The 56,375-nt window shown below is 61.2% G+C and carries 54 protein-coding genes and 2 pseudogenes (1 of these 56 cut by a window edge); 27 read left to right on the top strand and 29 right to left on the bottom strand.

Annotated elements, in window-relative coordinates; translation table 11 throughout:
* The 3 genes and pseudogenes from LOY70_RS16445 to LOY70_RS16435 all read right to left on the bottom strand — a co-directional run.
* Positions 1-832, bottom strand: a pseudogene (locus LOY70_RS16445) (hybrid sensor histidine kinase/response regulator); it reaches 802 nt to the left of the window's first position.
* A 234-nt stretch (positions 833-1,066) separates the two neighbouring features.
* Positions 1,067-1,582, bottom strand: coding sequence for a hypothetical protein (locus LOY70_RS16440; protein ID WP_265028470.1), 516 nt, complete (start codon positions 1,580-1,582; stop codon positions 1,067-1,069).
* A 369-nt stretch (positions 1,583-1,951) separates the two neighbouring features.
* Positions 1,952-2,602, bottom strand: coding sequence for a response regulator (locus LOY70_RS16435; RefSeq protein WP_265028469.1), 651 nt, complete (start codon positions 2,600-2,602; stop codon positions 1,952-1,954).
* A gap of 507 nt (positions 2,603-3,109) precedes the next feature.
* On the opposite strand from LOY70_RS16435, the gene LOY70_RS16430 reads away from it, so the two are divergent.
* The 6 genes from LOY70_RS16430 to LOY70_RS16405 all read left to right on the top strand — a co-directional run bounded on the left by LOY70_RS16430 (position 3,110) and on the right by LOY70_RS16405 (position 10,387).
* Positions 3,110-4,912, top strand: coding sequence for a PAS domain S-box protein (locus LOY70_RS16430; RefSeq protein ID WP_265028468.1), 1,803 nt, complete (start codon positions 3,110-3,112; stop codon positions 4,910-4,912).
* A complete protein-coding gene (locus LOY70_RS16425) occupies positions 4,909-5,271 on the top strand; it encodes a response regulator (protein ID WP_123346720.1) in 363 nt (120 codons plus the stop codon). Before LOY70_RS16430 ends, LOY70_RS16425 begins: the two co-directional genes overlap by 4 nt.
* A gap of 364 nt (positions 5,272-5,635) precedes the next feature.
* The gene (locus tag LOY70_RS16420) at positions 5,636-7,690 is read left to right on the top strand and encodes an FAD-binding oxidoreductase (RefSeq protein WP_265028467.1); all 2,055 of its coding nucleotides are present in this window, start codon (positions 5,636-5,638) and stop codon (positions 7,688-7,690) included.
* A gap of 149 nt (positions 7,691-7,839) precedes the next feature.
* Positions 7,840-8,469 (top strand): glutathione S-transferase family protein, encoded by a 630-nt coding sequence (locus tag LOY70_RS16415; protein ID WP_265028466.1) that lies wholly within the window; start codon positions 7,840-7,842, stop codon positions 8,467-8,469.
* An 86-nt stretch (positions 8,470-8,555) separates the two neighbouring features.
* Positions 8,556-9,476 (top strand): LysR family transcriptional regulator, encoded by a 921-nt coding sequence (locus LOY70_RS16410; RefSeq protein WP_265028465.1) that lies wholly within the window; start codon positions 8,556-8,558, stop codon positions 9,474-9,476.
* Entirely contained in the window at positions 9,476-10,387 is a 912-nt protein-coding gene (locus LOY70_RS16405) for a LysR family transcriptional regulator (protein ID WP_265028464.1), read from the top strand. Before LOY70_RS16410 ends, LOY70_RS16405 begins: the two co-directional genes overlap by 1 nt.
* A 15-nt stretch (positions 10,388-10,402) precedes the next feature.
* Here the strand turns inward: LOY70_RS16405 and LOY70_RS16400 are convergent, their stop codons facing one another.
* Entirely contained in the window at positions 10,403-11,308 is a 906-nt protein-coding gene (locus LOY70_RS16400; RefSeq protein WP_265028463.1) for an AraC family transcriptional regulator, read from the bottom strand.
* Positions 11,309-11,418: 110 nt separating this feature from the next.
* Between LOY70_RS16400 and LOY70_RS16395 the strand changes: the two genes are divergently transcribed.
* Together LOY70_RS16395 and LOY70_RS16390 are read left to right on the top strand one after the other, a co-directional pair.
* Positions 11,419-11,766, top strand: coding sequence for a carboxymuconolactone decarboxylase family protein (locus tag LOY70_RS16395; RefSeq protein WP_265028462.1), 348 nt, complete (start codon positions 11,419-11,421; stop codon positions 11,764-11,766).
* A gap of 128 nt (positions 11,767-11,894) precedes the next feature.
* The gene (locus LOY70_RS16390) at positions 11,895-12,338 is read left to right on the top strand and encodes an HIT family protein (protein WP_265028461.1); all 444 of its coding nucleotides are present in this window, start codon (positions 11,895-11,897) and stop codon (positions 12,336-12,338) included.
* Between the two features lie 45 nt (positions 12,339-12,383).
* Here the strand turns inward: LOY70_RS16390 and LOY70_RS16385 are convergent, their stop codons facing one another.
* Positions 12,384-14,027 carry a methyl-accepting chemotaxis protein gene (locus LOY70_RS16385; protein ID WP_413776653.1) on the bottom strand — a complete coding sequence of 548 codons (1,644 nt, stop codon included), beginning with the start codon at positions 14,025-14,027 and terminating at the stop codon, positions 12,384-12,386.
* A gap of 223 nt (positions 14,028-14,250) precedes the next feature.
* Here LOY70_RS16385 and LOY70_RS16380 point away from each other — a divergent pair, with 223 nt between their 5' ends.
* Complete coding sequence (locus LOY70_RS16380) at positions 14,251-14,781, top strand: DUF488 family protein (protein WP_265028459.1); 531 nt, start codon at positions 14,251-14,253, stop codon at positions 14,779-14,781.
* A 25-nt stretch (positions 14,782-14,806) separates the two neighbouring features.
* On the opposite strand, the gene LOY70_RS16375 is transcribed toward LOY70_RS16380, so the two are convergent.
* Positions 14,807-15,664, bottom strand: a complete 858-nt coding sequence (locus tag LOY70_RS16375; protein ID WP_123346698.1) for a LysR substrate-binding domain-containing protein — start codon at positions 15,662-15,664, stop codon at positions 14,807-14,809.
* Positions 15,665-15,906: 242 nt separating this feature from the next.
* Here LOY70_RS16375 and LOY70_RS16370 point away from each other — a divergent pair, with 242 nt between their 5' ends.
* From LOY70_RS16370 to metC, 9 genes are read left to right on the top strand one after another with little or no spacing between them, the layout of a single operon-like run.
* Complete coding sequence (locus LOY70_RS16370; protein WP_265028458.1) at positions 15,907-16,749, top strand: transporter substrate-binding domain-containing protein; 843 nt, start codon at positions 15,907-15,909, stop codon at positions 16,747-16,749.
* Between the two features lie 53 nt (positions 16,750-16,802).
* Positions 16,803-17,654 (top strand): transporter substrate-binding domain-containing protein, encoded by an 852-nt coding sequence (locus tag LOY70_RS16365; RefSeq protein WP_265028457.1) that lies wholly within the window; start codon positions 16,803-16,805, stop codon positions 17,652-17,654.
* Positions 17,651-19,075 carry an FAD-binding oxidoreductase gene (locus tag LOY70_RS16360; protein ID WP_265028456.1) on the top strand — a complete coding sequence of 475 codons (1,425 nt, stop codon included), beginning with the start codon at positions 17,651-17,653 and terminating at the stop codon, positions 19,073-19,075. Before LOY70_RS16365 ends, LOY70_RS16360 begins: the two co-directional genes overlap by 4 nt.
* Positions 19,072-20,283, top strand: coding sequence for an aminotransferase class I/II-fold pyridoxal phosphate-dependent enzyme (locus tag LOY70_RS16355; protein WP_265028455.1), 1,212 nt, complete (start codon positions 19,072-19,074; stop codon positions 20,281-20,283). The genes LOY70_RS16360 and LOY70_RS16355 overlap by 4 nt, the downstream gene beginning before the upstream one ends.
* Entirely contained in the window at positions 20,280-21,014 is a 735-nt protein-coding gene (locus LOY70_RS16350; protein ID WP_123416931.1) for an amino acid ABC transporter permease, read from the top strand. The genes LOY70_RS16355 and LOY70_RS16350 overlap by 4 nt, the downstream gene beginning before the upstream one ends.
* Positions 21,004-21,795: an amino acid ABC transporter permease gene (locus tag LOY70_RS16345; RefSeq protein WP_265028454.1), complete on the top strand. Its 792-nt coding sequence runs from the start codon at positions 21,004-21,006 to the stop codon at positions 21,793-21,795. The genes LOY70_RS16350 and LOY70_RS16345 overlap by 11 nt, the downstream gene beginning before the upstream one ends.
* Positions 21,782-22,618: an amino acid ABC transporter ATP-binding protein gene (locus LOY70_RS16340; RefSeq protein WP_265028453.1), complete on the top strand. Its 837-nt coding sequence runs from the start codon at positions 21,782-21,784 to the stop codon at positions 22,616-22,618. Before LOY70_RS16345 ends, LOY70_RS16340 begins: the two co-directional genes overlap by 14 nt.
* Before the next feature lie 31 nt (positions 22,619-22,649).
* Complete coding sequence (locus LOY70_RS16335) at positions 22,650-23,249, top strand: cysteine dioxygenase (RefSeq protein ID WP_265028452.1); 600 nt, start codon at positions 22,650-22,652, stop codon at positions 23,247-23,249.
* Positions 23,250-23,294: 45 nt separating this feature from the next.
* Positions 23,295-26,054, top strand: coding sequence for a cystathionine beta-lyase (metC, locus tag LOY70_RS16330; RefSeq protein ID WP_265028451.1), 2,760 nt, complete (start codon positions 23,295-23,297; stop codon positions 26,052-26,054).
* Between the two features lie 95 nt (positions 26,055-26,149).
* On the opposite strand, the gene LOY70_RS16325 is transcribed toward metC, so the two are convergent.
* From LOY70_RS16325 to LOY70_RS16295, 7 genes are read right to left on the bottom strand one after another with little or no spacing between them, the layout of a single operon-like run.
* Positions 26,150-27,229 carry an ABC transporter ATP-binding protein gene (locus tag LOY70_RS16325; protein ID WP_265028450.1) on the bottom strand — a complete coding sequence of 360 codons (1,080 nt, stop codon included), beginning with the start codon at positions 27,227-27,229 and terminating at the stop codon, positions 26,150-26,152.
* A gap of 30 nt (positions 27,230-27,259) precedes the next feature.
* On the bottom strand, positions 27,260-28,213 hold the full coding sequence (locus LOY70_RS16320; protein ID WP_265028449.1) for an SIS domain-containing protein: 954 nt from the start codon (positions 28,211-28,213) through the stop codon (positions 27,260-27,262).
* Between the two features lie 23 nt (positions 28,214-28,236).
* On the bottom strand, positions 28,237-29,112 hold the full coding sequence (locus tag LOY70_RS16315) for a carbohydrate ABC transporter permease (RefSeq protein ID WP_265028448.1): 876 nt from the start codon (positions 29,110-29,112) through the stop codon (positions 28,237-28,239).
* Positions 29,112-30,017, bottom strand: coding sequence for a carbohydrate ABC transporter permease (locus LOY70_RS16310; RefSeq protein WP_123346666.1), 906 nt, complete (start codon positions 30,015-30,017; stop codon positions 29,112-29,114). The genes LOY70_RS16315 and LOY70_RS16310 overlap by 1 nt, the downstream gene beginning before the upstream one ends.
* The gene (locus LOY70_RS16305; RefSeq protein ID WP_265028447.1) at positions 30,017-31,276 is read right to left on the bottom strand and encodes an extracellular solute-binding protein; all 1,260 of its coding nucleotides are present in this window, start codon (positions 31,274-31,276) and stop codon (positions 30,017-30,019) included. The genes LOY70_RS16310 and LOY70_RS16305 overlap by 1 nt, the downstream gene beginning before the upstream one ends.
* A 48-nt stretch (positions 31,277-31,324) precedes the next feature.
* Complete coding sequence (locus LOY70_RS16300; RefSeq protein ID WP_265028446.1) at positions 31,325-32,254, bottom strand: N-acetylglucosamine kinase; 930 nt, start codon at positions 32,252-32,254, stop codon at positions 31,325-31,327.
* Positions 32,251-33,051, bottom strand: coding sequence for a DeoR/GlpR family DNA-binding transcription regulator (locus tag LOY70_RS16295; protein WP_265028445.1), 801 nt, complete (start codon positions 33,049-33,051; stop codon positions 32,251-32,253). The genes LOY70_RS16300 and LOY70_RS16295 overlap by 4 nt, the downstream gene beginning before the upstream one ends.
* A gap of 132 nt (positions 33,052-33,183) precedes the next feature.
* On the opposite strand from LOY70_RS16295, the gene LOY70_RS16290 reads away from it, so the two are divergent.
* Positions 33,184-34,464, top strand: a complete 1,281-nt coding sequence (locus LOY70_RS16290; RefSeq protein WP_265028444.1) for a D-tagatose-bisphosphate aldolase, class II, non-catalytic subunit — start codon at positions 33,184-33,186, stop codon at positions 34,462-34,464.
* An 18-nt stretch (positions 34,465-34,482) separates the two neighbouring features.
* Here the strand turns inward: LOY70_RS16290 and LOY70_RS16285 are convergent, their stop codons facing one another.
* A complete protein-coding gene (locus LOY70_RS16285; protein ID WP_265028443.1) occupies positions 34,483-34,776 on the bottom strand; it encodes a hypothetical protein in 294 nt (97 codons plus the stop codon).
* A 35-nt stretch (positions 34,777-34,811) separates the two neighbouring features.
* Positions 34,812-35,720, bottom strand: a complete 909-nt coding sequence (locus LOY70_RS16280) for a LysR family transcriptional regulator (RefSeq protein WP_265028442.1) — start codon at positions 35,718-35,720, stop codon at positions 34,812-34,814.
* A gap of 92 nt (positions 35,721-35,812) precedes the next feature.
* Here LOY70_RS16280 and LOY70_RS16275 point away from each other — a divergent pair, with 92 nt between their 5' ends.
* On the top strand, positions 35,813-36,820 hold the full coding sequence (locus tag LOY70_RS16275; protein ID WP_265028441.1) for an aldo/keto reductase: 1,008 nt from the start codon (positions 35,813-35,815) through the stop codon (positions 36,818-36,820).
* Positions 36,821-36,872: 52 nt separating this feature from the next.
* Here LOY70_RS16275 and LOY70_RS16270 read toward each other — a convergent pair whose 3' ends face one another.
* Entirely contained in the window at positions 36,873-37,742 is an 870-nt protein-coding gene (locus LOY70_RS16270; RefSeq protein ID WP_265028440.1) for an AraC family transcriptional regulator, read from the bottom strand.
* A gap of 348 nt (positions 37,743-38,090) precedes the next feature.
* On the opposite strand from LOY70_RS16270, the gene LOY70_RS16265 reads away from it, so the two are divergent.
* Positions 38,091-39,287 carry a halovibrin HvnC gene (locus LOY70_RS16265; protein ID WP_265028439.1) on the top strand — a complete coding sequence of 399 codons (1,197 nt, stop codon included), beginning with the start codon at positions 38,091-38,093 and terminating at the stop codon, positions 39,285-39,287.
* A gap of 86 nt (positions 39,288-39,373) precedes the next feature.
* Here LOY70_RS16265 and LOY70_RS16260 read toward each other — a convergent pair.
* The 8 genes and pseudogenes from LOY70_RS16260 to LOY70_RS16225 all read right to left on the bottom strand — a co-directional run.
* Positions 39,374-39,499, bottom strand: a pseudogene (locus tag LOY70_RS16260) (AraC family transcriptional regulator); the annotation flags it as partial.
* A gap of 3 nt (positions 39,500-39,502) precedes the next feature.
* Positions 39,503-40,870: an ATP-binding protein gene (locus LOY70_RS16255; RefSeq protein ID WP_265028438.1), complete on the bottom strand. Its 1,368-nt coding sequence runs from the start codon at positions 40,868-40,870 to the stop codon at positions 39,503-39,505.
* Positions 40,867-41,529, bottom strand: coding sequence for a response regulator (locus LOY70_RS16250; protein WP_025213980.1), 663 nt, complete (start codon positions 41,527-41,529; stop codon positions 40,867-40,869). The genes LOY70_RS16255 and LOY70_RS16250 overlap by 4 nt, the downstream gene beginning before the upstream one ends.
* An 11-nt stretch (positions 41,530-41,540) precedes the next feature.
* Positions 41,541-42,185: a tetratricopeptide repeat protein gene (locus LOY70_RS16245; protein ID WP_265028437.1), complete on the bottom strand. Its 645-nt coding sequence runs from the start codon at positions 42,183-42,185 to the stop codon at positions 41,541-41,543.
* On the bottom strand, positions 42,182-42,991 hold the full coding sequence (locus tag LOY70_RS16240) for an SDR family oxidoreductase (protein WP_265028436.1): 810 nt from the start codon (positions 42,989-42,991) through the stop codon (positions 42,182-42,184). Before LOY70_RS16240 ends, LOY70_RS16245 begins: the two co-directional genes overlap by 4 nt.
* A complete protein-coding gene (locus LOY70_RS16235; RefSeq protein ID WP_265028435.1) occupies positions 42,978-43,652 on the bottom strand; it encodes a TenA family transcriptional regulator in 675 nt (224 codons plus the stop codon). The genes LOY70_RS16240 and LOY70_RS16235 overlap by 14 nt, the downstream gene beginning before the upstream one ends.
* Entirely contained in the window at positions 43,649-45,130 is a 1,482-nt protein-coding gene (locus LOY70_RS16230) for an AMP-binding protein (protein WP_265028434.1), read from the bottom strand. Before LOY70_RS16230 ends, LOY70_RS16235 begins: the two co-directional genes overlap by 4 nt.
* A complete protein-coding gene (locus tag LOY70_RS16225) occupies positions 45,120-45,797 on the bottom strand; it encodes a thermostable hemolysin (RefSeq protein ID WP_123416950.1) in 678 nt (225 codons plus the stop codon). The genes LOY70_RS16230 and LOY70_RS16225 overlap by 11 nt, the downstream gene beginning before the upstream one ends.
* Positions 45,798-45,999: 202 nt before the next feature.
* Between LOY70_RS16225 and LOY70_RS16220 the strand changes: the two genes are divergently transcribed.
* On the top strand, positions 46,000-46,554 hold the full coding sequence (locus LOY70_RS16220) for a cytochrome b (protein WP_265028433.1): 555 nt from the start codon (positions 46,000-46,002) through the stop codon (positions 46,552-46,554).
* Positions 46,555-46,596: 42 nt separating this feature from the next.
* On the opposite strand, the gene LOY70_RS16215 is transcribed toward LOY70_RS16220, so the two are convergent.
* Genes LOY70_RS16215 through LOY70_RS16205 form a run of 3 tightly spaced genes read right to left on the bottom strand, consistent with a single transcriptional unit; the run spans position 46,597 to position 48,668 of the window.
* A complete protein-coding gene (locus tag LOY70_RS16215) occupies positions 46,597-46,815 on the bottom strand; it encodes a hypothetical protein (protein ID WP_265028432.1) in 219 nt (72 codons plus the stop codon).
* A gap of 51 nt (positions 46,816-46,866) precedes the next feature.
* A complete protein-coding gene (locus LOY70_RS16210; protein WP_265028431.1) occupies positions 46,867-48,054 on the bottom strand; it encodes an FAD-binding oxidoreductase in 1,188 nt (395 codons plus the stop codon).
* Complete coding sequence (locus LOY70_RS16205) at positions 48,051-48,668, bottom strand: YebB family permuted papain-like enzyme (protein WP_265028430.1); 618 nt, start codon at positions 48,666-48,668, stop codon at positions 48,051-48,053. Before LOY70_RS16205 ends, LOY70_RS16210 begins: the two co-directional genes overlap by 4 nt.
* 113 nt (positions 48,669-48,781) lie before the next feature.
* On the opposite strand from LOY70_RS16205, the gene LOY70_RS16200 reads away from it, so the two are divergent.
* From LOY70_RS16200 to LOY70_RS16180, 5 genes are all read left to right on the top strand, one after another.
* Positions 48,782-49,516 (top strand): helix-turn-helix domain-containing protein, encoded by a 735-nt coding sequence (locus tag LOY70_RS16200; RefSeq protein WP_265028429.1) that lies wholly within the window; start codon positions 48,782-48,784, stop codon positions 49,514-49,516.
* A gap of 386 nt (positions 49,517-49,902) precedes the next feature.
* Positions 49,903-50,385: a formate dehydrogenase subunit gamma gene (locus LOY70_RS16195; RefSeq protein WP_025213971.1), complete on the top strand. Its 483-nt coding sequence runs from the start codon at positions 49,903-49,905 to the stop codon at positions 50,383-50,385.
* Complete coding sequence (locus tag LOY70_RS16190; protein ID WP_265028428.1) at positions 50,379-51,938, top strand: formate dehydrogenase beta subunit; 1,560 nt, start codon at positions 50,379-50,381, stop codon at positions 51,936-51,938. The genes LOY70_RS16195 and LOY70_RS16190 overlap by 7 nt, the downstream gene beginning before the upstream one ends.
* Positions 51,935-54,811, top strand: coding sequence for a formate dehydrogenase subunit alpha (gene fdhF / locus LOY70_RS16185; RefSeq protein WP_265028427.1), 2,877 nt, complete (start codon positions 51,935-51,937; stop codon positions 54,809-54,811). The genes LOY70_RS16190 and fdhF overlap by 4 nt, the downstream gene beginning before the upstream one ends.
* Complete coding sequence (locus tag LOY70_RS16180) at positions 54,808-55,029, top strand: formate dehydrogenase subunit delta (RefSeq protein WP_123346642.1); 222 nt, start codon at positions 54,808-54,810, stop codon at positions 55,027-55,029. The genes fdhF and LOY70_RS16180 overlap by 4 nt, the downstream gene beginning before the upstream one ends.
* Positions 55,030-55,204: 175 nt before the next feature.
* On the opposite strand, the gene LOY70_RS16175 is transcribed toward LOY70_RS16180, so the two are convergent.
* Entirely contained in the window at positions 55,205-55,525 is a 321-nt protein-coding gene (locus LOY70_RS16175; RefSeq protein ID WP_265028426.1) for an isochorismate lyase, read from the bottom strand.
* Between the two features lie 59 nt (positions 55,526-55,584).
* Complete coding sequence (locus tag LOY70_RS16170; RefSeq protein WP_265028425.1) at positions 55,585-56,103, bottom strand: cysteine hydrolase family protein; 519 nt, start codon at positions 56,101-56,103, stop codon at positions 55,585-55,587.
* Positions 56,104-56,375: the final 272 nt, after the last annotated feature.

Below are 56,375 nucleotides of genomic sequence, written 5' to 3'. Positions count from 1 at the left end.
CGCAAGCGCAGCTCAACCCCCGCCCAGCGTGCCGCCTCGGTGTTCTGTCTGACGACGTCCTGCAGCAGAGCGCCCAAGTGAATCGTGTCTGCCTGTGGCACCAGTTTGCCGTGGTCCAGGGTGTAGATATCGAGGATTGAGCGAAATAGCTGCGACACGGTGTGCAGCGAACGGTCGATGTTGTCCACCAGCCGCAATTCTTCCAGGCCGAGCTTGGCGTCACGCAGGCAGGCGGTGAACAGGCCGATGGAGTGGATCGGTTGACGCAGGTCATGGCTGGCTTGGGCCAGGAAGCGTGATTTCTCCTGGATGGCCATGATCGCCTCCTCGGAGGCAATCCGCGTGCGCTTGAGCAGAGTATGCGCATAGGCCGGCACCACGACGGTGGTCACGATTAGCATCAAGAACAGGTAGGGCTGAGTCCGCCAAAATGGATTGAGCCAGAAAATCAGCACCAATACCGACAGTGCGAGGGCGGTCGCCAGTGCCAGGTAGCGGGAACCGAAACGCACGCCGTTGCCCAGCGTCACCCAGAGCAGTGCTGCGTAAATGGGCAGTGCGCTTTCCCCCCCAGCACCATGGCAAAAGCAATGCCGGCATAGTCATGGAACATGGTGAAAAGGCGTCGCCAGAAGAAGTGCCCCGGCTTGCGCTGGATGAGCAAGCGCAGGAGCACCGACGCAATGATGAACGCCACGATGTAAATGATGATCGGCGTGTAGGCCGCGGCGTTATCGGTCTCGATGCTAGCGAGGATGATGATATACACCAGCGCACAGGCGCTGACGATCAGGCGCACTGTGGCCTGATTGAGTTCGCTGTTCTTTTCCACTGACCTTCAACCTCATGATCGGGTAGATGCTGGGCTTCGTGCAATGCGAGTGTAGTTGCGTAACCCTTTGACGCTCCCTTCGATAAATGAAGTCGCGGCTGAAAGGATTGCGTAGAGGCCCGCAAGGGGGGCGGTGAGCGGAGGGACCTGGAGAGAGTGGATCAAGCCGATTCGGCTAACCACCAGGCCTAATCAGGCCAGCGGGCAAGCCGAACCGGCGGATTGCCATGGGGCTCAGTAGAGCCGGTAATATTTCACTACGTCGTCGACGAAGTAGATCGTCAATATTGACCCCTGAGCTTGGCCCTGAGAGGTCTTGGTGCCGGTTGCACTGCTGACGTCATTGGCCACCCTTTGCACTTTGGCTATTTGTGCCGAGGTGTCATACAACTTCATGCGTGTCTCGTCCGATACATACTTGTTCGCTAATTTCATATACCTGTCGAGACCCTCATCCTGTTTGCTGTAAGTCCAATTCGACTCGTTACTGCTACTTGTCGAGTTGAGCGCTTCGGTCGAGGGGGCGCCAAACATCTGGGTAATCTGGCTTTTGGTTGTCTTGCCGGGATAAATCGTCTGTTGCAGGTAAGCGGTATCGAATTTTTTCGCGCCCGAGTTCAAGGCAGTCAAGGAATTCAAGGAGTTCAAGGAGTTCATCAAGTCGCCCGAGTTTGTACAGCCGCTGATGAGCCCAGCCAGCACGCCCAGTGCTACTCCATTTTTTAGTGTTTTTCCATAGTTGAAGGACATAGAGACTTACCTTGAGTTGGTGTTTTCAGGACCGTTCCATTCTTCAGCCGAACAAACGGTGAAGTTGGCCCAGCGTTGCGCAGCCAATCGAACTGTTTAACCCAATAGGGCCCGCAAGCCACAAAGCATCGATACGCGCGGTCATCTGCCCGGCGCATGGCTCATTGTTGTCTAGGTATGTTGACTGCTCGCGTCAGCCTTAATAGAGCACTCACAGAGTAGAGTGTAAAAGCTGGCGCAAGCCATAGCACAAGTGTGCTATGGCTTTGAATAGGGGACGCGAGGATGACGGTTTATATAACTTTGCGACTGTCATGCCTGTTTTTTATACCATCGTTTCGCAGGGCGTCATGCTGAAGACCGACGCGTCTACGGTTTGCCTTTTCCTGCCCAGTCAGTACTGCTGGAGAAATTGGAAAGTTGTGCGGCTGCGGCCGCGCGGGTCGGGACTCCCAGTGCTTTGAGCAGGCTTGAAACATGGATTCGAACCGTGAAAGGTGAAATGCCCAGTTCCTTGGCGATTTCCTTGTTGGTCTTGCCATCAGCCACCAGGCCAAGCACCTGGCGCTGGCGCGCCGTCAGTTGGGTAAGAGACGCTGACTGCAAGTCATCCAGGATTGCGTTTTCCGAGTGATATCGGACGATCACTTCGCCTTCTCGAATCGCCATGATGGCTTCGGCGATGCCGGTGGGGTCGATATTCTTTCCAATAAAACCGTCTGCACCCAGTGACATGACCTGGGAAATAATGTCGATGTCGTCAATCATTGAAACCACAATGATCGAGGTGCGTTTGAACTCGTTGCGCAAATGCCCGATGACTTGCAGTGACTGGATGCCGGGGAAGCGCAAATCAAGAATCAGCGAGTCGACTTCCGCGCCCGACCGGGCGAGCGCCAATACCTCATTAAGGTTGCCGGCTTGTTCTACGGATGCCGTCGGCAGAAGTCGTTCTATGGTTCTCAGCATCCCTTCGCGAAACAGTGGGTGGTCATCTGCCACTATTACTCTGCACGTCATGCTCAAGATCCTCCTGATCTCTCGTCCGCTCATCGTAACCTAAACTGGCAAAGTGGGTTTCACGTTTGAAACAACCATTTATGCGCGAATAACGTCATGAATATGACGGAAAAGAATACTCCCGATCAGGCTCCATTGAGATCGGCGGTCGCGGAGTCGCTTACGTGGGCTGTGGGTGCCCAGTGTAGGGCGACTCCGACGTGCTGAAGGTTCAGGCTTTGAAGGCATGCCACCCTCTGGCGAGCAGCGCGGCGGAAGGTCCTGGCGGTGCGCAACCGTCCCCCCAAGCCTCGGCCTACCTGAAGGTGGAACTAACGGTTACGATGTGCGGGTTTTTTATGAACTCGCAAAGCGAATCAGGATCAAGAGTTCAGCACTGCAGTTTTAGAAAATATCCTTACCCGCATTCAATGGGGTTAATCCGAGCTGGGATCGCCGACTCAGGATGATAATTTTTGGTCGACAGACAGCAGGGACGTTTCAGCCAGGCGGATTGAGGATCGGTTAATGTCAAATGTTGAAGAGCTTGCCCTGGAAACCGTTGCCCCCAGCGAATACGACAGCCTGGTTGCCATGGGGGCAAGCGTGCTCGATGCCATTCCTGGAGCGGTGTATCTCTGCGATCGCGACGGATGGCTCCTCAGGTACAACAGTGAGGCCGCCGAGCTGTGGGGCAGGGCGCCGGTACTCGGCGAGCAGGGGGATCGCTTCTGCGGCTCGCATCGACTTTTTTCAACCGACGGTACGCCACTGGGATTCGAAGACAGCCCGACGGCCTCGGCGCTCAACGCGGGAACTGCGCCGCGCAATCAAGAGGTCATCATCCAGCGTCCGGACGGCTCGCGGTTCGTGGCGTTGATGAACATCCGCGCTCTGAAAGACCGCTGGGGCAGAGTCCAAGGCGCGATCAATTGCTTTCAGGATGTCACGGCACACCATGCCATGGCCGAGGAACTGCGGCGTAAAAGTGCCGACCTGGAAGACTTCTTCGACAACAGTGCGGTGGGGCTGCACATTGTCAGCGGCGAAGGCATCATCCTGCGTGCCAACAGGGCTGAATTGGCGCTGCTGGGTTACTCGGAGCAAGAATACATAGGTCACCCCATCACAGAGTTTCATGTGGATGCCCCGGTGATTGGTGACATCCTCAATAAACTGGGCAGCGGTGACTGCCTGGAAAGTTATCCGGCGCGTCTAAGAGCCAAGGACGGTTCGATCAAGCATGTCGCGATCACCTCCAATGGACGCTTCGAGGACGGCAAGCTTTTCAGCACGCGCTGCTTCACCGTCGATGTCACGATGGCCCAGCAGATGGAAAGCCAGATTCGTGAAAGTGAACAGCATCTGCGTAACATTCTCGAAGCGTTGCCCGCCGCGGTCTATACCACCGATTCAGAAGGCCACATCACGTTCTACAATCGCGCGGCTGTGGAATTGTCGGGGCGCGTCCCTCAGTTGGGCGACATGTGGTGCGTGACCTGGAAGCTGTTCAATACCGACGACAGCCCGCTGCCCCACGACGAATGCCCGATGGCGGTGGCCTTGAAGGAAAACCGCCCGATTCGAGGCGTCGAGGCGGTTGCCGAGCGACCGGACGGGACCCGCGTGCCCTTCGCTCCGTATCCCACCCCCCTGCATGATGCCGATGGCAACCTGGTGGGGGCGATCAATATGCTGGTGGACATCACCGAGCGAAAGCAGGCGGAAAACCGGCAGAAGACGTTGATCGACGAGCTCAACCATCGGGTCAAGAACACTCTGGCCACGGTGCAATCCCTGGCGGCGCAAACGGCGCGCAACGCCGAGGACGCGAAGGACGGCTATTACCGTTTTGAGGCCAGGCTTCTTGCCTTGTCCCGTGCCCATGATCTTTTGACGCGGCGACATTGGGGCCGTACGCCCCTGGACTCCCTGGCCCAGGAAGTGCTGATGCCGGTATTCGGCCACGAGCCCAGCCGCATCGTGGTGGGCGGTGCGTCAGTCGATGTCAGCACGCGGGTCGCGCTCAACCTCACGATGACGCTCAATGAACTGGCGATCAATGCGCTCAAGTACGGCGCGATGTCAGTCGAAACGGGTACGCTTTCCTTGACCTGGGCGCTGCAACCCCAATCGAACGGAACGTTGCTGACCCTGGACTGGCGTGAGCAGGGAGGACCGTCGGTGTCTCAGCCAAAACGGGAAGGGCTGGGGTCTCGTTTGATGAAACGTTGCATCGAACGCGATCTGGGTGGGACATTTGACCTGACCTTCGCCCCGCAAGGTGTGTTCTGCCGCTTCTCGTTTCTGATTGAAGCGTCCGTGGCATGACTCCATTCGCTGGCATCAGGGTGCTCGTTGTCGAGGACGAAGGCGCGATTGCCATGATGATCGAGGAAATGCTGGAGGAACTCGGATGCGAGGTGCGGGCGTCAGTGGCGCGGCTCGTCACCGCATGTGAAGTAGCCCGCCTGGCGGAGATCGACCTGGCCATCCTCGACGTCAACCTGGCTGGCGAACGGGTTTTCCCGGTGGCTGAAATTCTTCGTGATCGCGGCATCGCGTTTTTATTCAGCACCGGGTATGGCGCCAGTGGGCTACCGAGCGAATTCGCCGATCACCCGGTCTTGCACAAACCGTTTTCGCAAAGCGACTTGCAGCAAAAAGTGGCACTTGCCCTGGGACGCTGACCCTTGCTCGAAGGCGGCACATCCAACATTCATCCAAACTGAGCCACCGCGATCGCGAGCAAGCTCGCTCCCACAAGGGAATCGGTGTCGCGCACAAGTTCCGGGCCTACCGAAGATCCAATGTGGGAGCGAGCTTGCTCGCGAAGGCGCCGGCACATTCAGCATTCATCCAAACTGACCCACCTGGAAGACGCCATTTCATTTTATGAAAGAGTGGATTCCAGTTTGTGCGTATTCCTGCGAAGTCGCTTTGGGAAGAAGATGGCCCCACCTGCAATGCACGCCTCTGCAAGAGGTGTCGCGCTGCTTCCCTAATCGTAGCGCACTGACGCAGGCTGCAAGGCCCCGGCGCGAGGAGTAGCTGATGAACGAAGCCACGAAACCACAATCCTCCCCCTGGCATGAAGGTGAGCTGACCTTGCAGCGCGCTGTCGGAGCGGTCGACATGATGGCCAGTGTCGGTCAACGGCAATTGGCTCGCACGTGGATGCCGGATCAGCATCGGGAGTTCTATGCCCAGCTGCCCTTCGTGGTCTTGGGGGCCGTGGATCGCCAGGGCGACGTATGGGCCACCCTGCGCGCGGGGCAGCCTGGCTTCATGCGTTCGCCCAACCCGCAAACCTTGCACATCGATATCAAGCCGCAACCGAGCGACCCGGCCCAGGAGGGCATGGGCGAGGGGGATGCCATCGGTATGTTGGGGATCGAGTTGCACACTCGCCGACGTAACCGCATGAACGGCACTGTGCGTCGTCAACTTGACGAAGGGCTCGAGATTTCAGTGAGCCAGGCCTATGGCAATTGCCCGCGCTACATCAACCTGCGCCAGTACGCCTTTGTCGAAGAACAGGCTGCCGAGCCTGTTCAACTGACCCCGACGGCCCCGTTGGTCCGGCGCCTGGTCACACAGGCCGATTCGTTTTACATCGCCAGCTATGTGGTCCGTGACGGCGAGCGGCAAGTCGATGCCTCTCACCGTGGCGGCAAGCCGGGGTTCGTGCGCATGGATGAAAACGGCACGCTGACCATCCCCGATTTCTCTGGAAACCTGTTCTTCAACACCTTGGGAAATATTCTGCTGAACCCACGGGCGGGGTTGGTGTTCATTGATTTTCAGACCTGCGACCTCCTGCAAATGAGCGGTTCGGCCCAAGTGCTGCTGGACGACCCCGAAATCACCGCGTTCCAGGGTGCCGAGCGGCTATTGCGCTTCACGCCGCAGCGCATTGTCTACCGTCAGGCCGCGCTCCCGCTGCGTTGGAAGGACCAGGCCGAGGGCGCGTCGCCCAATTCGTTGATGACCGGGAGCTGGGCGCAAGCCGCCGAGCGCTTGCAGGCCGAAGCCCTGCGGACCCACTGGCGTTCATTGCGGGTCGAGCGCGTGGTGGATGAAAGCCACAACATTCGCTCTTTCTATCTGCAAGCCACTGATGGGGTCGGCTTGCCCAAGTTTGAAGCCGGCCAGCATCTGCCTGTGCGGATCTTGCTGGAAGGCCAAAGGACGCCGTCGATTCGAACCTATAGCGTCTCCAGCGCGCCGTCGGATGATTTCCTGCGCATCAGCGTCAAGCGCGACGGTTCGGTGTCATCGCACCTGCATGGCCAGATCCAGGTGGCGCACGAGATTGAAGCGCGGGCGCCCCAAGGGCACTTCACGGTCCAGCCCACCGAGCGACGGCCCTTGGTGCTCCTTGCCGCGGGTGTCGGCATCACGCCGCTGTTGTCGATGTTGCGCGAGGTGGTTTACCAAGGACAACGCATCAGCCGCATGCGCCCGGTCTGGCTGGTACAAAGCGCACGCACGGTGGCTGACCTGGCGTTTCGTGCTGAACTCGACGCGCTGGCGGCCCGCGCCGGGGACAAGTTGCGGATACTGCGGATGGTCAGCCAACCGCCCACCGAGGCGGGCGTGGGCGAAGGTTACGATGCCGCGGGCAGGATCGACGTGGAGCTGCTCAAGACACTCCTCCCGCTCAATGACTACGACTACTACCTGTGCGGGCCGGGCAGTTTCACCCAGGCGCTGTATGACGGCCTGCGCAAACTGCGCATCCCTGACGAGCGTATTCACGCCGAAACCTTCGGTCCGTCGACGCTGGTGCGGGACGTCGAAGTCAGCATACCCGCGGCGCCGCAAACGCCTGCGGCGAGCGAAGCGGTGAAGGTGTTGTTCTCCAGCTCCGGCAAGGAGGCCCGTTGGGAGCCAGGCAGTGGCACGTTGCTCGAACTGGCAGAGGCGCGCGGCTTGAGTCCGGAGTTCAGCTGCCGCGGCGGCTCCTGCGGCACCTGTAAAACCCGCCTGAAACGCGGCCAGGTGCATTACCTCAACAGCCCGGCGGAGCCCCTGGCTGACGATGAGGTGCTGATCTGTTGCGCGGTGCCGGCCCAGGGCAGTGAGACGGTGGTACTTGAGGTGTGAGGACATGGACTGGCCAGCGGGGCTGACTGTTTCAAATAGTGAAATACTGGATTGTAAAAGCTGGTGATTCCGCTGTTTGGGGTTGGAGGGGAGGATAGCGCCATCGACGCGATTCCCGCCTCGAGTCCAAAAACTACATGGAGTACGTCATGTCTCAGCAAGCGATCAAGCTTTATCGCCACCCATTGTCTGGTCACGCCCATCGCGTCGAACTGATGCTCTCGCTGCTTGGCCTGCCGACCGAACTGATATCCGTGGATCTGATGAAAGGCGAGCACAAGACCCCGGAGTTCCTGGCCCTCAACCGTTTTGGCCAGGTCCCGGTGATCGATGACAACGGCACTGTCCTGGCTGACTCCAATGCAATCCTGGTGTACCTGGCGGCCAAGTATGGCGATGAGCAATGGTTGCCGAGCGATCCACTCGCACAGGCGCAGGTCCAGCGCTGGCTTTCGGTCGCCGCCGGGCAGATCAACTCAGGGCCGGCCAACGCGCGATTGATCACGGTGTTTGGCGCCGGTTATAACGCCGAGGACGCCATCAACCGTTCCCATGCCTTGCTGAAGGTCATGGAGAGCGAGTTGGGCCAGCGTGCATTCCTGGCGGGTGACAAGCCGACCATCGCCGACGTTGCCGCCTACACCTACGTGTCACACGCACCGGAAGGGAATGTCGCGCTGACTGACTATCCTCATGTCCGCGCGTGGCTGGGCAGCATCGAAGCGTTGCCGAATTTCGTTGGCATGCAACGTACCGCCAAGGGCTTGCAACAAGCCTGATTCAAACCGCACGGGCGTGCCGTGGAGCATTTGCGGCAAGCCCGTCGCGCCCCGCAGTAGACGCCCCCATCAAGACTGGATCGTCCATGGACCGCTTTCAGGAAATGCAGATTTTTATAGCGGTTGCCGAAGAGGAAGGCTTTGCCGCGGCCGCCCGTCGCTTGCACATCTCACCGCCGAGCGTGACGCGCGCCATCGCTGCGATGGAAGAACGGATCGGTACCCAGCTGTTGTCCAGGACGACCCGCAATGTGCATCTGACCGAAGCGGGCCAACGCTATCTGGAAGATTGTCGACGGATTTTGAGCGAACTCGATGAAGCGGAGGAGGCGGCTGCCGGCAGCTACTCGATACCGTGCGGCTATCTGACCGTCACGGCGCCGGTCCTGTTTGGCGAACTGTACGTTGCGCCACTGCTGACCGATTACCTGGATCAGTTTCCCTCGGTGCACCTCAATGCATTGTTGGTCGATCGTGTGGTGAACATGACCGATGAAGGGATCGATGTAGCGATACGCATCGGTCATTTGCACGAAAACGGTCAACACGCCATCAAGGTCGGAGAAGTCCGGCAGGTGATCTGCGCGGCGCCCGCGTACTTCGAGCGATATGGAAGGCCACGGCACCCTGCGGAGCTGAAGGCGGCCAGGATCGTGATGTCGTCTGCCAGTCACTTACTGAGCGATTGGCAATTCATGGAAGGTGCCAACCCGCTGAGTTTGCGCTTTGACCCGCGCCTGGTGGTCACCGCCAATCAGGCTGCGATCAATATTGCCTGCCTGGGCTGGGGGATCACGCGGGTCTTGTCCTATCAAGTGGCCAGGCACGTCGCTGACGGCGCGCTGGAAGTGGTGCTCGAGGACTTCGAGCTGCCGGCCTTGCCGATCCACGTGGTGTACCAGAAGAGCAATCGAGTACCTGCCAAGGTGCGCACGTTCGTCGATTTTCTCGCCGGTCGGCTCGGGGGCGATGAGACGCTCAAGTCGCTGGTCAAAGGAATCGGCTGATGGCGCGCTACCATGAAATGCTGATGTTCCATGCGCTTTCGCAAAGTCCGAGCCTCGCATCGGCCGCCCAGCGCCTCAACGTATCCGGTCCCACCGTGGTGCGTGCCATTGCCCGGCTGGAGGCACGACTTGGCGTGCAATTATTGTCACGAAGCACTCGCGGGGTGCTGCTGACTGAAGCCGGAACGGCATTCATGGCCGATTGCTCACGGATCCTCAAAGGGATCGATGACGCCGAGGCTTGCGCCCAGGGGTTGCATGTCCAGGCGCAGGGCAGCCTGACGGTATGGTTGCCGTTGCTCTTCAGCCGCTATGTCATGGCACCGTTGCTGGCCGATTACATGGATCTCTATCCCGAGATAAGGGTGTTCGCGCATTACCACGATCGTTTTCCGAACATGAATGAGGAAGGGGTGGATGTGGCCGTGCTGGTGGGGCATTTGCCCAATTCTTCATTGGTCGCCCGTTCGGTTGGCAGTGTTCGCTCGATCGTTTGCGGCAGTCCGGCCTACCTGGCTGCCCACGGTGAGCCTGTCGTGCCGCAGGATTTGCAAAAGCATCGACTGATCGCCACGCAAGCCAATCAGGAACGCGTTCAGTGGTCATTTCAGACCCAGGGTGAGCAGAGCAACGTCAGGGCACGCACGCGGCTCAGTTGCGCGACCCTACAGTCGGCCATCGATGCGGCAGCCCATGGGGCAGGGTTGACACGGTGTGTGAGCTATCCGTTGTACGACTATTTGAACAGCGGGCGCTTGCGCAGGGTCTTGCAACCGTATGAACCGACCTCGACACCGGTCCAAGTGGTTTACCGGGAACGACGCAAGGCTTCAATGCGCGTGCGCAGTTTCGTCGATTACATCGTTGACCGCCTGCGCGAGCATCCGGCCCTGGGGCCTGATGTCGCCTGAGCTGCCCCATCAGCCTCACATGTCACGCCGTACTTTTCCGGGGGCTTGGCCATAGATCTCCTTGAATTTCTTGCTGAACGCCGCCTGGGATTGGTAACCCACCTGCACGGCGATGTCGCTCAAGCCCAGATGTGAATGGCTCAGCAGGCCGAACGCCAGCTCCATGCGCACTTGCGTCAACAACACCCATGGCGACACCCCGGCCACTCGAACGAACGCCCGCATGAAGGAGGCGCGCGACATACTGGCGGTCTCGGCCAGGCTTTGAATCGTCCACTCGTGGGCAGGGTCCGCCAACATCGCCTGCCAGGCCCGACCCAAGCGTTTGTCGCCGAGCAGGGCCAGCGAGCCGCTGTCCTGGCCGTGGTTGGCCAGGTGAGCGCGCAGGATCAGGGTGAACAGCGCCTGGGACAGCGCGTCGAGCAAAAACCGAGCGCCAACCTTGTCCTCGTCCGCTTCGCCTCGAATGACCTCGACCAACGCCGTTAGCGGTCCATTGGCCGGCAAGGCACCGCTGGGAATCAACAGGTATTCGGGCAGGGATGCAAATAACAGCGAGGCGCGGTTGAAGTGAAAACCACCGCAGAGCATGTCCAGTTCAGGGCTGGCGCCGCCAATGCGATGGATTGGCAACGGGTTTGCAGGGACGATGTCTGGCGTGGTCGGCGCCAGGGTTTTTCCGGGGCTGTGCACCAGGTGCCGGGCGCCACGCGGCAACAGCAGAATGTCACCGGCGCGCATGGGCAAACGCTGCCCGTCGGCAAACTCTACCCGGCATTCCCCCGCCAACACGATGTGATAGGGCGCCTTGCCCAGCACTTGCTGTTCATGATCCACAGCCCAGTCGCCCTGGAACTGGCAACGCAGGTCCAGGCTGCCGCGCACGTTGGCCAGGCTGATGAGTTTATCGATCGCATTCATTTGAGCATTTCGCAAAAAAAACTGAGCGGATTGAACAAACCCGAAGGGCGTCAGGGTGAAAAACTGAGTGCGTCGAAACAGTACACCCAACCCACTCAGGAGTTAATGCCATGTTCAATAACTGGTCCGAATTATTGCCCACCATCCAGAAAGCCTTTGGCGCGCTGGGCAAGAGCAACCCCAAAATGGTCAAGGCCTACATGGCCCTTGGCGAAGCCGCCAGCGAAAACAACGTGCTCGACGCCAAGACGCGCGAATTGATCTCCATCGCCATCGCTGTCACCACTCGCTGTGACGGTTGTATCGCTGCCCATACGGACTCGGCGATCAAGGCCGGCGCCAGCCGCGAGGAAGTGGCCGCAGCCCTGGCCACCGCGATCTCGCTGAATGCGGGGGCGGCATACATCTACTCGCTGCGTTCGCTTGAAGCCTATGACACGTTGAAAAAAACGGCGTGATCGTATGCTGCCTCAGGCCCGGGTACTGCAACGTGCTCGGGCACTGAGGACCGGTTTGTGCTAAACCTTTTGATCGGTCGCCAGCTGGCTGGCCCCACTTGTCTTGAGCACTTTATAAGGGACTGATCATGAGCCTCCACGGCCAATACGATTCGCAGAACATTTTTGCGCTGATCCTTCGGGGCGAAGCGCCGTCCTACCAGATTTATGAAGACGCCGACGTCATGGCCTTCCTGGATGTTTTTCCGCAATCCCGCGGTCACGTCCTTGTGATCCCCAAGGCCTCCCAGGCGCGCAATATTCTGGAGGTCGAACCCGCTATCCTCGCGGCGATGATGTCTGCCGTGCAGCGGCTCACGCGCGTCATCGTGGATGAGTTGAAGCCGGACGGCGTACAGATCGCCCAGTTCAATGGCGCTGTGGCCGGGCAAACGGTCTATCACATTCATGTGCACATCATCCCGCGTTGGGAGGGTGAAACGCCTGGCGAACATGGGAGAGGGAAGGCCGATCCTGAGGAACTCAAGGTTCTGCAGGCACGTTTGGTTGAGCGCATTCGTTCCATGGACTGACAAGCGCAGGCACGTTTGTCGTCCATGGTTACGCTGGGTATCGCATCAAACCTGGAAGTGCCCGACTTGTTGTTGCAGTGTTCCCCCAAGACGGGCCAGTTCAACACTCGAGGCCGCGGTCTGCTCGGTCGATGCCACTGACTCGTCGGCAACCTCCCTGACTCGCGTGATGCTCCGGCTGATTTCTTCGGCTACCGCGCTCTGTTCTTCGGTGGCGGTTGCGATCTGCTGCATCATTTGCTGGATCGCCGCGATCATGCGGGAAATGTCCATGACTGCAGCCCCGGTGTCATCAACCCCCGCAACCGTCCGTTCGGTCAGGTCGCTGCACAGCTGCATGCTGGTCGCGGCCTCATCGACGATGCGTTGCAGGCCTTCAATCAGAGATTGAATCTCTACCGTTGCATCCTGGGTACGACGTGCCAGCAGGCGAACTTCATCGGCCACGACGGCGAAGCCACGACCGGCGTCACCCGCACGAGCCGCTTCGATGGCCGCATTGAGTGCCAGCAGATTGGTCTGGTCTGCTACCGATTTGATGACATCCAGCACACCGCCGATTTGCTCGGTTTCGAGTTTCAGGCGCGACATGGCGTTGTTTGACCCTGCGACTTCCGTGGCGAGGTGCTTGATTTGGCTGATGGCCTGGCGCGCCTTTGCCTCACCGGCTTGGGCTTGCTGATCGGCGCGAAGCGCAGCGCTGGCCACCTGTTCGGAGTTTCGAGCCACTTCCTGGACCGTCGCAGCCATTTCGTGGACGGCGGTCGCCACCTGATCGACCTCCTGGTTCTGAATCGCGACCCCATGACTGGCCTGTTCAGTCGCGCTGGATAGTTCAGCTGCCGCCCCGGAAATGGTTTCAGCCGAGGTGCGCACTTGGCCGATCAGCTTGCCAAGGCCCAGCTGCATTTCGCCCAGCGAAGCCATGACACTGCCTTTCGGCGCCTGTTTTGCCTCTGGAAGGTTGCGCATGTCACCGCAGGCAACACGCTGCGCTGCGGCGGACAGGTCAAATGGTTCGGCGCCCAAGGTACGCAGCAGGCTTCTCACGATGGCGATGCCGAGTCCGAGGGCAAGCAACAATGCGCCCAGGCTGACCGCGATCATCAGGTTGCGTTGGCTTTCGTACTCATTGTGGCCGCTGATCACGGCCTCATTGGCCGCGTCCCTGCTGTGCTGCATGTAAGCCTGGCCCGCCGTCAGGAGTTGCCGTAGCAACGGAATGCAATCGCGGTTGATTCGCACAATGGCTTCTTCCCGCTGACCGGTTGCCGCGCGCTCCACAATTCCCAGTGCCACCGGGCCGTAGAGACCCTCGATGCGGTCTATATCAGCCAGCAACTGTTTTTCTGTGCGTGATTGCGCCTCGGGTATCGCGCCGAGCGCATTTTTCAAATCCTGGAGGCGCGCCTTGACGTCCTGGTGTGCTTCAAGGACCGCCGCGTGTTCCAGCTTCAGATCGGCCTCGGAAGAAACCAACACCATATTGCGCGCCGCGACGGCACGTCGCTGTGCGGCGATGAGCAGTCCAGATGCCAGTTCTTCGCGGGCATTCACACCGCCAACGTAGAGTGAAAAGGCGTCGTTGAACCTGGCCAACGCGACCATCGCGAGAACGCTGACGAGTAGCACCAGGGCAGTCAGGGCAGCGAAGCTCATGCCGAGCTTCATTTTTACGGATAGGTTCATGGCAGGTCGCTCGTTGAGGCGGAACACCGAAGGTGGCCGTGCGTTCATTTGTATGGCATTAGGCTAGCACTTAATATTGTACAAAGGTCGAATTCTTGTACAAGTATTTGTACAAGAATTTCTTGGCCCATGAAACCATCACCATGGGGCTGTGCAGCGAACTAATGCTTCAGGCAGGTGATCCCAAACGCACCTACCTGAATAAATGCGCGGATCTTCATCCATGGAAAATGCCTGTATTTACACGATCGGCCATTCGACCAGGACCCTCGATGCATTCGTCGAGACAGTCAAAGGTTTTGAAATCGAGACGATTGTCGATGTCAGGACGGTGCCGCGATCCCGGACAAACCCCCAATACAACCTGGACACGCTACCGGCGCACTTGGCCGAATGGGGGCTGCGGCATGTGCAGATTCCAGAGCTGGGTGGGTTGCGCAAAAAATCCAAGACCGTTGCGGATGAGGTCAATTCGTACTGGCAGAACCGCAGCTTTCATAACTACGCCGACTATGCGCTCTCGAAGGCGTTTGAAGCGGGGTTGGAGCGACTCGTTGAGTTAAGCCGAACCCAACGCTGCGCGCTCATGTGTGCGGAGGCGGTCTGGTGGCGCTGCCATCGTCGGATCATTGCCGACTACCTGTTGCTCCGGGGCATTGAAGTCATTCACATCATGGACAAAGGCAAGGCGAACAAGGCGGTCTTGAATCCCGCCGCGAAGGTCCAGGGACTGACGTTGACTTACCCGGGCTGAGGTCGTCCACATTCTTCACGAGCGCTCAGTTTCCATGTCCCTGGTTATTCCTGATTAGCTCATAAGCCCGGCGTACCAGCGGATTCACGGTGTTCGGTCGGATCCACAAGTGATACGTCACGTCCGGCAAGCGAGGCAGGCCATCGTTTTCACCTAATACCCGCATGTCCGGCCCGAGCATTTCCATGCTGCGGGGGGTGACGCCCAAGCCGGCGCGGGTCGCGGCCTTGATACCGATCAGGTTCGAAGCCAGGTAGGCCTGGCGCCAGGGGATGTTGGCGCGCTCCAGTGCCTCCAGGGCATAGCGACGGTAGATGCTCGGTTCATCCACCAGAATCAGCGGCAAGGGTTCGCCGGGGTTATGCAGGTACTGCGCCGAGCAGATCCACCACACCGGCGAGGTGCGCAAGGCAAAGCCTTCAAGGCTTGGGTCCTGGCGGGTGGAGATGATCATGTCGACCTTGCCCCGGTGCAGGTCGTCCATCAGGAACGGGCTGCGGCCGACATCGATTTCCAGGCGCAGGCGCGGGGCCGAGCGGGCGATGTGGCTGAGGATCGGCGGCAGGATGGTGTCGGCGATGTCATGGGGCGAGCCGATGCGCAGCACGCCGCTGAGGCTGCTTTCACGCAGGGAGCTGAGGACGTCGTCGTTGAGTGAAAGCATCTGCCGTGCATGTCGCAGCAAGTGCTGGCCGGCTTCGGTGAGCTGCTTGTGCCGCCCGCGCTTTTCGAACAGGCTCACGCCGACCTGCTGTTCCAGGCGCTGCATGTGCTGGGTCACCGACGATTGCGTGCGGGACAACTGGGCGCCTGCTTCGGCAAAGCTGTGGTGATCGACCACGGCGATGAAGGTGCGCAGTAATTCGAGATCGAGGGTCGACATGGCGGTGACTTCATATCAGGGCGGCAAACCTAAACATTACAGTTTTTTATGTATTGTTTGGAAGGTGTTCGTCTGCGCTTCTCTGTAGAGCCGTGAATTCGCGGTTATAAGCTTTTTATCTGGAAGCGGAACGCTGTGAGTTATAACGATATGAGATATTTGAATTTCCTTTGCCCAAGGGCGCTACCTAGGATGCCCACTCATCAGGTCGGAAGATGCCGATCGTCCATGAGGGGAAATCCATGTTGCTCGAGCGCTCATCCGTAAATCGATTACTACCTGTCATGCTGGGCGCCTTGATCTCATTGTCGGGTGTCAACGTCGCGCGCGCCGATGCCACCCTGGACAAGATCGAGCAACGCCATGAGCTGGTGGTCGGTGTGCTGCTGTCCGGCGGCCCTTTCGGCGGCATCGATCCCGCCACCCAGAAACCTCGCGGCTTGAACGTCGACCTCGCCCAGGAACTGGCTCGGCAGTTGGGCGCCGAGGTGCAACTGGTGCCGGTATTGCCGGCCAACCGCGTGCAGTTCTTGCAGCAGGGCAAGGTCGATCTGTTGATCGCCAATATGGAATGGACCGCCGAACGTGGCGAGATCCTCGGCTTTGTGCCCACGCCGTTCTACCGCGTTGGCGGTACCGCAGCGGTGCTCAAGGACAGCAAGATCAGCCGTTGGGAAGACCTGAAAAATCAACCGGTGTGTACGTCCCAGGGCAGCAGCTACATCAAGCCGCTCACTGAGCTGGGCGTCGAGATCAAGGCTTTCAAGAGCTCCTCGGAATCGTTGCTGGCGCTACGGGGCAACAACTGCGTCGCGGCGGTGCATGACGCTACGCTGATCAATCCGCTGATTGCCGACAACGGCGAATGGCAGGGCTACCGCGCCCTCAGCCCGGAGCTGAATCCCGCACCCTCGGTGATCTGGACCCGCAAGGGTGAAAACGATACCCAGGCCAGGCTCGACCCAATCATCAAGCAATTGCACCGCAGCGGCTGGTTGATCGAAGCGCAGACCCGCAATCGCATCACGCCCGCGTCACCCGCCCTGGTGGAGTTGCAGAAACAGTTCCAGGCCAACGGCGCCTGACCGCTGTCGCTCTTCCCATCGTCCTTAATGACCGTCGCTCAAGGTAGCCGTGCATGACTCCATTTTTCTCCGTTAAAACGTTTGCCACCCTGTGCCTGGCGTGGTCTGCCGCCTGCATCACCGGCCTGGCACAGGCCGATGCCACACTGGACAAGATCGAGCAACGCCACGTCATCAGCGTCGGGGTGATGCTCAGCGGCGCACCGTTCGGCACCATCGACCCCAAGACCGGCGAGCACCTGGGCTACAACGTCGAGCTGGCAAAAGGCATCGGCAAGGCGTTGGGGGTCGAGGCCCAGACGGTGTCGGTCCTGGCGCCGAACCGCGTGCAATTCCTGCAACAAGGCAAAGTCGACATCCTCATCGCCAACATGCAGTTCACCGAAGAGCGGGCCGAGATCCTCGACTATGTGCCGACACCTTATGAAGAAGTCGGTGGCGCCGCTTTGATTCGCAAGGGTTCCGGCATTGCCCAGTGGGCCGATCTCAAGGGCAAACCGGTGTGCGTGTCCCAGGGCAGCAACTTCATCAAGCCATTGCAGGAAACCTACGGGGCGCAGATCAAGGCTTTTAGAAGCCAGTCCGAATCGTTGTTGTCGTTGCGAGGCAATGGCTGCGTGGCGGCGGTGCATGTGAGTCCGACCCTGCACGCGCTGTTGAGCGAAACCGAGTGGGCAGGCTATGAAATTCCACTGCCGGGGGATCTGATCCCGTCGAACTCGGTCATCTGGCTGCGCAAAGGCGAGCACGACACCCAGGCGAAACTCGATGCCATCGTGCGCGACTGGCATCGCAGTGGCTGGCTGATCGAATTAGGCGAACGCACCGCCATGGCGCCGTCCCAGGCACTGCGTGATTTGCACGCGCAGTACCGCAGTGCCGCTCCGCTGGCAGCGCAACCATGAGTCAATCGTTGTGGGCGACCCTGCAGGCGCTGCTTGGCGCCAGCCATGTGCAGAGCAGCGAAGAAGCCGCGCCGTACCTGACCGACAAACAGGGCCGTTACGTTGGTCAGGTGCTCGCCGCCGTGCATCCGGCCAGCACCGAGGAAGTGGCGGCGGTGGTTCGTGCTTGCGTAGCGGCAGATACACCGGTGGTGGTGCAGGGCGGCAACACCGGGCTGATGGGCGGCGCCACCCCGGACGCCAGCGGGCGCGCCGTGTTGCTGCTGCTCGATCGTATGAATCGGGTCCGTGCGGTGGACACCGATAACGATACCCTGACCGTCGAGGCGGGCTGCATCCTGCAAACCGTCCAGGACGTTGCCCGGCAGGCCGGTCGTCTGTTTCCACTGAGCCTCGGTGCCGAAGGCAGTTGCACCCTCGGCGGTAACCTGGGCACCAATGCCGGCGGCACCGCCGTGCTGCGCTATGGGAATGCCCGTGAACTGACCCTGGGCCTGGAAGTCGTCACCGCCCAGGGTGAAATCTGGAACGGCCTGCGTGGTTTGCGCAAGGACAATACCGGTTACGACCTGCGGGACCTTTTCATCGGCAGCGAGGGCACACTCGGCATCATCACCGCTGCGACCCTGAAGTTGTTCCCGCTGCCCAAGGCCCGGGCCACGGCGTTGCTGGCCTTCGATTCCCTGGGCCAGGCGGTGGCCTTGCTGTCCCATGCCCGTGCTGGTTTCGGCGCCAGCCTGACGGCGTTCGAGCTGCTCAGCGCCGAATGCCTGGCGCTGCTGCGCGAGCAGTTTCCTGAAGGGGCGCGGCCGTTCCTCGGCGCCGGCCAGCCTTGGTTCGCGCTGTTGGAACTGTCCGATAACCACAGCGAAAGCCATGCTCGGGAAGCCTTCGAACAGGTGCTGGGCGAGGCCTTCGACCAGAACCTGGTGGCTGATGCACTGATCGCTGAAAACCTGGCTCAGAGCCAGGCGTTCTGGCAGCTGCGCGAGAACATGAGCGAGGCGCAGAAACGTGCCGGGCGCAACATGAAGCATGACATCTCGGTGCCGATTTCCCAGGTCGTGGCGTTCGTCGAGCACACCGATGCGTTGTTGCAGGCGCACTTTCCGGGTGTGCGGCATTACACCTTCGGCCATCTGGGCGACGGTAACCTGCATTACAACGTCGCCCATCCGCAGGGCTCCACGGTTGAAGCGCATATGCGCCATTACGCGGCGATCAGCGAGCGGGTCCACGACAGTGTCCATGCCCACGGCGGTTCGATCAGCGCCGAACATGGGATTGGCCAGCTCAAGGTCGACCGGCTGGCGCGTTACAAAAGTGCGGTGGAACTGGACCTGATGCGCCGTATCAAGCAGGCGCTGGATCCGCATAACCTGCTCAATCCAGGCAAGGTATTGGAGGGCGGCCAATCATGACCATGCGCCTGTCCAAACGCGTGCAGCATGTCTCACTGTCGGCCAATGCCGCGGCCAAATCCCGGGCCACGGCCTTGCGGGAGACCGGTCGCGACATTCTCGACCTGACCACTGGCGAGCCGGATTTCGACACGCCGGAGCACATCAAGCAGGCCGCCTATGCCGCCATCGCCGGCGGCGCCACCAAGTACACGCCAACGCCGGGGGTGAAGGCCTTGCGGGTCGCCGTGCAAGGTAAGCTGGGCAGGGAAAACCAGCTGGACTATCCGCTGCAATCCATCGTGATTGCCAATGGCGCGAAACAGATCATCTTCAACGCTTTTGCCGCGACCCTCGATGACGGCGACGAAGTGCTGATACCGACGCCGTACTGGCCGTCCTTTCCGGACAGCGTGCGCATCAATGGCGGTGAACCGGTGTTCATCGAATGCGGCCTGGCCCAGGGTTGCAAGCTCACCCCACAGAAGCTGGAACAACACATCGGCGAGCGCACCCGCTGGCTGGTCCTCAACAGCCCCGGCAACCCCAGCGGCGCGGTGTACAGCGAGGCCGAACTGCAAGGCTTGGCCGACGTGTTGCGTCGTCATCCCCACGTGCTGATCCTGCTGGATGAACTCTACGAGCACATCCGTTTCGACGGTCTTCCGCCCCAGAGCCTGCTCAATGTCGCCCCCGACTTGCAGTCGCGCTGCCTGCTGGTAGGCGGGGTGTCCAAGACCTACGCCATGACCGGTTGGCGCATCGGCTTCGGTGCCGGGCCGCAAACGTTGACCGAGGCGATGACCGTGGTGCAATCGCAATCCACCTCGGGGGCTTCTTCCGTGGGGCAAGCGGCGGCGTTGGCCGCGCTCGAGGGTGGGCTGGCGTTCTTGCCAGGGCAGGTGGCGGCTTATCAGCAACGTCGCGACGCACTGGTGAGTGTGTTACGCCAGGTCGAGGGGCTTGAAGTCCTTGAACCCCAGGGCGGTTTTTTCGTGTTCGTGCGCTGTGCCGGGCTGTTGGGGTTACGGCGTCCGGACGGCCAGCGTTTGACCTCCGACGGCGATGTCGTCGCGTATTTGCTGGAGGAGGGCGTGGCCGGCGTGGCGGGCAGTGCCTATGGCTTGTCGCCGTGGTTTCGGCTGTCCATTGCCACGGCGACTGACACCGTCGTCGAAGCAGCAAAACGCATCGCCCATGCCTGCGCTCAATTGAGGGCTGAGCCATGAACCATTGGCTGGAGCAATTCGTCCATTGGAGCGCCGGGCTAGGCCTCAACTACGGTTTTCTGCTCGATGCCTATCAGCGCGGCACTCTGGAGCAGGGCGCGTTGACCACCGTGCTGCTGTGCCTGTTGACCATCGTCGGCAGCCTGCTAGCGGGTGTCGGCCTGGCCGCGCTGTTGACCTCGGGCAAGCCCTGGCTCGCCAGGCCGGCGCGGGTGTTTGTCGAAGTCACCCGCAACACACCGACTCTGGTGCAGCTGTATTGCGCCTTCCTGGTACTGAACATGCTGCTGACCCAGGCCGTCGGCGCGGCCAACCCGCTGACGCCATTCGCCTGGGTGGTGATCGTGATCTCGCTGCACAAGGGCGCGTTCCACGCCGAAGCGCTGCGGGCCGGCATCGAAGCCGTGCCCGCGGTGACGATGGAGGCGGCCAGTTCGCTGGCCTTCAACAGCCGCCAACTGCTATGGAATGTGCAACTGCCCCTGGCCCTGCGTTTCGCCTTGCCGTCGCTGATCAACAACTTGATCGACCTGGTGAAAATGACCGCCGTGGCCTCGGCCATCGCCGTGGGCGACATCACCTACGCCGCCATCATGATCTGGACCCAGAGCGACAACGTGCTGGAGCTGATGATCCTGATCCTGTCGTTTTTCGGCCTGTTGAGTTTCACCGTCAATTGTGTGGGACGCTACCTCGAAGCGCGCCTGAGGATGCCTGGTTATGGCCATTGATTCGTCCGTCGTCGCGCCGTGGGTCGGGTGGCCGCGTCGACATGTCGGCAAGTTGCTGGTGGCGGTGGGGGCCATGCTCTGGCTGATTTGCTTCGCCCCCTCGAGTCCGGTGTTCAAGGCCTTGGTGCAATGGTCGCCAGCCCTGGTCGCGGGGTTCGGCCAGAATATTCTTATCAGCCTGTTGGCCATCGGCTTGGGCTCGGTGGCGGGACTGTTGCTGGGGGCCATGGTGTTGTCGCCCCTGCGCCTGTTGCGCTGGCCGGCGCGGATCTGGGTACAGATCTTCCGCAACGCGCCCTGGCTGGTGCTGATCTATTTCACCACCTATGTGTTCCCGTTCGAGATCCGTATCGGCAACAGTTATGTCTCGTTTCCGGACTGGGTCAAGGTCACCCTCGGCCTGGCGCTGCCGGCCAGCGCCAATGTCGCGGAAATCTTCCGTGGCGCCATCGCCTCGATTCCCAGCACCCAATGGGAGGCGGCGCGCTCCCTGGCGTTCACCCGTGGGCAGATTTTCCGCTCGATCATCCTGCCGCAATGCTTCAAGCGCATGTTGCCGCCGTGGATGAACCTCTACGCGGTGATCACCATGGGCACTGCGCTGGCCTCCCTGGTGGGTGTGCATGACGTGATCGACACCGCGCAAATCGCCAGCAACACCGTGAACCTGACCGGTTTCACCGTGGTGATTTACCTGAGCCTGCTGGTGCTGTTCTTTGCCTATTGCTACCCGATTTCCCGCCTCACCCAATACCTGGAGCGACGTTATGCCTTCTACTGAATCCGTCGCCGAGCCCTTGGTCAGCCTGCGCGACCTGCACCTGTCGTTTGGCAACAACCCGGTGCTCAAGGGCATCGACCTCGACGTGCGCCGTGGCCAGGCCGTGTCGATCATCGGCCCGTCCGGCTCGGGCAAGTCGACGATCCTGCGTTGCATCACCGGCCTGTTGCAGCCCCAGCGTGGCAGCATTCGTGTCGGCGCCACCGAGGTTCACACCCTGGCCCGGGAAGCCCAGCGCATCGAGCTGCGCAAGCGCGTGGGATTCGTGTTCCAGCAATACAACCTGTTCCCGCATCTGTCGGTGCTGGAGAACCTGGTGATTGCCCCTTGCAAAGTGCTGGGACGCAACCGGGGCGACGCCGAGAAAGACGCCCGCGCCTTGTTGGCCAAGGTGCGCATGGAGCACAAGGCCGATGCCTACCCGGGCCAGCTCTCGGGCGGTCAGCAGCAGCGGGTGGCGATTGCCCGGGCCCTGGCGATGCGTCCGGAGCTGATCCTGTTCGATGAAGTGACCTCGGCCCTGGACCCGGAAACCGTCGGCGAAGTGCTGACGGTGATTCGTGAGCTGACCGAAGAGGGCATGACCTGCGTGCTGGTTACCCACGAAATGCGCTTCGCCGAGGAGATCAGCGACGTCGTCTATTTCACCGAGAACGGGGTGATCGTCGAGCACGGCAGCGCCGCGCAGATTTTCCAGCACCCCAGCAGCGAGCGCACCGGGGAGTTTTTGCGTCATGCCTTGGGTGATCCAGGACGCCGACCGCCCGTTGCCCACGATCCCTATCTGCTGACCAACCTGAGTCGCTACAGCCTGTCCGTCTAACTGCCTATTCTAAAAAATGGAGCCTGCCCCCATGAGTATCTTTAGCCGTCCTGATGTCATCGAAGCCTTCCTGCAAAAAGTGCGCGTCATCCATCAGCGTGGGGTCGACCGCGCGGCACTGAGCGAAATCGTTGGCCTGTTGGAAGACTTGGCCGAGCGTCGCGATCTGTTCAACTTCGACACCTTCCCGGCGCCGGTGCCGGGGCAGGGCAGCACCGCGTTCCGCTACCGCCTCAATGACGACGGCGACACCCCGACGCTGTACCTGAACTCGTTGTTGCCGGGTAAAAGCACGATCCCCCACAACCACGAAACCTGGGCCATTATCAGTGCCGTCGAAGGCCAGGAAATCAACTACGTCTACCGTCGCGATGACGAAGGTCGCGAGCCTGGGTACACCACGTTGCATCTGGAAAAGGAAGTGATCGTGCAGCCCGGCATCTCCATCGCGTTCCTGGGTGAAGACCTGCATGGTATTCACGTCGCCGGCTCGCAACCGACCCTGCACTTTCATCTTTATGGCTTGCCGCTGGAGTCGCTCAACGGTCGTTACGGCGTGGAAACCGACGGACGCATCCTCAATTACAACGCCTCGCAAATGGCACCGTCGATCAAGGCCTACGCCCACTGACGCTTTCTGGCGTTCCAGTCATTCCATTCTTCCAGCGGGACTCCCATGAGCCAGACCATCACTCCCGGACAACTGCAGCAGTGGTTGTTCGACGGGCAGGAAATTGCCCTGTTTGACGTACGCGAGCACGGCCAGTATGGCGAGGCTCATCTGTTTTTCGGGGTAAACCTGCCCTACAGTCGCCTGGAGTTGGAGGTTCGGCGGCTGGCGCCCAATCCGTTGGTGCGACTGGTGATTTATGACCAGGATGGCGCTGGCCTGGCTGCACGCGCGGCGCAGCGCCTGGCGGCGCTCGGGTATGCTAACGTGCATGTACTGGAGGGCGGTGCCGACGGCTGGAAGGCCGCCGGTTTCCAGCTGTTTGCCGGTGTGCACGTGCCGTCCAAGGCTTTTGGCGAGAAGGTGGAGGAGGCCCGTCACACGCCGCACATCACCGCGCGACAACTGGCCCAGTGGCAGGCCCGGGGCGAACCGCTGGTGATACTCGACGGTCGGCCGTTCGAGGAGTATCGCAAGATGACCATTCCCGGTTCGGTCTGTTGCCCGAACGGCGAATTGGGTTATCGCGTGCACGACCTGGTACCGGATATGGACACGCCAATCGTGGTCAATTGCGCCGGTCGGACCCGCAGCATTATCGGCGCCCAGACGCTGATCGACCTGGGCGTGAAGAACCCGGTCTATGCCCTGGAAAACGGCACTCAGGGTTGGGAACTGGAAGACTTCCAGCTGGAGCGTGGCAGTGGCCGCCGGTATGCCGACGAGGTGTCGACCGCCAGGCTTTCGGAGCAGCGGCTGGCGGCGGTGCAATTGGCCGAGCGGGCCGGAGCGCAGACGGTTGCGGCTGCCCAGGTCGAGCAATGGACGAGGGACGCCGGGCGCAGTCTTTTCCTGTGTGACGTGCGCACCGCCGAGGAATTCGCCGCCGGCACTCTGCCGGGGGCGCAACACACGCCGGGCGGGCAGCTGGTTCAGTCCACCGATCTGTATGTGGGGGTACGCCAGGCGCGCTTGGTGCTGTTCGACAACGATGGCGTGCGCGCCCCGATCATTGCCGGCTGGCTGCGGCAGCTGGGGCATGAGGCCTATGTGCTGGCGGAAGGCGTGGACAGTGGCTTGGCACTGCCGGCGCTCGACGTGGCCTTAGCCGCTGCAACCTTGCCTTTGATCAGCGTGCAAGCCTTGGCCGATGCCCTGAAGGACGACGCGGTTGCATTGATCGATCTGCGGCCGAGCATGGCCTATCGCAAAGCTCATATTGCTGGGGCGCGCTGGTCGATCCGGCCGTTGTTGGCCGATGCGGTGGCAGGTGAGCGGCGCCCGCTGGTGTTGTTGGCCGATGATCCCCGACTGGCTGCCTTGGCGGCGCTGGAGTTGCCCCACGCCCAGCTCCACTTGCTGGACGGCGGCCTTGATGCCTGGCGCGCAGCAGGACTGGCACTACAAGAGGGCGCCGACACGCTGCCAGATGAACAATGCATCGACTTCCTGTTTTTTACCCATGATCGCCATTCCGGCAACAAGGACGCAGCGCGACAGTACCTGGCCTGGGAAATCGGCCTGCTGGCGCAAATGAACGAAGCCGAGATCGCCAGCCTCAAGCCGTTGCAGTCGCCACCTCAACCCCCTGTCGATGAGCAGGTCCGCACCTGGCTGGTCCATGGGGCACGGACAGAGAAGGGCAGCGGTGCCCGGTTGGTCAACGTACCGGTCAGTCGCCTGAGCACGGTGCTGTTCGACAACCTGGCGCAAATGCGTGACGCCCGTTCCCGGCGCGACAGCGAACGGGTCCTGAGTTATGGCGCTCGGGGCAATCCGACAGCGTTCGCCCTGGAAGACCTCGTCACTGAACTGGAAGGCGGCTATCGCACCCGCTTGTTCGGCACCGGCCTGGCTGCCGTGGCGCAAACCTTCCTGGCCTACCTGCGGCCCGGTGACCACGTGTTGATCACCGACGCGGTGTATTCGCCGGTACGCCGTGTGGCCAGGGATTTTCTCGAGGCGTTCGGCATAGAAGTCAGCTACTTCGCTCCCGACGGCAGCGACCTGCCCGGACGACTGCAAGCCAACACCAAAATGGTCTACACGGAAGTGCCTGGATCCTTGCTGTACGAACTCTGCGACCTGCCAGCCATTGCCGCACTCTGCAAGCCACGCGGCATCCTGCTGGCGGTCGACAACACGTGGGGTTCCGGCGTCCTGTACCAACCACTGAGCCTTGGCGCGGACATCTCGATCATGGCCCTGACCAAATACCTGAGCGGCCATAGCGATGTGGTCATGGGCAGCGTCTGCACGCGCCAAGAGGCCTGGCCGGCACTGGCGGCCATGAGCCACACTTTCGGCAGTACCGTCAGCCCCGATGACGCCTATCTGGTGCTGCGGGGCGCGCGAACCCTGGGGCCACGCCTGGAAGTGCACGAACGTCAGGCGCTGGAAATCGCTCGGTGGCTACAGGCACAACCGCAGGTGAAACGGGTCTTCCATCCGGCCTTGGCCGAGCATCCCGGTCATGGGTTGTGGCAGCGGGATTTCAAGGGGAGCAATGGGTTGCTGTCCTTTGAGCTTCGTGAGGCCGACGATGCGTACCTCGAACGGTTCATCGATGCATTGCGGCTGTTCGGGTTGGGCGCTTCCTGGGGTGGCTTTGAGAGTCTGGTAACTGTCGCTGACACCCAGGATCGCAACAGCGCGGCGGATCGGGCGTTGAATCCGGTGGTTCGGTTGCACGTGGGGCTGGAAGATGTCGGGGCGCTGATCGACGATTTGAAGAGGGGATTCGACGTGGCAGGGGCCGGGCGGTGACAGCGGCACATTTCGACCTCAATGTGCCCGTCAACATCAGTTCCGGGCCGAACCCCGTTGGCCGGGCTTCTGACTCCGCCTGCCACCTGGCCGTTTCAGTCGATCCGCATCCCACTGGCCTTGTCGAATACATGCAACTGCTCGCAGCGCCCACGTAACGTCACCTGGTCGCCCAGTGCCAAGCTGTCGCGGCGCGACAGTGAGGCCATCACCTGGGCGCCGCAAGAGTGCCCGTAGACGTGGCTGTCGGCGCCGGTCGGCTCAATCAATTCAACTCCCAGGGGCAGCGAAAACGTTGCGCCTTCCACTGGCGCCAGGGTCACGTGTTCGGGTCGGATACCGACCACCACCGGAGTCGAGGGCGGCCGATCGATGTGCCGACCCAGTGCGATGCTGTGTCCACCAACGCGCACGAACGACAGCGGGCCTTCGTGCTCCAGCACTCCCTCGATCAGGTTCATCGCCGGTGAGCCGATGAAGGTCGCGACGAAAAGGTTCACCGGGCGGTCGTAGACTTCGATGGGTGCGCCGACTTGTTCGATCCGTCCGGCGTTCATCACCACGATGAGGTCGGACATGGTCATGGCCTCCATCTGGTCGTGGGTCACGTAGATGGCGGTGGTGCCGAGCCGGCGTTGCAGGGTGCGGATCTCGATGCGCATCTGCACTCGTAGCTTGGCGTCGAGGTTGGACAGCGGTTCGTCGAACAGAAACACCTGGGGTTGGCGCACGATGGCCCGGCCCATGGCGACGCGCTGGCGTTGGCCGCCCGACAGGGCCTTGGGGTAGCGCTCCAGGTACGGCGTGAGGCCGAGCAGGGCGGCGGTTTCCCGCACGGCCTTGTCGATGCGTTCAGGGGACTCCTTGCGCAAGTGCAGGCTGAAGCCCATGTTCTGCGCCACCGTCATGTGCGGATACAGCGCGTAGTTCTGGAACACCATGGCGATGTCCCGGTCCTTGGGCGAAAGGGTGTTGATGACCTTGCCATTGAGCTCGATGGTCCCGGCACTGACCGTTTCCAGCCCGGCGATCATTCGCAACAGCGTTGACTTGCCGCAGCCGGACGCCCCGACCAATGAAACGAATTGACCGTCGGCGATGGCCAGGTCGATGCCGTGCAGCACCGCAATCGCGCCGTAGTTCTTCTGGAGTTGTTGGATGTTGACCGTTGCCATTGGGAAGTCTGCCTGTGTCGAAGCCGCAATTCAGGAAAGGCGCACAACCTTGGTCAGGTGGCGCGGTGCGGTGCTGTCCAGGTGTTTGTGCTGGGCCAGGCGTTCGCCAAACAATTGCAACGCCGGCAGGATCGCCAGGCTGCGGTCAAGTCCACGCTGGGTGATGTCGATCGAAAGGTCGCCGGGACCGCCAAAGCCGATGACCCGCGCGCCCTTGGCCTGCAGTTCGCCGCACAGCTGGCTTTCTTCTTCGAGCGTGTCGGGGCTGTAGATCAGTACCACGCAGGTTTTTTCATCCACCAGGCTGACGGGCCCATGACGGTATTCCAGCGGGTGGAAGACTTGGGTGTAGGTCAGGCTCATTTCCTGCAATTTCAGTGCGCCTTCGCTGGCCAGGCCGTAATAGGCGCCGCCGCCCAGGTACACGAAGTGCGAGCGCGAGAGCAGATCGCTGTTGAGTTGGTTGTCGAGGCTGCGCATCGCTCGTTCGGCGCTGGCCGTGATCGCCGGGTCAAGCTCGGCACCGGCCAGGCGCAAACCAAGCAACAGCATCAGGCTTGCCGAGCTGCTCATGACGATGCCTTCAAGGGCGTGGGTCGGGGCGAACAGCACTTGGTCGCTGTTGCGCGCCAGGCTGCTGTCGTCTTCGCAGGTGATGCCCAGGGTTTCCAGGCCGCGGGCGCGGCTGGCGTCGACGGCCTGCACGGTTTCGGTCGACTCGCCACTGCGCGACAGGGCGATGACCTTCACATCCTTGGTGGTGGCCAGGTAGGCCGCCGGGCGTCGGGCCCACTCGCCACCCGGCACGGCGATGGCGTGCTTGCCGTTGAGGTTCAAGGCACTGGCGACGTTTTGTGCCAGGTAGTAGGACGTGCCGCAACCGACCACGACCGTTGTGGCGGCAGTAAAGTCTGGCAGTGGCTGAGTCAGCGCCGCGGCCCAAAAAGGGAATTGCTCGACGATGACCTGTTCAGTGATGTTCATGGGGCAGTCCTTGAAGAGAGGGATTATTTGGTCGCGCCGGCAATCAGCCCGCGCACCAGGAAACGGTTGAGGAAAATCACCAGCAGCACCGGAGGCAGCATCGCGATCACACCGGCGGCGTTCATCAGGCCGTAGTCGACGTAGTTGCGGGTGACGAATTCAGGAATCAGCACGGTCAGCGATTTGGTGGCCAGCGATGGCGAGAACACCAGCGGCACCATGAACTGCCCCCAGGCGCTGAGGAACGTCAGGATCGCGGTGGCGATCAGGCCCGGCGCCGCCAGGGGCAGGACGATGCGGACCAGGGTGTAGGTGCGCCCCGCGCCATCCAGCCACGCCGCTTCTTCCAGCGATACCGGCAGCGATTGGTAGACGCTGCGCATCAGCCACAGGGCCAGGGGCAAGAAGGCGGAGACGTAGATCAGCGTCACGCCCAGGTAGGTATCGATCAGCTGCAGGCTGATCATCAGGCGGTACAGCGGAATCATTACCGTGTACGCCGGCACCGCCATGCTCGCCACCACCAATGCGAACAGCAGGTCGCGACCGGGGAAGCGCAAGCGCACAAAGGCGTAGCCACCGAACGCGGCCGCCACCAGCGTCAACAAGGTCGCGGCTACCGAGGTCACCAGGCTGTTGAGGAAGGCCCTGGAAAACTGCGGCCACACCGATTGCACTTCGTTACCCTGGGATGAACTGCTGGCGCCGAACAACTTGGCGAAGTGCTCCAGGGTCGGGTGTTGTGGCCACAGGTGGAGCTGGCCGCTGAGCATCTCGCGTGGGTCGGTGAAGCTGGTGATGACCGCCCAATACACCGGGCCCAACGACCACAGTACCAGCGCCAGCAGCGCCAGGGCGAACCCGGCCTTGCCCAGGCCTTCGAGGAAGTATCGGCGCATCAGTCGAACCTCGTTTCGCGATAGACCTTGAGCACGTAGACCATCGATACCAGCAGCGAGGCGATCATCGCCAGCACCGACAACGCCATGCCATAGGAGAACTTCAGGTTCTGGAACGCCGACATGTACACCTGAATGATCAGGCTGCGGGTGTCCAGGCTCGCGCCGTTGAGGATCCACGCTTCATCGAACAGGTTGAAGGCGAACACCGTCGACTGGCTGAGGGAAATGGCCAGGCCACCGGCAATCAGGGGCAAGGTGATCATGCGAAAGCATTTGATCCGCCCGGCTCCGTCGAGCTTGGCGGCTTCATACAAGTCGCCAGGAATCGCCTGCAGCGCCGCCAGCAAAATGATCGCGGTGAGCGGCAACATGCGCCAGACATGCACCAGGGCAATCAACAGCAATGCGGTGTGATGGTCGTTGAACCACACCTGGTTTTCGCTGATCAGCCCAATGCCCTTGAGCAGGTTGTTCAACACGCCATAGCTGGGGTTGTAGATCCACAGCCAGACCAGCGCGTTGACCACCGGCGGCAAGCACCAGGGCAATACCAGGATCGCCAGCAGCCATTGCCGGCCATGTCGCACTTTGTTCAACAGCAGCGCCGCAGCCAGGCCCCCGAGGGTTTCCAGCACCACCGCCAGTACGACGTAGACCAGGGTGTTCCAGGTGGCATGCTGGACGTTGCTGTCGGTCGCCAGGTTCTGGTAGTTGAGCAGGCCGACGAAGGGCGTCCCGGGGCGCATCGGGTCAATCCGATACAGGCTGTCGAACACCGTCGCCAGCAACGGCACGAAGACCAGGCTGGCCATTACCAGGATAATCGGCAGCACATATGCCAGGCCGAGCCAGGTTTCACCCGGTGTGGGGCGCAAGCGCTCCCTGATGGAGGCTAATGTCATCACGGTTGCATCGCGCTCTTGGCTTCTTCGGCAATTTGCGCCACGGCCTGGGCCACGGTCAGCTGCCCCTTGGCGGCCTGGTTCAGGGCCCCGGACACCGCACTGGTGAACTGCGGGTACCAGACGGGCGTGCCTTGCTTGAACAGCGGATCGACCAGCGTGGCCTGTTGCAGGATCACATCACCGCTCTTGAGTTTGCCTTCGCTGTTGAGCTGCTTGAGCACGCTGGTGCGGGTGGGCAGGTTGCCAAGGGTCTTGTAGCTCTCGATCTGGTTCTCGGGCTTGATGAACCAGTTGATGAAGGTCTTGGCGCCGTCTTTGTTTTTCGCCGTGGCGGGGATGCCCATGGCTTCCGGCAGGCCGATGGTGCGCGCGGTCCCGGTGGTGCTCAGCATCAATGCCGCGGCGACATGGTCGGCCACCTGGGATTTGCTCGGGTCGCTGTAGACCGCAACGTTGCCGGCCCAACCGGCAAGGTCGAACGACGCGTCACCTTTCTTGAACAACTCCTGCACTTCAACGTCCTTGAGGCCGGTCGCCGCCGGACTGATCAGGCCTTGCTTGAGCGCTTCGATTTCAAACGCCATGGCGCGATAGCCAGCGGAGTCGGGCTTGATGAATTGCGGTTCGAATTGGTCGTTGAACAGCTCGCCGCCGAACACCTTGGTCAGCAGATACCAGGCGGTGGCGCTGCCTTCCGTGGCGGACAAGGGCAGGGCGATCGGGTATTGCGTGATGTTCTTGGCCTTGATCGCCTTGGCATCGGCCAGCAACTGTTCTGGGGTGGTCGGTGCCGTCTTGATACCCGCTCGGCTGAGGTGGTCGCGGTTATAGATCAGCACACGGAAGTCATTGGCATACGGCACCGCCAACAGCTTTCCATCGACCATGAAGAACTTCGCCGAAGGGATGTCCGCCAGGGTGGCGGCGTCCACGGCATCGTTGAGCGGCAGGTACCAGTTGGCGGCGCCAAATTGACCGACCCATGACCAGTCCACTTCCGTGGTGTCGGCCGGTGGGCTGCCGGCAATCATCGAGGTGGCGACCTTGGTCAGGATCTGGTCCCAGCCCAGCGTCTGCGTATCCAGCGTCACGCCGGTTTCGCTGGCGAGGCGGTCGGTCATGCCCTTGGGCAGCGTGCCCCATGGCGGCAACAGCACCTCAGTGACGTTGGCGGCGGCGGCAACAGGTGCCAGGGTCGGGACCGCAAACGACAGCGGCAACAGCGCGAGTGAAGCAAGCAAATGGCGTCGGAGCATGGCAAAACCTCTTCATCGGGAAAGGGGAGGTTGACGGCAGTGCAAGGGCTAAAGGTTCAGGGACAGTTGTTCGATCCAGCGCTGGTCGGGGTTCCATCCCGCGTTGTGAGCGGCACGCCACAAGGCGCCACCGATGGGGGGAAGACGTGGTGGGCATGCGGCGGTGCCAATGCGCCGACGAATGCCATCGATCATCGGCGTGTGGGCGAAGACGCCCCCGGCATAACTCCAGATGGCCGGCCCGCTCAGACCGAGTTGGCGCCAAGCAGTGTCGATGTGTGCGGCCAGGTGGGTGGCGGCCTCGTCCATCACCGCGAGCGCCGCAGCGTCGCCGGCCAGCGCCCAGGCCGACACGCATTCGGCCAGCGCGGCGATCGCGGCGCGGCGATTGGCCAGGCCGTACACCCAATCTGCCAGTTGTCCGGGGCCCAGGCCCAGGTGCTCGAGCAGGGCCCGAGTCAGGTCTGGCTGATAGGCGCGACCGTCGAGGCTGCGGCTGACAAGGGTCAACACCTGACAACCGATCCAGTAGGCGCTGCCTTCGTCACCGAACAGATCGCCCCAACCGCCGACGCGCACGTGCTCGGCGCCGGGCTGGTTACGGCTGGCCCAGGCCATGGAGCCGGTGCCCGCGAGGATCAACACGCCTGCACCTTGCCCGGCGAATGCGCCGTCGAAGGCAATGCGCACATCGTTTTCTACAAGGACCGGGCAGAGCAACGCCCGTTGTGCGGTGTCGCGCTGGGCGATGGAACATCTGGTCAGTTCGCCATGCATCGGCAGCCCGACCACGGCGGCGGCCAACGGCAGCCGGGTGGCCGCTTGCAGCAGTGCGTGCAACTGAGCGGACCACTGTGGATTGGCGATCGGATCAAGTCCGGCCGCCGTTTCACGGTGCAGCACCCGACCCTGGCGATCGGCAACCGCCACCAGGGTTTTCGAGCCGCCGCTGTCCAATCCCAGCACGCAGTCGTTCATGCCTGTGCGTCCTGGGCGGCAATCCCTTGGCTGGAGGCTTGCAGGGTGGTGCAGCCCTGTTCACGCAAGCGCGCCCACCAACTGGCAGACAAATGTTCGTCGCTGATCACGGTCAGGTGCTTGTCCAGTGGGGCAACGCGGTAGGTGAGGCGTTGATCGAACTTGCTCGAATCCGCCAGCAGCAAGGTCTTGGCGGCGCGGGCGAGCATCTTCTGGTTGAGCTGCGCTTCACTGGCATCAAGGCTGTAGATGCAGGCATCCGGCGCGATGGCGCCCGCACCGAGGAACAGTTGATCGAACCACAGGTTCTCGATCATCGCTTCGGCCAGGGCGCCGACCATCGAAGCGTTCTCTGCTCGCAATTGCCCACCGAGCAGGACGATCTTGATGCCTGGTGTGTTCATCAACACTTGAGCGACGTTCAGGCAATTGGTGAACACCGACAGCGGCAACGGGTCCAGGCGCAGGCGGCGGGCCAGTTGCAGCACTGTGGTGCCAGCGTCGAGGAAGATGGTCGAGCCCGGTGCAATCTGCTCGTAGGCCACTTCGGCAATGGCGCGCTTGGCGAAGAGGTTCTGGTTTTCCCGCAGGTCGAACGCCACCTCGACCCCGGCGCTTTTAGCGATACGCGCACCGCCATGGGTGCGGTGGATGGTGCCATCGGCTTCCAGGCTCAGCAGGTCCCGGCGCACGGTGGCCAGGGAGGCGTCGGCGACTTCGGCGATGGTCTGGATGGTGCTTTCGCCATGGCTGTAGAGATGCTGACAGATCAGTGAAAGGCGCTCGTCTTTAGTCACTTCGGTTGCTCTTTAGTGATTCATAGGAATGAAATATAGAGACAAAAAAATCACTGTCAATCAAAAAAATGATTGAAGTTGATCGTTTTCCTCTCGTAAGGTGATCTCCCACGTCATCGAGAGGCACTGCTCATGCAAGGTCATTATCTTCAAAAACTGTCAGGTGCCCACGGCCAAGGCCGCGCCATTGGCATTACGTCGGTGTGTTCGGCACACGCCCTGGTCATTGAAGCGGCGTTGCGCTGCGGCCAGACCGGCACGGCGCCGGTGCTGATCGAGGCGACGTGCAACCAGGTTAACCATGAGGGTGGCTATACCGGCATGACCCCGGCGGACTTTCGCCGCTTTGTGCTGGAGATTGCCCAGCGCGTCGGGTTCGATCCACAGCGCCTGATCCTCGGCGGCGACCACCTGGGGCCGAATCCCTGGCGCCACCTGCCGCCGCAGCAAGCCATGCTCAATGCCGAGCGCATGCTGGAAGCCTACGCCCGGGCGGGTTTCAGCAAGATTCACCTCGATGCGAGCATGGCCTGTATGGGCGAGAGCGATCCGCTCGACGGCGCGTTGATTGCCGAACGTGCGGCACGCTTGGCGGCCGTGGTCGAACGAACGGTGAGCGACGCGGGCCTGCCGTCACCGTTCTATGTGATCGGCACCGAAGTCCCGGTGCCGGGCGGCGCCTCGGAGAAGGTCGAGGACCTTGAGGTGACCACGCCGCAATCGGCCCTGGAAACCATCGCACTGCATCGCCAGGCCTTTATCGCCCAAGGTCTCGACAGCGTGTTTGCGCGGGTCATCGGCTTGGTGGTGCAGCCCGGTGTCGAGTTCGGCAACGAGAATGTAGTGGCCTACCAGCCAGAAAAGGCCCAGGCCCTCAGCGCCATTCTTCAGGGTGAACCACAACTGGTGTTCGAGGCTCACTCCACCGATTACCAGCCAAGCAGCGCACTGCGGCATCTGGTGCGCGACGGCTTTGCCATTCTCAAGGTCGGTCCCGGCCTGACCTTCGCCTTGCGCGAAGCGCTCTACGCGCTGGATCACATCGCTGCCGCGCTGCGTTCAGTGCCGGAGCAGGAAAGCCTGCGCAGGACCATGGAGTCACTGATGCTCGCTGAACCGCACTATTGGGATCACTACTACCACGGTGACGCCGCCGCGTTGCGTGTGCAGCGACACTTCAGCTACAGCGACCGTATCCGCTACTACTGGCCGTTTGCAGCGGCGAGTCGCGCGGTGGAGGAGATGTTCCTGGCCTTCGGTGATGAGCCGATTCCTGAAACGTTGGTGAGCCAGTACCTGCCGCTCCTGTACCCAAGGGTGGTGAGCGGGCAGGACGGCAGCACGGCACGTGAGCTGGTGTTGGCGGCGATTGGACAGGTGCTGGGGCAGTATCGGGAGGCGTGTGGGGGGTAGTGGCTGCCTGTCGAGGCGTTACCCGTGTTCAACTCGAACGCGATACCTGATATATCGATCAAACGAGTCTTCCGGGTTTTCGTACGCTTCGAGTTTTTCCAGGAACCCTGACTGCTCAAGGCTAGTCAGGTCCTCAAGGGTCCAATCAGCAGGGAAGTCGCTGGAAAAGGTTTCACCCTGGTGTTCAACCCAATGGTAAACCGGGAAGGGGAGGTAACCGAGCCACTCGGATTGATAGGTTATCTCGTGCGAGTCGCTGCCCGTCACCATGGCATTGATCGTGTTCTTGATCATTTTTTGGCATTCATTCATGGTGATTTCGATCTCGGTTGGGTGGCTGGGTGTGCCTAAGCGTATTGGCTTCGAAAGTCATCGGCCCTGATGAATTCAATGAGCGCTTTCAGCGCCGATGGCACATGGCGCCGGCTGGAATAATAAAGAAAGAAACGGCTTGGCGGGGCTTTCCAATCCGTGAGTATTTCCCTGAGCTGCCCGTTGCGGATAGCGTCGCGGGCCAGTTCCTCGTAGACATAGGCAATGCCGGCGCCATCTTTCGCTGCCTGGATCATCAGTGCATCGTCTTCCAGGATGAGCGGGCCTGTGACCGACAGGCGTATCGGCTGACCGTCTGCCTGATACTCCCAGGCGTACAGTTTGCCGCTGGGGAAGCGCCTGGCAATGCAGGCGTGGTCGAGCAAGTCGCGAGGTACATTGGCGATTCCCTTGGCGGCCAGATAGGTCTCGGCGGCAACGGTCACGAACGACTGAGGGGCCCCGACCGGGACGGCGATCATGTCGCCAGCCAGGCTTTCACCAAAGCGCACGCCCGCATCAAAACCGCCATCCACGATATCGGCCAAGCCATCATCGGTGACCAGCTCCAACTGGATGCGGGGATACCTGGCCACGAAAGGCGCGAGCACGTGTGCAAACAGGATGCGCGCCGCTGGGCGCGCCACGTTGAGGCGAAGTTTGCCGGCGGGCACTTCCTGCATCGACGTCAATTGCGCCAACGCAGCGGCCACTTGATGCAGGGTCGGGGCCAGCGTGGCCAATAGTTGCTGGCCGGCTTCGGTCGGGGTCACGCTACGGGTGGTTCGGTTCAGCAGCCTGACACCCAGGCGCGCCTCCAATGTTCGCATCGCGTGACTCAAGGCGGACGCCGAGACGCCACGCTCGTCCGCTGCCTTGCGAAAACTGCGATGGCGAGCGACGGCGGCAAACGCATCGAGTTCAGAAAGATCGGGGTGATTCATGAATAGGGTTCAGTAGTTCAAAGAAGATTATCTATCTTATCGGCAGAAGATCGCTCCCGGATACTGGCGTCATCATTCATGGAGAGGTCGCTATGCAAAAGAATCGTCTTGGATCATCGGATCTGCTGATTTCGCCGATTGGCCTGGGGACATGGGCAATCGCCGGCACCGGTTGGGAATACAGTTGGGGCGCGCAGGATGACAAGGACAGCCTGGACGCACTGGAATATGCCGTCGAACGGGGGGTGAACTGGATCGACACCGCGGCGGTTTATGGCTTGGGCCATGCGGAGCAACTGGTGGGGCAGTTGTTGCGCCGGGTGCCGGCTTCGCGGCGCCCCTTGGTGTTCACCAAGGGCAGCCTGGTCTGGGACCCGGTCAGCAAAGCCATTTCCCACTCGCTGGCGCCGCAGTCGTTGCTCGCCGAGGTCGACGCCAGTTTGCGCCGGCTTCAAGTCGAGACGATCGATCTGTACCAGATCCACTGGCCGGCGTTTCCTGCCGACGGCAGCAGTGAAGGCATTGAACTGGCGCTTTCGGCGCTGGCAACCGCCCGCGCTCAAGGAAAAATCCGCGCTATCGGAGTCTCGAATTTCGACGTCGCTCAACTCCAGCGGGCCCAGGCGGTGACCGAGATCGTGTCGCTCCAGCCGCCGTACTCTGCGTTGATGCGTGATATCGAGAGGGATGTCCTGCCATTCTGCGAGCAGGCCGGGATGGGGGTTCTGGCCTATTCCACGCTTCAATCGGGATTGCTCTCCGGTAGCATGACCCGCGAGCGCATCTCGCAACTGCCTGAAGACGATTGGCGCAAGGCCCGAAGTGCCGACTTCCAGGAACCCCGTTTGAGTGCCAACCTGGCATTGGTCGAGGTCATGGCGGGCATTGGCGAAAGGCACGGTGTAAGCGCTGCGGCGGTCGCCATCGCCTGGGTACTGCGCAAACCCGTGGTGATCGGCGCCATTGTCGGGGCCCGCCGTCGCGCACAAGTGGACGGGCTGATCGCCGGTTCGCAGCTACGCCTCTGCGCTGAGGAAATCGACGAGATCCAACCGTTCCTGCCGTCGGGCATGGGCACCAATGTCCCGGGCGCTGCCTGACCTTGCGGGGCCCTGAGCGGACACTTGTGCGTGTTCGCTCAGGGGCGAAAGGTTATTGCAACGGAATATATACATCCGTTTGCCATTGATCCTGTGGCGTCTCGGGATACACGCTCAGGTAATGGAAGAACAGCGGATGGTCACGCAGTTCCTCGCCACTGGCAGGCAGCCAGTCGCGGTAAACCGGATAGATCGTTTCGCCGATGTGATCCGGTGACCCTGCGTGTCGCACCACGGCGCAGCGACCGCCAGGAATGACCATCTCGTGCACGCCGAACGCATTGGACGCCACGGCCTCGTGAACCTCGCCGCAGATGGCGAAGCGGAAGTCTTGGGGAGGTGTCGTATCCGGGTTGTTATAGGGAATGCCGAAGGTACGACTCGATGTCACGGGCGACTGTCCGCTCTGCATACGCCATTCGATGAATTTGCGTACGCTCTCGTTGACGAGTCCGGTCGGTCCACAGTGCTCAAGCATTGCGACCCTGGCTTCAGGGAATTCCACGATTTTTACTTGCATGATGATCGTCCTGGAAAAATGAGGGATGGCGAATACCGCATTCCAGACCTGCCAGTTCGGTTCCCTCCTGAACGCACTCGGCGTCATGCCGAATGCCCGCCCGAACGCCCTGCAAAATGCCTCGGGACTTTCATAGCCGGCGCCGAATGCAGCGTCCAGTATCGAATGATCCGCGAGGGCGGCCAGACGATGTGCCGCCCGGCGCAGCCGCATCAGTTGCACATAACGTGAGACCGGTACGCCGACGAACGCAGTGAATTGTCGGTGGAAGTGAAAGGCCGAAAAGTTCGCCACACGGCTCAGCGTCTTCACTGACAGGTCACCTTCGAGATTGGCATCGATGTAGGCGAGTACGGCATCGAAGCGTTGGGTGTAGGCGCAATGGGTCGGCATGTCAGACACTGGAAAAGGCTCTTGGAAGTACGGTCGGCATAGCGTCGACTATAGCGGGGTAAACGCGCCTAGCCGCGTTTGCTCAAAGGAGGACGGTGAAAGCCGGCGGCTGTTCCGTCTGTCAGTACTGTCATGTCTGACAGTAGAGCGGCCATCAAGCTTGCTCTAGGTTAATCACCAGACAAGCCGTTTCATGAGTGTTCAAGACTAATCGGATTCTGCACGGCGCAGAAAAACTGGGCATGCCGGATCACAATAAAAAGGATTGGTCGTTGGGCTTTGTATCGTTGTATGAGCCGCTTGGTTTTGCAAGGGAGTGAGCAATCTCACTGTCGAGTCTCTAACGAGGGTGGCTCCATGAAAACTATTTTTTATTTTTGCGGGCTTGGCTTTCTTGCTGTTTGTGATCAGGTAAGCGCCCAGTGGGTAGCAGGGAATCCAGAGAACTCATTGGCCGAGGGCAGTGCGACATTAGTTGCTATTCGCAATCAATATGCTAATGCGGCTGAAAATTGTGGCACCGATAATAGACCAGCCTTTCTTTGCAGCGGCGTTACATTGAGAGTGACAAAAAAATCTGATCGCTATCGGGTCTGGGACCCCAGTCCGCCGTCGCAACAGCGAGGAGGGGTTGCGTTTTCCTACTTGAGGGTGGATGCCAAGTTTCAGACTTTTGCCTGGGGTTATAACAACGGTTATATTCTTTATCCAAAATTTCTGGCGCCTGCTAATAAGCTCTCTCTTGGTGTTGTTTGTTCATTTCCGATGGATTCGTGGGATTGGCATCGCGACGCCCTGTGTGGCCGGGTGACGTTGGAGGAAAATAAATACTACGAAGTCAGTCGTCCCTGTCAGTCACAAGGTATTGTCAATTCGGATCAGTGGGCTAATCACTGGAACCAATCGGTTAGCGGCAATCCTCACTTGGAACAGTGCGGTTTTGATGTGGCAAGCGGTACCGCCAATGGGGCTGTTTTCTTTTATGAGTCACTTAAAGCCAAACAAAAGATAAATGGTTTCTATGAATGGAACGAAATGCAGGTGGCGACCTGGCCCCAGAACAGCGCCGGCACGCTGCCCCTCCAGGCTTTTTTTTACTCTGATCCTGCTGGTCTGGCTGATGCGCGTACTAATCAAAAAGAATTCTATACCGATACGGGGGGTATCGTTGTTCCAATTATAAACATCCGTCTCCCGACCTCAGCGACCCAGGATGTCACCTTCGATTTCTATCCCTTCGATCAGGAAGTGACGGCTGGAGTAGGAACGGTGCCGACTTACTCGCAGCGGCCCTGGATTGTCAATCCGATCGAAGGCGCCACTGTAGTGCCGCCCTTCAGAATTTCGGGGAAAAGTGCGCCTGGCGCGACAGTGGATGTATGCCTGGAAGGCGCAGGGTACTGTTTTGGCGCGCCAGTGGTCGCCGATGGCAATGGATACTGGTTTATTGATGGCGCAAAGTTGAACTCGGGTACTTATAGGTTTACGGCAAGACAAACACTGAATGGGCAAGTGTCGGACTGGGCGGGAAATAGAACTATCACGATTCCCTGAGGAACTTGAAATGAAGTGGCCAATTCGTTTTGACGATCCCCTTCATGATTTCAGGAAGCAACGCAGGGGGGCAACGGTGATGGGTGTCTTGAGGCGGAGGGTACCGCTTGGGCGCGTGTTGCAAGGCAGTTCGGTTCCTGCCTGAACGCACTCGGCGTCATGCCGAATGTCCGCCTGAAAGCCCTGCAAAATGCCTCAGGACTTTCAAAGCCGATCTACACGTGCCCAATCACCAACGTCGCGCGCGTTCCCGTCGGAGTGCGATTCTCCAGCTTTACTTTCCCTCCCAGCCGATCGGCGATGGCTTTCACGATGGCCAGGCCCAATCCGGCGCCTTGATCATTGCCGCGGCTGTAGAAGCGCTCGAGGAGCCGATTGGATTCGGACTCATCAATACCGGGGCCTTCGTCTTCGACCGATAGTTCATAGTGATTGCCGTTTTTGGTTAAGCGCACCGTAATCTGCCCCTGGGCAGGGGAGAAGTTGGCGGCATTGGTCACCAGATTGTTCAAGGCAATGTGGATGTCGGCCGGGTCCATCCTGACCGGTTCGATGTCATCGCTGACATCGAACACCAGTTCGAGCCCCTTGCTTAAAAGCCAGGGTGTCAGTTGAACCAGGCTTTCTCGGACGGTGGCGACCAGATCGATGAGCGCTGGGATGTGCGCGCCTGTCTTCGGTTCGATCCGAGCCATGGTCAGCAATTGGTTGACCAGGCGGCTGGCACGGTCAACGCCGGCGATCAGGTGCTCCAGTGATTCGCGACGTTCATGTTCGGTCCCGGCCTCCAGCAGGTTTTGCGCATGGACCCGCAGCACGGCTAGAGGCGTCCGCAGTTCGTGGGCCGCATCGGCGATGAAGCGTCGTTCGCGCTCGAGTACGTCCTGGATTTGCGCCAGCATGCGATTGAGCGCGGCCTGCATCGGTTCCAGTTCGCTGGGCAGGGGCGTCAGTTGCAGCGGCTCCAGGGAACCGCTGTGGCGCGCGCGTAAGGTGGCCGCCATGTCGGCCAACGGCTTGAGCCCCCAGCCGATGGCCAACCAGACCATCGCCGCCAGGATCAGGCTGCCCAGGATGTTCGGCCACAGCGTATGACGCACGATGCGATCCACCAGGTCGGCCCGTACGTCATCCCGTTCGCCGACCCAGATATTCAGATCGTTCTGTTTGTCCTTGAGGACAAAGGCGCGCCAGTGACGGTTATTCAAATCCACCACGTCACTGAAACCGGGTTCGGTCGGCGGTGCGCGAAAGGAGGGGGCGCTGGCGGTATGCACCAGCACTTCGCCCTTGGCGTTCCACACCTGGAAGGCGATTTTGCTTTCGTAAGGGTGGCCGTCGCTTCGCGGCGTCGCTTCGCTCAGTGCCGTGTTGAAAGCCCGGTACAGGTCGGCGTGTGCCTGGCTCGCCAGCGGCATGTGCATTACGCCCTGGAGCAGACGGGCGTTTTGTGCCAGTTGCGCGTCGTAGACCTCGGCGATTTCATGATTGCTGTCGTGCAGGTTGAGTACGCTGATCACCGCCAGCCCAGCGAGCATCAGGCCGATGATCAGGGTCAGCGTGCGGCGGCGAATCGACGTCATCGATGTTCCTCCACCAGATACCCCACGCCCCGAACGGTGCGGATCAGGTCGGTGGAGAACTTCTTGCGCAGGTGATGGATATGCACCTCGAGGGTGTTGCTTTCGGCTTCTTCGCTCCAGCCGTACAACAGCTGCATGAGGTGATCGCGGGTCATGACGCGACCGGGGGGCGAGAGCAATTCGTGCAGCAGTTGATATTCCTTGGGCGTCAGCACCACCGGCTTGCCGAGATAGCTGACTTGCTGGGTACCGGGGTTGAGGCTGATACCGGCGTGTTCGATCAACATCTGGGCGCGTCCGGCACTGCGTCGCAGCAGGGCGCGCAAGCGGGCCTTGAGTTCGGCCAGGTCGAACGGCTTGACCAGGTAATCGTCGGCACCGGCATCCAGCCCGGCGATGCGATCTTCGGTCGCATCGCGGGCGGTGAGGATCAGCACCGGCAGGTTGGAGCCACTGTCGCGCAGGCGCTGCAGGACTTCGAGCCCGTCCATGCGCGGCAGACCGAGGTCGAGCACGGCCAGGTCAAAGGTTTCGCTGAGCAGCGCGTGCAGGGCACTCTTGCCGTCCTTGAGCCAGTCGACGGTGTAGCCTTCGCGACCCAGGGCTTGATGAATGCCTTCGCCCAGGGCCACGTCATCCTCGATCAGTAGTACCCGCACACAGCCCCCTGTCAGTTGAGTTTTTTGTTCACTTCAAGCAAAAGTGCCTGGATTTCCTTGCGGCGTCCGGCATCGGCCAGTTCGCGCCCGGGGCGTGGTGCGGCATTGAGCGCTTTTTGCAGGGCGCCTTGGGCTTGAGCGTAGCGTTTCTGACGGTAAAGGTGATCACCCCAGAAGTACAGGCTGTCGATGCCATCTGGATTGAGTTGCAACGCCTGCTTGAGCAGTTGCTCGGCTTTGTCGGCATCTCCGAAACCGATCGGCCAGCCGGGGACTCGGTCGTACAGCGCCGCGAGACTGGTATAGGCCGAACCTTGCAGGGCTTTTGGGTCCAGGGCCAGGGCTTTTTCCAGGTCGGTCCTGGCCTCCTTGACTTTGCCCAGGGCGCCGAGCCCGCCTTGGGCTCCGGCCCAACTGCTGGTGACGATGCCTGACCAGATCCAGGCTTCGGCCAGCTCCGGGCGTTCATGGGTGAACGTCGTGGCTTGCGTTGCCAATTGCTCGAAGGCGGCTTCGCGTTGTTTTTCCGGCAGTTCATATTGAATGTGCGCCCAGCTTTGCTGGATGCCGACGAGGCGTTGCTGGTCAGCCGTGTCCAGCGCCCAGGCGCTTTGGCCCATGGCGACGATCATCAGGCCGGCAAGAAGTCTTTTCATGGTTTCAGGTGCTCGTTTTCAGGTTTATGGCTCAGACGGCGGATCAGCGGCAATTGCTTGCGCAGGCCCCGATCCACCAGGTTCGGCAACAGGCTGTTGAGGCGAACGAAGAAGCGCTCAGGCCAACCCAGGTAGAGATCGCGACGGTCACCGGCGATGGCGTGGATCACTGCGTTGGCTACCGCTTGCGGATCATCGACGTTGGCTTTGAGTGCGTCATTCAGGGCCTGGGCAGCCGGGCTGTTCATCGAGGTGCGGGTGGCGCGGGGCGCGACATAGAGCACGCCGACCCGCGTATCGGCCAGTTCCCGACGCAGGGCTTCGGAAAAACCGCGCAGGGCAAACTTGCTGGCGCAATAACTGGCATAGCCCGGGTAGCCGATGGAGCCATAGGTTGAGCCCACGTTGACCACCATGGCGCTGTCGGCTTGCTTAAGTAGCGGTAGCAGCAGTTTGGTCAGGCAGATCGGCGCACTGATATTCACCGCCAGCATCGCGTCGATCTCACTGTCATCAAGCTGTTCGAGCATGGCGAAGTGGTTGATGCCGGCGGCGTTGATCAGCAGGTTGACGCCGTCCAGGGCTGTGGCGGCGGCCAGGATCTTGCGTCGGTCGCAGGCTGACGTCAGGTCGGCGGCCACCCAGCAGAGGTTCTGCGGATAGCGCGCCAGCAACGGCAGCAGCGATTCCTGGTGCCGCGCCACTGCCAACACCCGGGCCCCGGCGGCGCATAGCGCAGCAGCGATGGCCTGACCGATGCCGCCACTGGCGCCGGTCAACACCACGCGGGCGTCACGCAGCTGCATGGCGAACCTCCGTGTCCCGTGGTAAACCACGGAACATGTCGGTGTAGAGCCGGTACACCACTTTTGAGGCGTGGATCACCGCCGCCTGGTCCGCCGGGTTATCGAGTTTGTTCATCAGGCCGCGGTAGGTCTGCATGTGCTCGATGTCCAGGGAACCGTGGGAGCTCAAATAGCTGAAGGCACTTTCTGGCAGTGCCAGGTGTTCGCGGATGCTGCCCGCCGCGTGGGTGGCCAGGGCAATGCTGGTGCCTTCCAGCACATTGACCATGCCGAACAGCCCCACCGGGTTGCCCCGGGCGATCAGGTCGTAGAGAAAACTGACCATCAGTTCGATCGGCAACGAAGGCTGGCCGTTGCGCACGGCATCGCGATTGCCGCCACAAGCGACGATATCGTCAAGGACCCACTGTTCGTGGCCGTACTCCTCGTCGATGTACTCACACACTGCCTTGCGCAGCCATTCGAGATGGCTTGGCAGGCGCGCGCCGCAAGCCATCATCAGTGGCACGGTGTGGCGCACGTGGTAGTAAGCCTGGGCGAGAAACGACCGGTAACTCTCCAGGCTGACCTTGCCGTCGAGGGCGTCCCGGATGATCGGCAAATTGAACAGTTCGTGGCGTTCCTCTTGGGTGGCTTCTTGCAGAGCGTCGAAAAACATCATGATGCGGATTCCTCGCAATGGGTGGATGCAGTCAGTTGCGCGCGGTACAGCGCGACAATGGCGTCGCGGCGCGGGCGGCCATTGGCGGTCAGCAGGCCGTTGGCGGCGGTGAACGGTTGGGACAGGCGGGTCCAGCGGTGGACCCGGGCATAATCGGGTAGGTTTTCGTTGGCCTCGGCTACGGCGGCAGCCAGTTCTGCGTCGGTGCAGTCCGGGCGGTGAGGCCAGAGCAAGGCGTGATTGCGTGGCAGTGCTTCGCCATAGACAAAGGCCTGGGCGATGTGTCGACGCTGGGTCAGTTCGGCCTCGACCCATTCCGGGTTGACGTTGCGCCCGAAACTGGTGACGAACTGGTGCTTCTTGCGACCTTTGAGGTAAAGAAAACCCTCAGGGTCGAACTCGCCAAGATCCCCGCTGGGCCACCATTCTCCGCTGTAGGGCGCCTCACCCAGGTAGCCGAGCAGGGGCGAACCCTTGATCAGCACTTCGCCGTCATCGGCCAGGTGTATCTGGATGTGGGGCAGGGGCTTGCCGACACTGCCCGGACGCTGTGCGTCGGGGCGATTGAGGCACACCACCGAGGCGCATTCGGACAAGCCATAACCTTCGTACACCGGCAGGCCGACGGCCTGGGCGCGCTGCAGCAGGCTCTCCGAGACCCGCGCGCCTCCCACGGCGGCAAAGCGCAATTTGTGTGGGGCGAACGCTTTCTGTTCGGCGGCGCCGACCAGTATCTGCAAGAGCTGCGGCACCAAAATCAGGCTCTCAGGAGCACGACTGGCCAGACACGCAAGCAGACGTGGTGTGTCGACGCCGCTGGCACCGAGGATGCCGAGGGTTTTCTGGCTCGGCACGCTCAGCGTGGCGCCGGCGTACAGCGCCGCATAGCAGCCGAGGTTTTCCAACAGGATCGCCAGCGGCAACAGGGCAAGGTGATGCTGCGGGTCGGCGAGTTTGCTGGCGTGATCGAGCTCGCGCGCAACCCGCAGCAGGCTCTCGGCACTCAGGCATACGCCCTTTGGGGTGCCGGTGGTGCCGGACGTGAAGGTCAGTTTGGCGGTGCCGGCCGGCATCCGGTTCGGTCCGGTAAACGTGCGACGCCAGAATTCGCCACTTTTTTCATAGCCGGCAGCGAGTAATTCGGCGTCCAGCTCCGGCTCGGCGACCACCCGTTCCGCCTGGCTTTGCTCCAGGCAGTGGGCCCGTTGGGCCGGGCTGAAGAAGGGCGGCAAGGTCACACAGGCCAAGCCTTCGAACAATGCCGCCAGGTCCCAGAGCATCGCTTCGACGCCGTTGTCCAGCGCCAACGCGATGACGGATACCTGCTCATCGCGCAGACGTTGCTGGCGGTACACCACCTCGGCGTACAACGTGGCGTAGTCGAGTTTCAGATGATCGCCCCACAGCGCAATGCGACGGGTGTGGCGCTCGGCATGGTTACGCAGGGTTTGCCGGAATCGCTGCAGTTCAGGCGACATGGCAGCTGTCCTCCTGGCACGACGGCAAGCCCAGGCGGGCGAACAGGCCGATGTTGCGTAAATGAATAAACCCTGCACGGATGTTGCCCACGTGCACCCAGGGTTTGCTTTCGTAATAGCTGCCCCAACTGTGGCGCTCGTCGCCCAGTCGCGCCGGGTCGGCGGCGCACAGGGTCACCGGTTTCAGCCCGAGCCGATGGAAGCTGTTGACCAAGCCGATGTTGCCGGTGAAAGCCACCCATTCCAGACCGCCCATGGCCAATAAGTAAGTGATCGCGATGATGCTCAAGCGCGCGCTGCCGGTGTCGCTGGCGGCAAGGTTGCCGACTTCGACGATGCCGGCGCGATCCACCGGATGTCCGGCCGCAGCGCCGATCAGAGGTTCGATCGGCTCGTCCAGGTAACGCTCCAGAAACAAGGATTCGTCATTGGCCATGCGCACCCCGGCCACGGCGCACAGCCCGTTGTCGGCATTGCTCAAGCCAAACAGCTGCGGCATGAAATGGCGAATGTCGGCGCCGTGGGCCTTGCGAAAACGCTGTTGGATAAAGGCCTCGAACGCCGGCCGCTGCACGTCGTCCGCCAGGGCCGCGGACAGGGTCATCGGCGGCGCTTCAGCCTGGCCGAAGTGCAGGGGCAGGGGAATGTTCCAATTGACAACGGGCATGGGCAGAACGCCTCCCTCGATAGAATGGGGAGGAGTATCCGAGGCATTTCTTAACGAAGTCTGAAGGTAAGAAAAGCTTCTTGAATGTCGGTCTTCAGACTGCCTTAAGACTTTGCTGACAGGTTGGCAGGGGCGGTTCTGAGTAACCGGATCGCAGCTGCCAAATGAGTTGGCAGGCCACCAGACTTTCACGAGGCGCGTTATGACCCGCGATATTGCCGTAAACCGTTATGGAAAACTGTCGATGACCCTGCACTGGTTGATGCTGGCGCTGTTCGTTGCTGTGTATGCATGCATCGAGATCAAGGGCTTGCTGCCCCGTGGCAGCACCGCACGGAGCCTGCTGCTGGGGTTGCATGGGCTGTTCGGGCTGAGCATTTTCGGGCTGGTTTGGGTCCGCCTGTTCGGTCGCCTGACGCCACGCCCGCCCATCACGCCCGCCCCGCCGGCCTGGCAGACCGGCCTTGCGCACCTGATGCACCTGGCGCTGTATGGCCTGATGATCGCGACCCCGGTGTTGGCCTGGTTGATGCTGGCCGCCGGAGGTAAGCCGGTGCCGTATTTCGGCTTCTTCCTGCCGGCCCCCGTGGCGGTGGACCCGGACCTGGCCAAACAGCTCAAGTACTGGCACGAGCTGCTGGGCAGCAGCGGCTATTGGTTGATTGGTCTGCATGCGGCGGCCGGTTTGATCCATCACTATTGGGTGGGGGACGATACCCTGGCTCGGATGTTGCCGAGCCGAACCGACCTTGACTAACTATTCGGCTGGCGGGGATTGGACACCGGTACAGGGGGCACGCTACCCCACGTAATACTTATCCCAGAGCTTGTTCCGGAATCGTTTGTCCGGATCGAATCGCGCCTTGAGCGCAAACAGCTGTTGCGCGCCGGGGTAGGCACGTGAGAACTGCTGCCGCGTCGCGTGCAATTGATAGGGTAGGTAATAGGTGCCACCAAACGAAAGCGCAATGTCGATCAGTTCGCGCGTCCATACGCCAACTTTCTCGCGGTCGGCCACGCCAACGTGTTGCCAGTAATAAAGTACGAATGAAAAAACTTCTTCCCTTGCTCAGGCTAGACATGAGTCAGGGGCCGGTGGCGCGTGGCGGATGGAGATGTTGACGGCATCGACGTTGTGCGCCATCAACACGGCGGCCATTTGTAATACAAATGCATTGAGGTGGGCTACCGGGACAAAATACTCCTGCAATGCGTAGGTACTGTTGCGGGTCGCAATGGGGCCGAGCGAGGCGACGTCCCTGCTGGCCTCGTAATTGCGGCGTACCACCGGGTGGCTGAGGTAGCGCAATGGATCGACCACATCAGTGCGAATCAACGGCCCGCCGGGAAGCTTGGTCACGCCCCACAGGAGGGTTTGTTCGAGCGTGTACGATTGCCCCGGTGCGACCAGCCGGTCTTCGACGGTCAGCGCTTTTTCCGTGGTGCACCAGGTGACAGCGGTGGCTTGGTCAAAGTAGGGCGGCGCCAGATCGGCGTTGTGCAGGATGGCTTGATCGTTTCCGCGGATGTGCTGATTAAAGAATTCAGGATAATCGGCAACCGGCATGCGATGTACCTGGCGTTCCATCGTGACGTTTGGCACGAGGTCCAGTTCGATTTCCGTGATAACCCCCACCGCGCCATAGCTACCGATGGCTGCGCGGAACAAGTCGGTATTGGTGGTGCGCGATGCCTCCATGACTGAGCCGTTGGCGAGTACCACCTGCAGGGCTCGTACCGAGTTGCTCATCGGACCTGCACCGACGTAACGCCCATGGGCATTGACTGACAGTGCCCCGCCGACCGTAAAGTTGGCATAGCTCTGCATGATCTTTACCGAAAGGTCATGGCGGTCGATGACTGTCTGCAGATCGCGCCAGCGCATCCCGGATTGCACACGTATGACCCTGCTCTCAGGTGAGTAACGGATGACCTGATTGAACTGACGCATGTCCAGATGCAGGCTGTCTTCGGTGGCAATCTGTCCGCCCATGCTATAGCGGCCACCCCCGATACTCACCGGACCTGACCACATGGCCAGTGCCTGTCGTATTTCGTAGGTGGTACGCGGGGCAAACAGGCGATTCACCCAAATCGGGTTGAGCAACGTCACATCGTTGACCAGGACGCCCGAAGACGGTGCCGCCCATATCGACCAGGGTGACAGCACACCTGCGGTCATCCCGATCATGCCAGCTCGGAGAAGACTGCGCCGGGTGAAAGCGTGTGACGGGAGCGCTTGCGCGTCTTCGATCATGGGGTGTTACTCATCTGAGAATCGAAAATGACGCGCACGTCCGGACTTCGAAGCAGGCTTGCTGGAGTGACCGTATGACGTTGCCACGGGATTCGGCCGAAGTACCACAGCCGCCAGAAGTTGAGCTTCGGATCGGCATTATCTTGCAGTAAGGTCGCGAACGTCTCCACTTTACCGAGCTGGATGTTCGTCGCTTCATCGATGACCTCACGAACGAAGCGAGAACAGAACTGGCGCGGTGAGTGTATGTTGAATCCAGTGTCGTAGAACGTGCCTAGTCGATCGCCAACCGCTGCTTGAAGTGCCTCGCGCTGTGTGTCCGTGAGAGGCAACGCAAGCCTCGCAACCGCGCAGCGTCCCTGCTCGGAGCGCTTGAGGAACTGAGTCAGCGGGGTGGTTCGCGCGAGCGGAAACGTACTTTCTGCAATCAACGGCTCAGCGCCACGGTCGTCGACCACCACTCCCACATGGTTCGTCCATGAATTCGTCGCGCTGGCGACTTCCAGGAAAGGGCGGGCGGTGACGCGGATGAACACAATGTCGCCAATCTGCAAATCGCCCGTCGGTGGTCCGTCGGGTGCTGGGGAAACGTGCGCTGCGGCGTTGATTGACATGCTGACCTCTCGGCTCTTATGAGTCCCAAGCATGGGGAGGAGGGTGCATAATTCGCAACTTGTTCGTTCATATTTCGCTAAGCTGATACCAACAGTATCGGATATCAATACTTATGACCCAAATTACCCAACTCATCTTGACTATAAAGCAACGTCTCAAGGCCGCCAGCATGACTTATCGCGACGTTGCCCGGGCACTTGACCTCTCGGAGCCCAGCGTAAAGCGTCTGCTGGCCAGCGGTCGCCTGACGGTCGAACGTCTCGCCCAACTCTGTGATCTGCTGGGCCTGACGATGGCGGAATTGCTTCAGGAGGCCGAGTTGTCGTCCCCACGCCTGCAGATGCTGACGCATGAACAAGAAGCGCAACTGGTCTCAAACGAAAAGCTCCTGCTGGTAACGGTGTGTGCGCTGAATCACTGGTCGCTGGAAGACATCGTGTCTGCCTACTGCCTGTCAAAAGCCGAGTGCATCAAGCACTTGTTGGTGCTGGAACGCATGGGCCTGGCGGACCTGAAGCCGGGAAACCGGATCAGATTGCTGGTGGCGCGAGATTTTGATTGGCTGCCGGATGGCCCTATCCGGGATTTTTTCCTGCAGCAGGGGTTACCCGATTTCATGGCAAGTCGGTTCGCCGCTCCGGATGAAACCCTGCACTTTGCCCATGGCATGCTGACGAAGCCCGCTTACGCGCAGTTGCAAGTCGAAATACACAGATTGCGCAGCAAACTGGCAGCGCTGCACAACGAATCGTTGACCGCGCCCTTGTCCGAGAAATGCGGGACTGCGCTGTTGCTGGCGATGCGGGTTTGGGAGCCGCGGGCGTTCAGGAAGCTTAAGCGGGTGTAATCGAGGGGCCGGGAGGGCGCAGATTTAAAGCTACGGATCATTTATTGGGTGCCATACGCGTCAGCAAAACGGCCAATAGCTGCCCATTCCAACCGATCGCTGTGGGTCGCCTACAATCAATTGTGTATCTGCCTTTGCGCTGCGGCTGGACGACTTTCACCCCGAGTCGCTTTCAGGACACGTTTTGTCGTCCACGTGCAACCGCCAACCCCCGGGAGTGGCAAGCTGTGAGGATGCCCCGGACCAGGTGCGCAAGACACTTGGCCGGAGAGCGAGGATGGCGATCGGATTAGCCACGCTACCGTGACGTGGACCGGACGCCGCAGCCAAGACTCCGGACGGCTGCCGCCTAGGCGGCGGTGTCGTTCGAGATGCCGAGGTACTTTATGCCTGATGAGACGCTTCACCTGCCTCTGATTCACAGCGTGTTGGAGCGCGAGAAGGACACCCCCGGTGCCTTGTTGCCGATTCTCCACGCCATCCAGGAAGGCTGCGGGTACGTTCCCGACGCCGCCGTCCCGGAAATCTCCCATGCCCTCAACCTCAGCCAGGCTGAAGTGCGCGGCGTAATCAGCTTCTACCACGATTTTCGCACCACGCCGCCGGCACGCCATACCCTGCGCCTGTGCCGGGCCGAGTCCTGCCAGAGCATGGGCGCCGAGCGCCTGGCGGCGCAGTTGCGCGAGCAACTGGCGTTGGATGACCACGGCACCAGTGCCGATGGCAGCATCAGCCTGCGGCCGGTCTATTGCCTGGGCGCCTGCGTTTGTTCGCCAGCCCTGGAGCTGGACGGCGAGCTGCACGCACGGCTTACCCCCGAGCGCCTGCGCGAGTTGGTAAAAGGCTGTATGGAGGACGGGGCATGCTGACGCTCTATATCCCTCGCGATTCGGTGGCCCGCGCCGTGGGCGCGGACAAGGTGGCCGATGCGCTGGCCCGTGAGGCCGAACGTCGGCAACTGCCGCTGACCCTGCGCCGCACCAGTTCCCGTGGCCTCTATTGGCTCGAACCACTGGTTGAGCTGGAAAGCGCCGGTGTTCGGCTGGGGTTCGGCCCCGTCACGCCACAAGACGTACCGAGCCTGCTGGATGCGCTGGCCGGCGATCCCGGCAGTCATCCACTGGCCTTGGGGCCGGTGGAGGAGATCCCCTATCTCAAGAGCCAGCAGCGCCTGCTGTTCGCGCGTGCCGGCATCACCCAGCCGCTGTCGCTGGACGACTACCGTGCCCAGGGCGGGTTCCTGGGACTGGCCCGGGCCCTCCAGACGGACGGCGCAGACGTGGTGGCCAGTGTGCTCGATTCCGGCTTGCGTGGCCGGGGTGGCGCGGCGTTCCCGGCGGGCATCAAGTGGCGCACCGTCCGCGACGCGGTGGGTGCGCAGAAATACATCGTGTGTAACGCCGACGAGGGCGACTCCGGCACTTTCGCCGACCGCATGCTGATGGAAGGCGACCCCTTCCTGCTGATCGAAGGCATGATCATCGCCGGCACCACCGTCGGCGCGACCCTGGGCTACATCTACGTGCGCTCGGAATACCCGGACGCCATCAGCACCCTGAACGATGCCCTGCGCATCGCCCGTGACGCTGGGTATCTGGGCGCGAACGTGAGCGGCAGCGGCCGCGCCTTCGATATTGAGGTTCGTGTCGGCGCCGGCGCCTACATTTGTGGTGAAGAAACGGCGCTGCTCGAATCCCTCGAGGGCAAGCGCGGCACGGTTCGCGCCAAGCCGCCGCTGCCCGCCATCCAAGGCTTGTTCGGGCTGCCGACGTTGGTCCACAACGTGGTGACCCTGGCCTCGGTGCCGGTGATCCTGGAGAAGGGCGCGCAGTTCTACCGTGACTTCGGCATGGGCCGCTCCCTGGGCACGATGCCGTTTCAACTGGCCGGCAATGTGCGCCAGGGTGGCCTGGTGGAGCGTGCCTTCGGCCTGACCCTGCGTGAACTGGTGGAAGGCTACGGCGGCGGGACCGCCAGCGGTCGACCGCTGAAGGCCGCGCAAGTGGGGGGACCGCTGGGGGCTTGGGTGCCGCCCTCGCAATTCGACACACCGCTGGACTACGAGGCATTCGCCGCCATGGGCGCGATGCTCGGCCACGGTGGCGTGGTGGTCGCCGATGACACCCTGGACATGGCCCGCATGGCGCGTTTCGCCTTGCAGTTCTGCGCCGAGGAATCGTGCGGCAAGTGCACGCCATGCCGGATCGGTTCTACCCGAGGTGTCGAAGCGGTGGACCGGTTGATGGCGAGCACCGATGCCGGTGCCCGTGAGGAACAGGTCCTGCTGCTCAAGGATCTGTGCGACACCCTGCAATACGGCTCGCTCTGCGCTCTCGGTGGGATGACCTCTTATCCTGTCGCCAGCGCCCTGAAGTATTTCCCCGCCGACTTCGGTCTGGCGACCACGGAGGCCGACCAATGATCAACATCTTCGACCCCAGCAGCGACATCGACCTTGGCACCCCGGCGCGTGAAAGCGACGTGCAGGTCAGCCTGACCATCGACGGCCGCGAAATCAGCGTCGCCTCCGGCACCTCGGTGATGCGCGCCGCCGCGTTGCTCGGCACCACCATTCCCAAGCTCTGCGCCACCGACAGTCTGGAAGCCTTCGGCTCCTGCCGTATGTGCCTGGTGGAGATCGACGGCATGCGCGGCTACCCGGCCTCTTGCACCACGCCGGTGACCGAGGGCATGGTGGTACGCACCCAGACCTCTAAGCTCGCCGATTTGCGCCGCAACGTGATGGAGCTGTACATCTCCGACCACCCGCTGGATTGCCTGACGTGCGCGGCCAACGGCAATTGCGAGTTGCAGACCGTGGCGGGGCAGGTGGGCCTGCGCGAGGTGCGCTACGGCTACGAGGGCGCCAATCACCTGTCCGAAGCCAAGGACGTTTCCAACCCCTATTTCGAATACGACCCGAGCAAGTGCATCGTCTGCAACCGCTGCGTACGCGCTTGCGAAGAAATCCAGGGCACCTTCGCCCTGACCATCACCGGGCGCGGTTTCGACTCGCGGGTGGCGGCTGCGGGCGGCGACAATTTCCTCGAATCCGAATGCGTCTCCTGCGGCGCTTGCGTGCAGGCATGCCCGACGGCCACCTTGATCGACAAGAGCGTCGTGGAGATCGGCCAGCCGGAGCGCAGCGTCATCACCACGTGTGCCTATTGCGGCGTGGGTTGTTCCTTCCGCGCCGAAATGAAAGGCGAGCAACTGGTGCGCATGGTCCCGGACAAGAACGGCCAGGCCAACCACGGCCACTCTTGCGTCAAGGGGCGTTTCGCCTGGGGCTACGCGACGCACCCGGACCGCATCACCAAGCCGATGATCCGCAAGCACATCAGCGATCCGTGGCAGGAAGTCAGCTGGGAAGAGGCGGTCACCTACGCCGCCAGCGAGCTGCGCCGCATCCAGCTGAAGTACGGACGTGATTCCATCGGTGGCATCACCTCCAGCCGCTGCACCAACGAAGAAACCTACCTGGTGCAGAAACTGGTGCGCACCGCCTTCGGCAACAACAACGTCGACACCTGCGCCCGCGTGTGCCATTCGCCTACCGGTTATGGCCTCAAGCAGACGTTGGGCGAATCCGCCGGTACCCAGAACTTCGACTCGGTCATGAAGGCTGACGTCATCCTGGTGATGGGCGCCAACCCCACCGACGCTCACCCGGTGTTCGGCTCCCAGCTCAAGCGGCGCCTGCGCCAAGGTGCGCGGCTGATCGTCATCGATCCGCGCCGTATCGACCTGGTGGATTCACCCCACGCCCGCGCCGACCTGCACCTGCAACTGCGGCCAGGCACCAACGTGGCGATGCTCAACGCATTGGCCCACGTGATCGTCACCGAAGGCCTGGTCGACCAGCCTTTCGTCGAGGAGCGCTGCGAGGCGGCGGACTTCGCCCGCTGGCGCGATTTCGTCAGCCTGGCGGAGAACTCGCCTGAGGTGCTGGGCCCGGTGTGCGGTGTGCCGGCCGAGCAGATTCGCGCGGCTGCACGGCTCTACGCCACCGGCGGCAACGCAGCCATCTATTACGGCCTCGGCGTCACCGAGCACAGCCAGGGCAGTACCTCGGTGATGGGCATCGCCAACCTGGCCATGGTCACCGGCAACATCGGCCGCGAAGGGGTCGGGGTGAACCCTCTGCGTGGACAGAACAACGTCCAGGGTTCCTGCGACATGGGCTCGTTCCCCCATGAGCTGCCTGGCTACCGGCACATTTCCAATGAAGTGGTGCGCGCCCAGTTCGAACAGGCCTGGAATGTCACCCTGCAACCCGATCCGGGCCTGCGCATTCCGAACATGTTCGAAGCGGCCCTGGATGGCACCTTCAAGGCGCTGTATTGCCAGGGTGAGGACATCGCCCAGAGCGACCCGAACACCCAGCACGTGACCGCCGCCCTGAGCGCCCTGGAGTGCGTGATCGTCCAGGACATCTTCCTCAACGAGACGGCCAAGTTCGCCCACGTGTTCCTGCCGGGCAGTTCCTTCCTCGAGAAGGACGGCACGTTCACCAACGCCGAACGCCGCATCTCCCGGGTGCGCAAGGTCATGGACCCGCTGGCCGGCAAGGCCGATTGGGAGGCCACCATCGCCCTGGCCGACGCGTTGGGCTACAAGATGCACTACAGCCATCCCTCGGAAATCATGGACGAGATCGCCAGCCTGACACCAACGTTTAGCCGCGTCAGCTACGCCGAACTGGACCGTCACGGCAGCCTGCAGTGGCCGTGCAACGATGCCGCGCCGGACGGCACGCCGACCATGCACATCGATCAGTTCGTACGCGGTAAAGGGCGCTTCATGCTCACCGGCTACGTGCCCACTGAAGAGAAGGTCAACGGCCGCTATCCGCTGCTGCTGACCACCGGGCGCATCCTCAGCCAGTACAACGTCGGCGCCCAGACCCGACGCACCGACAACGTGGCCTGGCACGAGGAAGACCGCTTGGAAATCCACCCGACCGACGCCGAGAACCGTGGCATCGTCGAGGACGACTGGGTCGGCATCGGCAGTCGCGCCGGGCAGACGGTGCTTCGCGCCAAGGTGACCGAGCGCGTGGCGCCGGGCGTGGTCTACACCACGTTCCACTTCCCGGAATCGGGCGCCAACGTGATCACCACCGACAACTCCGACTGGGCCACCAACTGCCCGGAATACAAGGTGACGGCGGTCGAAATCGTGCGGGTCAGCCAACCTTCGGAATGGCAGAAACGCTACCAGGCGTTCAGTGATGAACAGGGGCGCCTGCTGAAGGAACGTCGCCATGCCGAAAAAGCCGAGGTACGTCGATGAGCTCTGAAAGCCTGATCAAAATGGCCAACCAGATCGCGCAGTACTTCACCAGCGAACCGGACCACGCGCTGGCGGTGAATGGTGTGCGCCAGCACATCAAGAGCTTCTGGACCCCGGGTATGCGCCGGGATTTGCTGGAATGGGAGAAGAAACATCCGGAGGCTGTCCTGCACCCGTTGGTGTTGGCGGCGCTGGTGGAACCGGAGGTGAGCGCCTAGCGCAGTGATCCGTGGGAGCATGCTCCCGTGTTTGGCGGTATTGATCGTTCCCATGCTCCCGCGTGGGAACGCCGCCAGGGACGCTCCGCGTTCCGCTTCTGGAGGGTGACACAGAGCGTCACGGGATGCATTCCCACGCGGAGCGTGGGAATGATCAAGAGAGCGGGTTTGGTCGTCAGGTTCTGCCTTGATGGGCCGCCCAGTGTTTCATCTCTTCGGCAATGAAGTGGTTCACCAGGTCGCTGTACATCTTCTCGATGGCGTCCGGGCTTAGGCCCTCGGCTTCGGCCCACTCCCGTCGGGTGGCGAGCATGGCCTTGAAGCGCTCGGGAGCACGCACCGAAGTCGCCGAGGTCTTGAACCTGGAGGCCGCGAGGACGTACTGGAAGCGCCTGCCCAATAGTTTGATAACGGCCTGGTCAAGGGCATCGATTTCGCCTCGAATGTCTTCCATGTTGGTGCACTCTGAGGGGGATAGCGGATTGCAGACTTCCATGTAGGTCACTCCATTTTGTTGAATAAGATCGGCCCAAGCTGAACCGATCTCCGCTGTGATTAAAAGCGCCAGTCCTCGGCTCGAACGACCTGGCAGAAAGGCCCGGCCAACGTTGCGTTGTGATGCGCGATGATAGCCTGCGCCTTCAAGACGGGCGTATCGGCACACGTATGACCATCGGCAATCAGTACGGCATCGAACCCTAGGTCCCGGGCCGCGCGGCAGGTACTGTCGACACAATACTGGGTTTTCATCCCTGTGATAACCACGCCCTCGGCGCCACACGCCTTCAGCTGCTCGGCCAAACCCGTCATGGCAAATGCATTGGGCCGATTTTTTTCCAAGATCACTTCGTCGCCCGCCAGCCGCAGTTCCGCTACCAATTGCGTCAATGGACTTCCAGGTTCCATAGGCGAGCCAGGCGGACCTACATGACGAACCAGAAAGATCGGGGCGCCGGCGCTCCGAGCCTTGACCATCAGGCCATTGAGGGTATCCAGCAGCGCTTCACCTGCCCAGGGTTTATCCGGACCATGAAACAAGCCGACCTGCACATCGATAATCAACAGAGCATGCATAGTGCTTTCCTTGCGTTTGGGCCAGTGACGCAAGGGCAAAAGAAAAGGCCCTTACCATCACTGGCGGGCCTTTGGGATTCGTTTGTCAGCGACTCACGACATCTCGCACGACCCGCCTTGGGCGGTCGTGGTTGTGGTGGTCGAGGCAATCTTTGGGAGGTTCATGGCCTGACAGTAGCTTCACATCGTCGGGTTTGGCAAGCGCGCTCCATGGGAGTATGCGATCTCTTGTGGCGAGGGGATTTATCCCCGATCGGCTGCGCAGCAGTCGT

It is taken from the genome of Pseudomonas sp. B21-054 (assembly GCF_026016345.1).
Lineage (GTDB): Bacteria > Pseudomonadota > Gammaproteobacteria > Pseudomonadales > Pseudomonadaceae > Aquipseudomonas.
Note: the sequence above shows the minus strand (reverse complement) of the source record. Positions and strands in the feature narration are given on the sequence as shown.

Coding starts and splice junctions, on each gene's coding strand:
- LOY70_RS16440 (WP_265028470.1), bottom strand. CDS start 1,582: ATGTCCTTCAACTATGGAAAAACACTAAAAAATGGAGTAGCACTGGGC.
- LOY70_RS16435 (WP_265028469.1), bottom strand. CDS start 2,602: ATGACGTGCAGAGTAATAGTGGCAGATGACCACCCACTGTTTCGCGAA.
- LOY70_RS16430 (WP_265028468.1), top strand. CDS start 3,110: ATGTCAAATGTTGAAGAGCTTGCCCTGGAAACCGTTGCCCCCAGCGAA.
- LOY70_RS16425 (WP_123346720.1), top strand. CDS start 4,909: ATGACTCCATTCGCTGGCATCAGGGTGCTCGTTGTCGAGGACGAAGGC.
- LOY70_RS16420 (WP_265028467.1), top strand. CDS start 5,636: ATGAACGAAGCCACGAAACCACAATCCTCCCCCTGGCATGAAGGTGAG.
- LOY70_RS16415 (WP_265028466.1), top strand. CDS start 7,840: ATGTCTCAGCAAGCGATCAAGCTTTATCGCCACCCATTGTCTGGTCAC.
- LOY70_RS16410 (WP_265028465.1), top strand. CDS start 8,556: ATGGACCGCTTTCAGGAAATGCAGATTTTTATAGCGGTTGCCGAAGAG.
- LOY70_RS16405 (WP_265028464.1), top strand. CDS start 9,476: ATGGCGCGCTACCATGAAATGCTGATGTTCCATGCGCTTTCGCAAAGT.
- LOY70_RS16400 (WP_265028463.1), bottom strand. CDS start 11,308: ATGAATGCGATCGATAAACTCATCAGCCTGGCCAACGTGCGCGGCAGC.
- LOY70_RS16395 (WP_265028462.1), top strand. CDS start 11,419: ATGTTCAATAACTGGTCCGAATTATTGCCCACCATCCAGAAAGCCTTT.
- LOY70_RS16390 (WP_265028461.1), top strand. CDS start 11,895: ATGAGCCTCCACGGCCAATACGATTCGCAGAACATTTTTGCGCTGATC.
- LOY70_RS16385 (WP_413776653.1), bottom strand. CDS start 14,027: ATGAACCTATCCGTAAAAATGAAGCTCGGCATGAGCTTCGCTGCCCTG.
- LOY70_RS16380 (WP_265028459.1), top strand. CDS start 14,251: ATGGAAAATGCCTGTATTTACACGATCGGCCATTCGACCAGGACCCTC.
- LOY70_RS16375 (WP_123346698.1), bottom strand. CDS start 15,664: ATGTCGACCCTCGATCTCGAATTACTGCGCACCTTCATCGCCGTGGTC.
- LOY70_RS16370 (WP_265028458.1), top strand. CDS start 15,907: ATGTTGCTCGAGCGCTCATCCGTAAATCGATTACTACCTGTCATGCTG.
- LOY70_RS16365 (WP_265028457.1), top strand. CDS start 16,803: ATGACTCCATTTTTCTCCGTTAAAACGTTTGCCACCCTGTGCCTGGCG.
- LOY70_RS16360 (WP_265028456.1), top strand. CDS start 17,651: ATGAGTCAATCGTTGTGGGCGACCCTGCAGGCGCTGCTTGGCGCCAGC.
- LOY70_RS16355 (WP_265028455.1), top strand. CDS start 19,072: ATGACCATGCGCCTGTCCAAACGCGTGCAGCATGTCTCACTGTCGGCC.
- LOY70_RS16350 (WP_123416931.1), top strand. CDS start 20,280: ATGAACCATTGGCTGGAGCAATTCGTCCATTGGAGCGCCGGGCTAGGC.
- LOY70_RS16345 (WP_265028454.1), top strand. CDS start 21,004: ATGGCCATTGATTCGTCCGTCGTCGCGCCGTGGGTCGGGTGGCCGCGT.
- LOY70_RS16340 (WP_265028453.1), top strand. CDS start 21,782: ATGCCTTCTACTGAATCCGTCGCCGAGCCCTTGGTCAGCCTGCGCGAC.
- LOY70_RS16335 (WP_265028452.1), top strand. CDS start 22,650: ATGAGTATCTTTAGCCGTCCTGATGTCATCGAAGCCTTCCTGCAAAAA.
- metC (WP_265028451.1), top strand. CDS start 23,295: ATGAGCCAGACCATCACTCCCGGACAACTGCAGCAGTGGTTGTTCGAC.
- LOY70_RS16325 (WP_265028450.1), bottom strand. CDS start 27,229: ATGGCAACGGTCAACATCCAACAACTCCAGAAGAACTACGGCGCGATT.
- LOY70_RS16320 (WP_265028449.1), bottom strand. CDS start 28,213: ATGAACATCACTGAACAGGTCATCGTCGAGCAATTCCCTTTTTGGGCC.
- LOY70_RS16315 (WP_265028448.1), bottom strand. CDS start 29,112: ATGCGCCGATACTTCCTCGAAGGCCTGGGCAAGGCCGGGTTCGCCCTG.
- LOY70_RS16310 (WP_123346666.1), bottom strand. CDS start 30,017: ATGACATTAGCCTCCATCAGGGAGCGCTTGCGCCCCACACCGGGTGAA.
- LOY70_RS16305 (WP_265028447.1), bottom strand. CDS start 31,276: ATGCTCCGACGCCATTTGCTTGCTTCACTCGCGCTGTTGCCGCTGTCG.
- LOY70_RS16300 (WP_265028446.1), bottom strand. CDS start 32,254: ATGAACGACTGCGTGCTGGGATTGGACAGCGGCGGCTCGAAAACCCTG.
- LOY70_RS16290 (WP_265028444.1), top strand. CDS start 33,184: ATGCAAGGTCATTATCTTCAAAAACTGTCAGGTGCCCACGGCCAAGGC.
- LOY70_RS16285 (WP_265028443.1), bottom strand. CDS start 34,776: ATGAATGAATGCCAAAAAATGATCAAGAACACGATCAATGCCATGGTG.
- LOY70_RS16280 (WP_265028442.1), bottom strand. CDS start 35,720: ATGAATCACCCCGATCTTTCTGAACTCGATGCGTTTGCCGCCGTCGCT.
- LOY70_RS16275 (WP_265028441.1), top strand. CDS start 35,813: ATGCAAAAGAATCGTCTTGGATCATCGGATCTGCTGATTTCGCCGATT.
- LOY70_RS16265 (WP_265028439.1), top strand. CDS start 38,091: ATGAAAACTATTTTTTATTTTTGCGGGCTTGGCTTTCTTGCTGTTTGT.
- LOY70_RS16255 (WP_265028438.1), bottom strand. CDS start 40,870: ATGACGTCGATTCGCCGCCGCACGCTGACCCTGATCATCGGCCTGATG.
- LOY70_RS16245 (WP_265028437.1), bottom strand. CDS start 42,185: ATGAAAAGACTTCTTGCCGGCCTGATGATCGTCGCCATGGGCCAAAGC.
- LOY70_RS16240 (WP_265028436.1), bottom strand. CDS start 42,991: ATGCAGCTGCGTGACGCCCGCGTGGTGTTGACCGGCGCCAGTGGCGGC.
- LOY70_RS16235 (WP_265028435.1), bottom strand. CDS start 43,652: ATGATGTTTTTCGACGCTCTGCAAGAAGCCACCCAAGAGGAACGCCAC.
- LOY70_RS16230 (WP_265028434.1), bottom strand. CDS start 45,130: ATGTCGCCTGAACTGCAGCGATTCCGGCAAACCCTGCGTAACCATGCC.
- LOY70_RS16225 (WP_123416950.1), bottom strand. CDS start 45,797: ATGCCCGTTGTCAATTGGAACATTCCCCTGCCCCTGCACTTCGGCCAG.
- LOY70_RS16220 (WP_265028433.1), top strand. CDS start 46,000: ATGACCCGCGATATTGCCGTAAACCGTTATGGAAAACTGTCGATGACC.
- LOY70_RS16210 (WP_265028431.1), bottom strand. CDS start 48,054: ATGATCGAAGACGCGCAAGCGCTCCCGTCACACGCTTTCACCCGGCGC.
- LOY70_RS16205 (WP_265028430.1), bottom strand. CDS start 48,668: ATGTCAATCAACGCCGCAGCGCACGTTTCCCCAGCACCCGACGGACCA.
- LOY70_RS16200 (WP_265028429.1), top strand. CDS start 48,782: ATGACCCAAATTACCCAACTCATCTTGACTATAAAGCAACGTCTCAAG.
- LOY70_RS16195 (WP_025213971.1), top strand. CDS start 49,903: ATGCCTGATGAGACGCTTCACCTGCCTCTGATTCACAGCGTGTTGGAG.
- LOY70_RS16190 (WP_265028428.1), top strand. CDS start 50,379: ATGCTGACGCTCTATATCCCTCGCGATTCGGTGGCCCGCGCCGTGGGC.
- fdhF (WP_265028427.1), top strand. CDS start 51,935: ATGATCAACATCTTCGACCCCAGCAGCGACATCGACCTTGGCACCCCG.
- LOY70_RS16180 (WP_123346642.1), top strand. CDS start 54,808: ATGAGCTCTGAAAGCCTGATCAAAATGGCCAACCAGATCGCGCAGTAC.
- LOY70_RS16175 (WP_265028426.1), bottom strand. CDS start 55,525: ATGGAAGTCTGCAATCCGCTATCCCCCTCAGAGTGCACCAACATGGAA.
- LOY70_RS16170 (WP_265028425.1), bottom strand. CDS start 56,103: ATGCATGCTCTGTTGATTATCGATGTGCAGGTCGGCTTGTTTCATGGT.